Source organism: Vibrio sp. V04_P4A5T148 (genome assembly GCF_963875605.1).
Taxonomy (GTDB): Bacteria; Pseudomonadota; Gammaproteobacteria; order Enterobacterales; family Vibrionaceae; genus Vibrio; species Vibrio anguillarum.
Genome location: NZ_CAWNMS010000023.1, coordinates 1 through 57,671 on the forward strand (window position 1 = coordinate 1; position 57,671 = coordinate 57,671).

The 57,671-nt window shown below is 44.4% G+C and carries 47 protein-coding genes and 2 tRNA genes (1 of these 49 running past the window's edge); 16 read left to right on the forward strand and 33 right to left on the reverse strand.

Annotation, left to right across the window (positions count from 1 at the left end):
* Positions 1 to 381: 381 nt before the first annotated feature.
* Together mutH and AACT18_RS02935 are read left to right on the forward strand one after the other, a co-directional pair.
* On the forward strand, positions 382 to 1,047 hold the full coding sequence (gene mutH / locus AACT18_RS02930; protein WP_026028083.1) for a DNA mismatch repair endonuclease MutH: 666 nt from the start codon (positions 382 to 384) through the stop codon (positions 1,045 to 1,047).
* A gap of 134 nt (positions 1,048 to 1,181) precedes the next feature.
* Positions 1,182 to 2,216: an NADP(H)-dependent aldo-keto reductase gene (locus AACT18_RS02935; protein WP_094125657.1), complete on the forward strand. Its 1,035-nt coding sequence runs from the start codon at positions 1,182 to 1,184 to the stop codon at positions 2,214 to 2,216.
* A gap of 37 nt (positions 2,217 to 2,253) precedes the next feature.
* On the opposite strand, the gene AACT18_RS02940 is transcribed toward AACT18_RS02935, so the two are convergent.
* The 5 genes from AACT18_RS02940 to brnQ all read right to left on the reverse strand — a co-directional run bounded on the left by AACT18_RS02940 (position 2,254) and on the right by brnQ (position 8,751).
* The gene (locus AACT18_RS02940; RefSeq protein WP_010319130.1) at positions 2,254 to 2,505 is read right to left on the reverse strand and encodes a hypothetical protein; all 252 of its coding nucleotides are present in this window, start codon (positions 2,503 to 2,505) and stop codon (positions 2,254 to 2,256) included.
* A 500-nt stretch (positions 2,506 to 3,005) separates the two neighbouring features.
* Complete coding sequence (gene vpsR / locus AACT18_RS02945) at positions 3,006 to 4,340, reverse strand: cyclic-di-GMP-binding transcriptional regulator VpsR (RefSeq protein WP_013857597.1); 1,335 nt, start codon at positions 4,338 to 4,340, stop codon at positions 3,006 to 3,008.
* A gap of 262 nt (positions 4,341 to 4,602) precedes the next feature.
* Positions 4,603 to 6,135 (reverse strand): lysine--tRNA ligase, encoded by a 1,533-nt coding sequence (lysS, locus tag AACT18_RS02950; RefSeq protein ID WP_013857598.1) that lies wholly within the window; start codon positions 6,133 to 6,135, stop codon positions 4,603 to 4,605.
* Positions 6,136 to 6,168: 33 nt separating this feature from the next.
* Positions 6,169 to 7,267 (reverse strand): peptide chain release factor 2 gene (gene prfB / locus AACT18_RS02955; RefSeq protein ID WP_096000859.1). Its coding sequence is split into 2 segments (ribosomal slippage): positions 6,169 to 7,191 and positions 7,193 to 7,267, totalling 1,098 coding nucleotides; the frame shifts between segments, so codons are not numbered across the junction.
* A 170-nt stretch (positions 7,268 to 7,437) separates the two neighbouring features.
* A complete protein-coding gene (gene brnQ, locus AACT18_RS02960) occupies positions 7,438 to 8,751 on the reverse strand; it encodes a branched-chain amino acid transport system II carrier protein (protein WP_013857601.1) in 1,314 nt (437 codons plus the stop codon).
* A 308-nt stretch (positions 8,752 to 9,059) separates the two neighbouring features.
* Between brnQ and AACT18_RS02965 the strand changes: the two genes are divergently transcribed.
* Positions 9,060 to 9,782: a tRNA1(Val) (adenine(37)-N6)-methyltransferase gene (locus AACT18_RS02965; protein ID WP_094143199.1), complete on the forward strand. Its 723-nt coding sequence runs from the start codon at positions 9,060 to 9,062 to the stop codon at positions 9,780 to 9,782.
* A gap of 92 nt (positions 9,783 to 9,874) precedes the next feature.
* The gene (srmB, locus tag AACT18_RS02970; RefSeq protein ID WP_013857603.1) at positions 9,875 to 11,110 is read left to right on the forward strand and encodes an ATP-dependent RNA helicase SrmB; all 1,236 of its coding nucleotides are present in this window, start codon (positions 9,875 to 9,877) and stop codon (positions 11,108 to 11,110) included.
* A 101-nt stretch (positions 11,111 to 11,211) separates the two neighbouring features.
* Here the strand turns inward: srmB and prfC are convergent, their stop codons facing one another.
* Positions 11,212 to 12,801 (reverse strand): peptide chain release factor 3, encoded by a 1,590-nt coding sequence (prfC, locus tag AACT18_RS02975; protein ID WP_094125060.1) that lies wholly within the window; start codon positions 12,799 to 12,801, stop codon positions 11,212 to 11,214.
* A gap of 222 nt (positions 12,802 to 13,023) precedes the next feature.
* Here prfC and AACT18_RS02980 point away from each other — a divergent pair, with 222 nt between their 5' ends.
* A complete protein-coding gene (locus AACT18_RS02980; protein ID WP_094125061.1) occupies positions 13,024 to 15,075 on the forward strand; it encodes a putative bifunctional diguanylate cyclase/phosphodiesterase in 2,052 nt (683 codons plus the stop codon).
* A gap of 63 nt (positions 15,076 to 15,138) precedes the next feature.
* Here AACT18_RS02980 and rimI read toward each other — a convergent pair whose 3' ends face one another.
* The 4 genes from rimI to ubiT form a co-directional block, all read right to left on the reverse strand.
* A complete protein-coding gene (rimI, locus tag AACT18_RS02985) occupies positions 15,139 to 15,585 on the reverse strand; it encodes a ribosomal protein S18-alanine N-acetyltransferase (protein WP_017043258.1) in 447 nt (148 codons plus the stop codon).
* Between the two features lie 4 nt (positions 15,586 to 15,589).
* The gene (locus tag AACT18_RS02990; RefSeq protein ID WP_094125062.1) at positions 15,590 to 15,994 is read right to left on the reverse strand and encodes a DNA polymerase III subunit psi; all 405 of its coding nucleotides are present in this window, start codon (positions 15,992 to 15,994) and stop codon (positions 15,590 to 15,592) included.
* 261 nt (positions 15,995 to 16,255) lie between these two features.
* Complete coding sequence (locus AACT18_RS02995; RefSeq protein ID WP_094125063.1) at positions 16,256 to 16,759, reverse strand: GNAT family N-acetyltransferase; 504 nt, start codon at positions 16,757 to 16,759, stop codon at positions 16,256 to 16,258.
* On the reverse strand, positions 16,743 to 17,270 hold the full coding sequence (gene ubiT, locus AACT18_RS03000) for a ubiquinone anaerobic biosynthesis accessory factor UbiT (RefSeq protein ID WP_010318913.1): 528 nt from the start codon (positions 17,268 to 17,270) through the stop codon (positions 16,743 to 16,745). Before ubiT ends, AACT18_RS02995 begins: the two co-directional genes overlap by 17 nt.
* Before the next feature lie 196 nt (positions 17,271 to 17,466).
* Here ubiT and AACT18_RS03005 point away from each other — a divergent pair, with 196 nt between their 5' ends.
* From AACT18_RS03005 to AACT18_RS03015, 3 genes are all read left to right on the forward strand, one after another.
* Entirely contained in the window at positions 17,467 to 19,515 is a 2,049-nt protein-coding gene (locus tag AACT18_RS03005; RefSeq protein WP_026027438.1) for a bifunctional diguanylate cyclase/phosphodiesterase, read from the forward strand.
* A 101-nt stretch (positions 19,516 to 19,616) separates the two neighbouring features.
* The gene (gene ubiU, locus AACT18_RS03010) at positions 19,617 to 20,630 is read left to right on the forward strand and encodes a ubiquinone anaerobic biosynthesis protein UbiU (protein WP_094143198.1); all 1,014 of its coding nucleotides are present in this window, start codon (positions 19,617 to 19,619) and stop codon (positions 20,628 to 20,630) included.
* Between the two features lie 16 nt (positions 20,631 to 20,646).
* Complete coding sequence (locus AACT18_RS03015; protein WP_094124591.1) at positions 20,647 to 21,525, forward strand: U32 family peptidase; 879 nt, start codon at positions 20,647 to 20,649, stop codon at positions 21,523 to 21,525.
* A 37-nt stretch (positions 21,526 to 21,562) separates the two neighbouring features.
* Here the strand turns inward: AACT18_RS03015 and AACT18_RS03020 are convergent, their stop codons facing one another.
* From AACT18_RS03020 to rlmE, 17 genes are all read right to left on the reverse strand, one after another.
* On the reverse strand, positions 21,563 to 22,903 hold the full coding sequence (locus AACT18_RS03020) for an MATE family efflux transporter (protein WP_141138021.1): 1,341 nt from the start codon (positions 22,901 to 22,903) through the stop codon (positions 21,563 to 21,565).
* Between the two features lie 40 nt (positions 22,904 to 22,943).
* Positions 22,944 to 23,354: a MarR family winged helix-turn-helix transcriptional regulator gene (locus tag AACT18_RS03025; RefSeq protein ID WP_010318918.1), complete on the reverse strand. Its 411-nt coding sequence runs from the start codon at positions 23,352 to 23,354 to the stop codon at positions 22,944 to 22,946.
* 119 nt (positions 23,355 to 23,473) lie between these two features.
* Entirely contained in the window at positions 23,474 to 24,394 is a 921-nt protein-coding gene (gene nlpI, locus AACT18_RS03030) for a lipoprotein NlpI (RefSeq protein WP_176428310.1), read from the reverse strand.
* A gap of 152 nt (positions 24,395 to 24,546) precedes the next feature.
* On the reverse strand, positions 24,547 to 26,673 hold the full coding sequence (pnp, locus tag AACT18_RS03035; protein ID WP_019282746.1) for a polyribonucleotide nucleotidyltransferase: 2,127 nt from the start codon (positions 26,671 to 26,673) through the stop codon (positions 24,547 to 24,549).
* A 316-nt stretch (positions 26,674 to 26,989) separates the two neighbouring features.
* On the reverse strand, positions 26,990 to 27,259 hold the full coding sequence (gene rpsO, locus AACT18_RS03040) for a 30S ribosomal protein S15 (protein ID WP_010318921.1): 270 nt from the start codon (positions 27,257 to 27,259) through the stop codon (positions 26,990 to 26,992).
* A 109-nt stretch (positions 27,260 to 27,368) separates the two neighbouring features.
* Positions 27,369 to 28,319: a tRNA pseudouridine(55) synthase TruB gene (gene truB, locus AACT18_RS03045; protein WP_013857615.1), complete on the reverse strand. Its 951-nt coding sequence runs from the start codon at positions 28,317 to 28,319 to the stop codon at positions 27,369 to 27,371.
* Positions 28,320 to 28,736: a 30S ribosome-binding factor RbfA gene (rbfA, locus tag AACT18_RS03050; RefSeq protein ID WP_094124560.1), complete on the reverse strand. Its 417-nt coding sequence runs from the start codon at positions 28,734 to 28,736 to the stop codon at positions 28,320 to 28,322.
* Positions 28,737 to 28,841: 105 nt separating this feature from the next.
* The gene (gene infB / locus AACT18_RS03055) at positions 28,842 to 31,556 is read right to left on the reverse strand and encodes a translation initiation factor IF-2 (RefSeq protein ID WP_017043248.1); all 2,715 of its coding nucleotides are present in this window, start codon (positions 31,554 to 31,556) and stop codon (positions 28,842 to 28,844) included.
* 24 nt (positions 31,557 to 31,580) lie between these two features.
* A complete protein-coding gene (gene nusA / locus AACT18_RS03060) occupies positions 31,581 to 33,068 on the reverse strand; it encodes a transcription termination factor NusA (protein ID WP_013857618.1) in 1,488 nt (495 codons plus the stop codon).
* A 36-nt stretch (positions 33,069 to 33,104) separates the two neighbouring features.
* Positions 33,105 to 33,560 (reverse strand): ribosome maturation factor RimP, encoded by a 456-nt coding sequence (gene rimP / locus AACT18_RS03065; protein WP_013857619.1) that lies wholly within the window; start codon positions 33,558 to 33,560, stop codon positions 33,105 to 33,107.
* 210 nt (positions 33,561 to 33,770) lie between these two features.
* Positions 33,771 to 33,847, reverse strand: a tRNA-Met gene (locus tag AACT18_RS03070).
* Positions 33,848 to 33,901: 54 nt separating this feature from the next.
* A tRNA-Leu gene (locus AACT18_RS03075) sits at positions 33,902 to 33,985 on the reverse strand.
* A 26-nt stretch (positions 33,986 to 34,011) separates the two neighbouring features.
* Entirely contained in the window at positions 34,012 to 34,347 is a 336-nt protein-coding gene (gene secG / locus AACT18_RS03080; protein ID WP_010318534.1) for a preprotein translocase subunit SecG, read from the reverse strand.
* Positions 34,348 to 34,610: 263 nt separating this feature from the next.
* The gene (gene glmM / locus AACT18_RS03085) at positions 34,611 to 35,951 is read right to left on the reverse strand and encodes a phosphoglucosamine mutase (RefSeq protein WP_017045391.1); all 1,341 of its coding nucleotides are present in this window, start codon (positions 35,949 to 35,951) and stop codon (positions 34,611 to 34,613) included.
* Positions 35,952 to 35,973: 22 nt separating this feature from the next.
* Complete coding sequence (folP, locus tag AACT18_RS03090; protein WP_094144262.1) at positions 35,974 to 36,804, reverse strand: dihydropteroate synthase; 831 nt, start codon at positions 36,802 to 36,804, stop codon at positions 35,974 to 35,976.
* A 58-nt stretch (positions 36,805 to 36,862) separates the two neighbouring features.
* Positions 36,863 to 38,812, reverse strand: a complete 1,950-nt coding sequence (ftsH, locus tag AACT18_RS03095; protein ID WP_017049783.1) for an ATP-dependent zinc metalloprotease FtsH — start codon at positions 38,810 to 38,812, stop codon at positions 36,863 to 36,865.
* Positions 38,813 to 38,910: 98 nt separating this feature from the next.
* Positions 38,911 to 39,540: a 23S rRNA (uridine(2552)-2'-O)-methyltransferase RlmE gene (rlmE, locus tag AACT18_RS03100; RefSeq protein ID WP_047690104.1), complete on the reverse strand. Its 630-nt coding sequence runs from the start codon at positions 39,538 to 39,540 to the stop codon at positions 38,911 to 38,913.
* Between the two features lie 119 nt (positions 39,541 to 39,659).
* On the opposite strand from rlmE, the gene yhbY reads away from it, so the two are divergent.
* The gene (gene yhbY / locus AACT18_RS03105) at positions 39,660 to 39,956 is read left to right on the forward strand and encodes a ribosome assembly RNA-binding protein YhbY (protein WP_010318529.1); all 297 of its coding nucleotides are present in this window, start codon (positions 39,660 to 39,662) and stop codon (positions 39,954 to 39,956) included.
* Between the two features lie 88 nt (positions 39,957 to 40,044).
* On the opposite strand, the gene greA is transcribed toward yhbY, so the two are convergent.
* Entirely contained in the window at positions 40,045 to 40,518 is a 474-nt protein-coding gene (gene greA, locus AACT18_RS03110) for a transcription elongation factor GreA (protein ID WP_013857625.1), read from the reverse strand.
* Between the two features lie 553 nt (positions 40,519 to 41,071).
* Between greA and ompU the strand changes: the two genes are divergently transcribed.
* Together ompU and dacB are read left to right on the forward strand one after the other, a co-directional pair.
* Positions 41,072 to 42,079, forward strand: a complete 1,008-nt coding sequence (gene ompU, locus AACT18_RS03115) for a porin OmpU (protein ID WP_094142994.1) — start codon at positions 41,072 to 41,074, stop codon at positions 42,077 to 42,079.
* Positions 42,080 to 42,178: 99 nt separating this feature from the next.
* On the forward strand, positions 42,179 to 43,621 hold the full coding sequence (gene dacB / locus AACT18_RS03120; protein ID WP_094124680.1) for a serine-type D-Ala-D-Ala carboxypeptidase: 1,443 nt from the start codon (positions 42,179 to 42,181) through the stop codon (positions 43,619 to 43,621).
* Here dacB and AACT18_RS03125 read toward each other — a convergent pair.
* Positions 43,600 to 44,445 carry a magnesium transporter gene (locus tag AACT18_RS03125; protein ID WP_094143331.1) on the reverse strand — a complete coding sequence of 282 codons (846 nt, stop codon included), beginning with the start codon at positions 44,443 to 44,445 and terminating at the stop codon, positions 43,600 to 43,602. The genes dacB and AACT18_RS03125 overlap by 22 nt on opposite strands.
* A 471-nt stretch (positions 44,446 to 44,916) precedes the next feature.
* Positions 44,917 to 46,104 (reverse strand): tyrosine--tRNA ligase, encoded by a 1,188-nt coding sequence (gene tyrS / locus AACT18_RS03130; protein WP_013857629.1) that lies wholly within the window; start codon positions 46,102 to 46,104, stop codon positions 44,917 to 44,919.
* A 129-nt stretch (positions 46,105 to 46,233) separates the two neighbouring features.
* On the opposite strand from tyrS, the gene AACT18_RS03135 reads away from it, so the two are divergent.
* Complete coding sequence (locus AACT18_RS03135; protein ID WP_094125598.1) at positions 46,234 to 47,526, forward strand: peptidoglycan DD-metalloendopeptidase family protein; 1,293 nt, start codon at positions 46,234 to 46,236, stop codon at positions 47,524 to 47,526.
* Between the two features lie 52 nt (positions 47,527 to 47,578).
* Here AACT18_RS03135 and AACT18_RS03140 read toward each other — a convergent pair whose 3' ends face one another.
* The 3 genes from AACT18_RS03140 to erpA form a co-directional block, all read right to left on the reverse strand.
* Entirely contained in the window at positions 47,579 to 50,677 is a 3,099-nt protein-coding gene (locus AACT18_RS03140) for an efflux RND transporter permease subunit (RefSeq protein WP_094125597.1), read from the reverse strand.
* Positions 50,678 to 50,685: 8 nt separating this feature from the next.
* Positions 50,686 to 51,792, reverse strand: a complete 1,107-nt coding sequence (locus AACT18_RS03145; protein ID WP_094125596.1) for an efflux RND transporter periplasmic adaptor subunit — start codon at positions 51,790 to 51,792, stop codon at positions 50,686 to 50,688.
* 126 nt (positions 51,793 to 51,918) lie between these two features.
* Complete coding sequence (erpA, locus tag AACT18_RS03150; RefSeq protein ID WP_026027518.1) at positions 51,919 to 52,260, reverse strand: iron-sulfur cluster insertion protein ErpA; 342 nt, start codon at positions 52,258 to 52,260, stop codon at positions 51,919 to 51,921.
* Positions 52,261 to 52,582: 322 nt separating this feature from the next.
* Between erpA and hemL the strand changes: the two genes are divergently transcribed.
* From hemL to AACT18_RS03170, 4 genes are all read left to right on the forward strand, one after another.
* Positions 52,583 to 53,878: a glutamate-1-semialdehyde 2,1-aminomutase gene (gene hemL / locus AACT18_RS03155; RefSeq protein ID WP_094125601.1), complete on the forward strand. Its 1,296-nt coding sequence runs from the start codon at positions 52,583 to 52,585 to the stop codon at positions 53,876 to 53,878.
* 276 nt (positions 53,879 to 54,154) lie between these two features.
* Complete coding sequence (locus tag AACT18_RS03160) at positions 54,155 to 55,240, forward strand: AI-2E family transporter (protein WP_094125595.1); 1,086 nt, start codon at positions 54,155 to 54,157, stop codon at positions 55,238 to 55,240.
* Positions 55,241 to 55,324: 84 nt separating this feature from the next.
* The gene (gene rsmC / locus AACT18_RS03165) at positions 55,325 to 56,368 is read left to right on the forward strand and encodes a 16S rRNA (guanine(1207)-N(2))-methyltransferase RsmC (RefSeq protein ID WP_047690089.1); all 1,044 of its coding nucleotides are present in this window, start codon (positions 55,325 to 55,327) and stop codon (positions 56,366 to 56,368) included.
* A gap of 199 nt (positions 56,369 to 56,567) precedes the next feature.
* Positions 56,568 to 57,671, forward strand: partial view of a response regulator gene (locus tag AACT18_RS03170; RefSeq protein ID WP_094123985.1) — the 5' portion only. It continues 2,286 nt past the right edge of the window; 1,104 of the gene's 3,390 nt are visible here — the first part of the coding sequence; it begins with the start codon at positions 56,568 to 56,570; its stop codon lies beyond the right edge, outside the window.

Genomic DNA, 57,671 nt, shown 5'->3' on the forward strand with positions numbered 1-57,671 from the left:
CCCCAAAAAGCAAAAGAATACGGGCCAATACAAAAAAGATAATAATAAATTAAATACATAAAAAACAATTAATTAATTGGATTTTCCATTATTCACATTACGTTTCGATTAACAAAAAATTGATCCTTTCACAACATGCTCAAAGATCCACCAATCAGCTCGTTATCCACACCCCCACTCTAGTAGAAATAAGATTTACTGATTAAGAGGCCCACTCTCTCAAGCAAAACCCTGTAAATGCATACAGATAAACAAAAAATGGAATATTTTTCCGATCAACCTGTGGATAACTTGGGTTGCGATGATCTTTTAAGCAAAAGAAACGACAGCACATTGTGTATAAGAATTTGCTACAATCACGTTTTTATCATTCAAAGTATCATGAAACCCGCACCTAAAACTGAACATGAATTAATGCTTAGAGCCCAAGACATTGCAGGCTTAAGCTTTAGTCAACTGGCCGAAGAAGCCAAGATGACCGTGCCCCCTGACTTAAAAAAAGATAAAGGATGGGTCGGTCAACTATTAGAATGGCATTTGGGTGCAACGGCAGGCAGCAAACCTCAGCAAGATTTCGAGCAATTAGGTATCGAGCTCAAAAGTATTCCAATCAGTTACACTGGAAAACCGCTCGAAACAACGTTTGTGTGTGTGGCCCCACTCACCGGTGTTCATGGTTTAACATGGGAGCAAAGCCACGTGCGAAATAAACTCTCTCGAGTACTGTGGATCCCAATAGAGGGTGAGCGAGAGATCCCCCTAGCCCAGCGCCATGTCGGCTCGCCATTGCTATGGAGCCCTTCTCCTGCACAAGAACAGCAGCTCAAAAATGATTGGGAAGAACTGATGGAGTTCATCGTTCTTGGCAAAGTTGAGCAGATCACCGCTAAGCACGGTGAAGTATTACAGCTCAGGCCAAAAGCGGCAAACGGGCGAGCATTAACCGAAGCCTACGGTGCTAATGGCAAACCTATCAAAACCCTGCCACGAGGCTTTTATCTTCGAACTCAATTTACCGCGAGCATTCTTGAGCAACACTTTATTTAAAAGTGCTCGTTATTGCTCATGAAAAAACGTAACCGTTTGATCTTTCACTGCACAATTCGTTTCCGTTTCACTGCCATCTTCGCTTATAGTAAAAACGTCACACACTCCACCAGCGAGAGCATCAAGGAAGGAATATGCAATACACCAAACTGCCTCATTCCACACTGGAAGTGAGCAAGATCTGCTTAGGTACCATGACTTTTGGTGAACAAAATAGCCAACAACAAGCCTTTGAGCAGCTCGATTACGCCTTAGACCAAGGTGTGAATTTCATCGATACTGCGGAAATGTACCCAGTTCCCCCCAACGGTAAAACCCAAGGTCTGACCGAAAGCTATATTGGCAACTGGTTAGAAAAATCAGGTAAACGTGAAAAAGTGGTGTTAGCGACTAAAGTGGCAGGCCCGCGTAACGTGCCTCACATCCGCGAAAAGATGTCACTCGATAGACGCAACATTCATTTAGCGATTGATGATAGTTTAAGACGCTTAAAAACAGACTATGTCGATTTGTATCAATTACATTGGCCTCAACGCCAAACGAACATGTTCGGCCAACTTAACTACCCTTATCCTGATCAGCAAGAAGAAGTCACTTTAATCGAAACGCTCGAAGCGCTTAATGATCTCGTCAAGGCTGGAAAAGTGCGTTACATCGGTGTGTCAAATGATACCCCGTGGGGTGTGATGACGTTGCTAAAATTGGCAGAAAAACACGATCTAGCAAGAATTGTCTCTATCCAAAACCCTTATAATTTACTGAATCGCAGCTTTGAAATTGGCTTATCTGAGATTAGCCACTTCGAAGGTGTTCAACTGCTGGCTTACTCGCCACTGGCGTTTGGTTGCCTGAGTGGTAAATATTTAAATGGCGCAAGACCTGCCGGTGCTCGGTGCAGCCTATTTGAACGCTTTTCTCGCTATTTTACGGCGCAAGGTGTACAAGCCACTCACGCTTATGTTGAGCTTGCTAATCAGTATGGCCTTGATCCAGCACAGATGGCGTTGGCGTTTGTCAATCAACGTCCGTTTGTCGCATCCAATATCATTGGCGCGACAAACCTAGAGCAGTTGAAAACAAATATCGATAGTTTAGATGTCGTACTCAGTAATGAATTGCTTCTTAAAATTCAAGAGATTGGGACGACTTACTCCAACCCTTGTCCGTAGAGATCTTCGGGGCTAGCGAAGCCACTAGCCCCTCATTTTACGTTGTTATTCGCATGCTTAACACACGGCGAAGATGACGAATATGACGTTCAGCTTTAATTGAGTCAGGGACTGAAACGCCAATAGCGCGTCCATCACTTTCTAAGCCAATATCTTTAAGCAAGTGTTGGCTATTAAAAGGCAGCTCAAAAGCATGACGGCGAACATTTCGTTGCCATTGACGCTCTTCACGGCGTAAATCAGCACGGACCAGTAAAGTAGCAAGTTGTAAATAAATTGAATGACGCATGAGTATTCTCCAGTAGTAAACTAAACGTTGACGGCTGGAAAAATGGGGGCGAACAAGGTGGATCAACACTTTGATAAGCTGCCATTTTTCCGCAGCCTATCTCAAGGTTACGGATTAACTAAAAATCGGTGCCTTTTTTATCATCAAACATACGACAGGCGTCTGTAGTAAGAGACGATTTAGGCGCAGTAAGATCGATAGAAACGCGAACAGTATGAACAAAAACGAAATGATTCATGTTGCGCCTCCAAGCAAATAGTTAATCCAAAGTGAAATGAGCGTGTGAGCACGGCTCACGGTTAAATTCTATGCAACTGAGGTGATTATTCAACTCTTAATTTTCAAACAATTAAAAAACAATGCATTAACCTAAAATGAAAGCCGATGACAGCAAATAAGTGACATATTCAGCTAGAGAATAACTTATTCGCAAAAGATATGATTATAAAAAATGGCCACATGGATTAAATGTGGCCATTTTTACTTGAAGAATCATCAAGTTAATAGGTATTTTCAGTGATTAAGTTATGTTTATTAAGCAAGCGATACATAGTCGCTCTAGATACACCTAGCTCTTTGGCGGCCATTGAGACTTGCCCTGAGTTCGATTCTAGAACCAGTAATAGCGCATCTCGCTCTGAACGCTCACGAATACTTTTTAGGCTGCGCTTACCATCACTGCGTTTTGGTAAGTCGAGTTGCAATTCATCCAACATAACTGAATCGGACATCAGCACCACACGTTTGATCTGATTCATCAGCTCACGAACGTTACCCGGCCAGTGATAACGAGCCAATGAGCGCGCCGCTTCTTCAGTAAAACTGCGCGCCTGCGCGTTAAACTCTTTTGAATACTCCTGTAAGAAGTGGCGTGCTAGTAAAGCGATATCACCCGCCCGCTCTTTTAAGCTCGGGACATTAATACGCAATACGTTGATATAGTGGTACAGCTCTTCGTTAAAATTGCCATCAATCAGCGCTTTTTCAATATCGGAAGAGTTGGCGGCCAAAATACGCACATCCACCTCTTTGACACCCGTTGAAGTTTCTATCGTTCCTTCTTGCAGGAAGCGCAAGAGGTTCGCTTGTTGGCTTTTAGGTAGCGTGAGAATATCTTTGAGTAGGATCGTCCCGCCATCTGCCCGCTCCAATAATGAAGTTTGAGATGAGTCTTCACAACCAATACCGAACAGCTCACATTCAAAGCGGCTCTCCGATAAAGCTCGGCAATTCACTGAAATAAAAGGTTTTTGTGCACGAGACGATGTTTTGTGTACCGCTCTCGCGACCGTCTCTTTGCCCGTTCCATTTTCCCCATAAATGAGGATACTGACATCCGTAGGGCCGATGCGTTTGATCTGATCACGCAAGCGCTTCATGGGAGTAGATTCACCAATTAAACCAATATCCCCTGTTGCTCCATAATGTGGCCATACTTTTTTCTCTAACTTAAGCATTCCAAGTTGGTGTCCAATGGTGCTCAGTAACTGAGCATCGGGAATCGGCGCCGTAAAAAAGTCGATACAAAAGTTAACAATGAATTGGCAAATCGTATCCGAGCTCAACTGTGATTCGCGAATGAACGCTAACCAACGTACTTGTTTATGGTTGCTGACCAAATTTGCAATGCCATTGAGGCTGAATTCATCATGGCTCAAATCAACAATACCAATGCATGGGCCTGTTTCTGCAAACAAGGCATCCGCTTTACGTAAATCTGCGCATTGTGTACAACGCCAACCAACCTGTTCAAGTACAGATAACCAAGGCTCGTATGTCCCACCAACGACGACAAGCGAACCAGGGACAGAATCCATTCGGAATTGAGTGCCCATCTATTATTCCTTATCTTTAAATTTATATGCAGTGCTACTTTTGGCACATTAAACGGCTGTTACATTAACGAGACTTGGCGCTGTAGTCTGTCTCAATCATAAGACTAGACAACAAATAAGCGCTTTGCCATTTAATATAGGGAACTATTTCATAATCCTTTCGAAATTGTTGTCTGTTAGTCCACGCTAGTGAACAAAATTTTTCAAACTAATGCAAAAAAAAACCGCCTATTTAGGCGGTTTATCGGAACGAAAGTAGCAATTACTGCTGTGGGCGCATCGCAGGGAATAGGATAACGTCACGAATCGTATGGGTGTTGGTGAGTAACATCACCAAACGGTCAATACCAATGCCTTGACCCGCCGTTGGTGGGAGACCGTGCTCTAACGCAACAACATAATCAGCATCGTAGAACATGGCTTCATCGTCGCCAGCATCTTTGGCATTCACTTGCGCTAAGAAGCGCTCGTCTTGATCTTGAGCATCATTAAGCTCAGAGAAGCCATTGGCGACTTCACGACCACCGATGAAGAACTCAAAACGGTCGGTGAAGAATGGGTTGTTATCGCTACGACGCGCCAATGGTGAAATATCTGCAGGGTATCCAGTGATGAAGGTCGGTTGCATCAACTTAGGTTCAGCCGTTTCACCGAAGATCTCTTCAAGCAGTTGGCCACAAGTCCAGAAAGGTTCAACGTCTACATGAACCGATTTCGCGATAGATACCATGAGCTCACGGTTTTGCAAATCCTGTTCAGTTAACGCTTGGATTTGAGCGTGCTCTGGGTTGTAGTGTTTGATGGCTTCAAACATACTCATGCGAGCATATTGACCACCAAATTCTACCGTTTCATCACCATAAGGCATTGAAGTCGAACCTAAAACTTCCTGTGCCACAGTGCTTAATAACTCCTCAGTAAAGTCCATCAGATCATTGTAATCTGCGTACGCCATATAGAATTCCATCATAGTAAATTCAGGGTTATGGCGAGGAGAAAGACCTTCGTTACGGAAGTTACGGTTGATTTCAAACACGCGATCAAAGCCACCCACAACTAAACGCTTAAGGTAAAGCTCAGGTGCGATACGCAAGTACATTGGCATGTCGAGCGCATTGTGGTGAGTGATGAATGGACGCGCACTAGCACCGCCAGGGATCACGTGCATCATTGGCGTTTCTACTTCCATGAACTGTTTTGAGATCATGAAGTTACGAATTGCAGTCATTACTTTAGAGCGAACAATGAACGCATTACGTGAACTTTCATTAACAATCAAATCCACATAACGTTGGCGGTAGCGCATCTCTTGGTCAGTCAAACCGTGGAACTTCTCTGGTAATGGACGAAGTGCCTTTGTCAGCAATTCGTACTCTTCCATATTAACGTAGAGATCGCCTTTGCCAGATTTGTGCAACGCACCTTTCACGCCGATGATGTCACCAATGTCTAGACCTTGGTATTTTTCCTTCAGCTCAGTTTGAACCTCTTTTGAAGCATAAGCTTGAATACGACCAGAGGTTTCTTGAATAACAAGGAAAGGGCCACGTTTCGCCATGATACGACCTGCAATCGCCACAACATGGTTTAAGGCTTCTAACTCTTCTTTGCTCTTTTCACCGAATTGCTGTTGAAGATCGCCCGCAAGGCTGTCACGACGAAAGTCATTTGGGTGGCCATTTGCTTTACAGCTCTTACGGATGTGATCCAGCTTGCTGCGACGCTCTGCGATGAGTTTGTTCTCTTCTTGCGCAATTTGCTCTTGATTCATTTCGTTTTGAACAGCATCAGTCATTTTACATGTACCTTATATGTCGGTAAAAAAGCATTAAAGGCCTGATTTCAGGCTTGCTTCAATAAATTTGTCTAAATCACCATCTAATACCGCTTGGGTATTACGGTTTTCAACGCCAGTGCGTAAATCTTTGATTCGGGAGTCATCCAATACATAAGATCGGATTTGGCTTCCCCAGCCAATGTCAGATTTCGCATCTTCATTGGCTTGCTTTTCTGCGTTCTGCTTTTGTAACTCAAGTTCAAACAGTTTTGCACGCAATTGTTTCATCGCTTGGTCTTTGTTTTTATGCTGCGAACGATCGTTTTGGCATTGAACAACGGTATTGGTTGGAATGTGCGTAATACGGACCGCCGATTCGGTGGTGTTAACGTGCTGACCACCCGCTCCCGAAGCGCGATAAACATCGATACGAAGATCGGCTGGGTTGATGTCGATAGCAATATTTTCATCAATCTCAGGATAGATAAACGCAGAGGCAAAAGAGGTATGGCGGCGGCCACTCGAATCAAATGGGGATTTACGAACCAAGCGGTGTACGCCAGTTTCGGTGCGTAACCAGCCATAAGCGTAATCACCGATAATTCGCACGGTTGCGCCTTTTAGGCCAGCAACATCACCTTCAGACACTTCAATCACTTCAGTCTTAAAGCCTTTCGCTTCTGCCCAACGTAAATACATGCGTAGCAGGATTGATGTCCAGTCTTGAGCCTCGGTGCCGCCCGAACCAGACTGCAGATCAATATAGCAATCTGAAGAATCGTGATCGCCAGAGAACATACGGCGAAACTCAAGCTGTTCAAGCTTAGTTTCCAGCTCATCCAGTTCAGGGCCAATTTCATCGAAGGTTTCTTGGTCTTCTGCTTCAATAGCCAGTTCCAGTAGTCCTTCCACATCATCCACACCTTGATCTAACTGATCAATGGTATCGACAATGGCTTCGAGCGAAGCGCGTTCTTTACCTAGCGCTTGTGCACGCTCAGGTTCGTTCCAGACGTTGGGTTGCTCGAGTTCTGCATTCACTTCTTCTAAACGCTCTTTCTTAGCGTCGTAGTCAAAGATACCCCCTCAGGATATTTGTGCGCTCTGACACATCCTGAAGACGGTTTTTAATAGGATTGATTTCAAACATGTTTGCTCAACATTTATGAGTAGAATTTAACCGAAGAATTCTACTTAAAAATGTGACGAAGATACAGGAAAAATTCGTTTGATCTCTTGGAATAAAAGCTGGCGCACGCCTAAAAAAAGAGGCTGAACAATCGTGTTCAGCCTCTTTAATGCTTACGGGTAAAAACGCGATTATGCCGCTTCTTTAACCACACTTTGTTGAACGGTAGTTGCAATAAAGAACATGCAAATCATCGCAGCAAGTGTCGGAAGCAACCACCCCATGCCGACCTCAAACAGTGGCAGCATATTGAACGCAGACACATCAACGCCAGCCACTTTTGCCGCGTCGATCAACGCAAAAAGAAAAGAGACAAGTAGCACTACACGGTATGCCACTGCTGGGTTTGGTAGTTTCCCTCTCAAGAAGGTCAACATAATCAAGGCAATCGCGACTGGATAAAGCGCATACAGTGCGGGGATAGAAAGCGTGATCAATTGTGATAAACCAACGTTTGCCACGATAGCGCAAGCAACACCAATAATGATCACCCAAGATTTATACGCAATTGGAGTCAATGTGCAAAAGTAATCTGAACATGCTGAAATCAAACCAATTGCCGTGGTTAGGCAGGCTAGTAGCACGATGACAGAAAGCACGATCTGCCCATAAGGGCCAAACAGCGCTTGCACATATTGGCTAAGCACCGCACCGCCATTTTCTGCACCAAAAGCGACCACAGAGCTTGTCGCACCAAGATAAAACAGTGAAATATAGACAAAAGCTAAACCAACCGCCGCAATGCACGCCGCGCTGATTAAATACTTTGTGGTTGCCGCGCGCTCAGTAATGCCTTTGCTACGCAGTGCATCGACAATTAACATCCCAAACATCAGTGCGCCAAACGTATCCATGGTGTTGTAGCCTTCAAGGAAACCTTTCGTCAACGGCTGAGTCAGGTATTCGCCTTGTGCAGTCACCATCTCACCTTGCGGATCAACAAAAACCGCAACGGCTAAAATAATTAATCCAACAAATAGAGCAGGAGTTAGCACTTTACCAATGATGTCAATGAGCCGACCTTGAGACCAGGCAAAAAACATCGCAATCACAAAAAAGAGAATCGAAAATAGTGTCAAATGCGATTGTTGCGCATCAATGAAAAATGGTTTCACTGCCATTTCATACGCCACAAGGCCGGTACGCGGTGCTGCAAAGGCAGGACCAATGATGATAAAGATCATCACTGCCATGATAGTTGCAGCTTGTTTAGGCAGATCTTTGGTTAAATGCTCCCAAGAACCACCCGCGACAGCAATCGCAATAATCGTCATCAATGGTAAACCGACAGCGGTAATGAGGAAGCCTGTCATGGCTGGCAGTAAATGCTCTCCAGCAAGTTGGCCAGCGATTGGCGGAAAGATGATGTTACCAGCACCCAAGAAAAACGCGAAAAGCATAAAGCCGACCGCGATAATATCTGTTAGTTTTAACGTCTGCTTCACAGATAACCCTTAATTATTATTTGATAAATGTTGTGTATGCATTGTTGATGAGGTTGAAACCGCATCTAAATCTAAAAATTAAGGGCGAATAATGACGAAACACTCAAGACTTCGCAAGGGCAAAGCAAAAAACGCTACATTAATTTATAATATCGGTGAAAAACCAGTTTAAAACTCTAAATGTTAAAAAATAGAAAGAATGATGTGTTGATCATTTTCTCATACACTCTCATAACAGATAGAAGAATAATCCGAACAAATAGATAACAATAGTGGTTATCACTTAATTAGAGCTATATTTTGAAATAATGATGAAAAGTCACACGCCCAAAAATAAGCGTTTCAAATTTAAACAATTTTCCATTGACGGTGGACAAGCGGGAATGCCTGTCAGTACCGATGGGGTTCTATTAGGCGCGTGGGCTTTCACGCACCATCCCAAAACCATTCTCGATATTGGCACCGGTACTGGGTTATTGGCATTAATGTGCGCACAACGTTTTAGCGATACACAAATTACGGCCATCGATATCGATGCCTTTGCCTTTGAAGCGGCCCAATACAACAGTAATGCTTCTTCATGGGGGCAACGCATACAGGTTTTACAAGGTGATATTTTAGACACCTCTTTTACGCCGTCCTTTGATGCAATTATTTGTAACCCACCCTATTTCAACAGTGGTGAACTGTCTCATGATCCCCAGCGAGCTACTGCTAGGCACACCAATCAACTTGCTCATCACGCTTTATTAGTCAGAGCAAAAAGTCTTCTCAACGATGAGGGGCAAGCTTGTTTTATTTTGCCCGTGTATGAAGGGGAACAATTTATCGAGCAAGCACTCACGCTCGGCTGGCAGCTTAAGCGGTGCTGCACTGTACAACCCAGAGCACACAAACCCGCTCATCGGCTATTGATTGAACTAAGTTTAGCCTCGGCTTCTATGATTGATTCATCGTTGGTCATTCACTCATCAAGTGGTTATAGCGAAGCCTTTATTGCCCTAACTCAAGATTTTTATCTCAAGATGTAGAAATAACATGTGATCCTAATCACCAATCCCCCTATAATGTTCGACCTTAATTTTATAGCCAAATAAGCCTAACGGCTTGTGGAGTACTCACTGTGATCAAAACCTTTGCTGACCTCGATCTTGACCCTTGCATCATTGCGGCCATTGAAGATATGGGCTTTGAACGTCCCACCCAAGTTCAAGCTGAAGCGATCCCACAAGCCCTAGATGGTCGAGATATTCTTGCCTCTGCGCCAACGGGAACCGGTAAAACCGCTGCATTTGTTTTACCCGCGCTACAATATCTTTTAGATTTTCCGCGCAAGCGAGCCGGCCCTGCACGCGTCTTGATTCTGACCCCAACTCGTGAATTGGCGATGCAAGTGGCGGATCAAGCTCGTGAACTGGCGAAGAATACTCGCCTCAATATCGTCACCATCACCGGCGGCGTACAATATCAAGAGCACGCCGACATCTTAGCCAAAACGCAAGATATTGTGGTGGCAACGCCTGGTCGCTTGATGGAATACATTGAAGGCGAGCGTTTTGATTGTCGTGCGATTGAATGGCTTATTTTGGATGAAGCTGACCGCATGCTGGACATGGGCTTTGGCCCAATCGTCGATCGTCTCGCTGCTGAATGTCGCTGGCGTAAACAGACCTTGCTCTTCTCTGCAACACTGGAAGGTCATGGTGTGGAAGGTTTTACCGCCGATCTCTTAAAAGAACCAGCAACAATCAATGCCGATCCTTCTCGTCGTGAACGCAAAAAAATCACCCAATGGTATCACCGCGCCGATACCATGGTGCACAAAGTTGAGCTATTGAAGAAAATCCTCACCGAGCAAGCCGAACGTTCTATCGTGTTTATCAAAACTCGTGAGCGCTTAGCTGATTTGCGTACAGAGCTAGAAAAAGCGCAAATTCCTTGTGCTTGGATTCAAGGCGAAATGCCACAAGATCGTCGCAATAACGCCATTACGCGATTCCGTGAAGGCGCAGTCAACGTACTACTGGCAACCGACGTGGCCGCACGCGGTATTGACTTACCTGACGTAAGTCACGTGATCAACTTTGATATGCCACGCTCAGCGGATGTGTACTTACACCGCATAGGTCGTACGGCTCGTGCTGGTAAAAAAGGCAATGCGATCTCTTTGGTTGAAGCCCATGATCAAGTGATGATGGACCGCGTCGCGCGTTATGTCGATGAGGAGATCAAAGAGCGCTTCATTAAAGATATGCGCCCGCAGCACAAAAAGCCGGTATTCAAAAAGAAAAAGAAAACCGATGACAAAAAAGTCAAAGTGGTTTCTAAGAAGAAGAAAGCGAACAAAAAGAAAAAATAGTGTTCCAATACCACCTATAAAAAAATGCCGATACTGAAATATCGGCATTTTTTATCTTTAACATTTGAAGAGAGTGTCACTCTCTTCAAAATCACCAAGGTTTAATGTTCGCGTGTCGCACGGAACTCCACTTCAGGAAAACGCTCTTTGGCCAGATTTAAATTGACCATAGTCGGCGCGATGTAAGTCAGGTTATCCCCACCATCCAATGCGATGTTACTTTGGTTTTTGCGCTTAAACTCTTCGAATTTTTTATCATCTGCGCACTCAATCCAACGTGCTGTTGCAACGTTAACACCTTCGTAAATCGCCTCAACGTTGTATTCAGATTTTAAACGAGACACCACCACATCAAACTGCAGCACACCCACTGCACCCACAATCAAATCGTTATTTTGTAGTGGGCGGAAGACTTGAACCGCTCCCTCTTCCGACAACTGCACTAAACCTTTAAGCAGTTGCTTCTGCTTCAGTGGATCGCGCAAGCGAATACGACGGAACAGCTCAGGAGCAAAGTTAGGAATACCTGAGAATTTCAACGATTCACCTTGAGTAAAGGTATCGCCAATCTGAATCGTTCCATGGTTATGCAAACCGATAATATCGCCAGCATAAGCATTTTCAGCACGAGAGCGATCGCCTGCCATAAAGGTAACCGCATCAGAAATACTCACTTGCTTACCAATACGCACGTGGTTCATTTTCATGCCTTGGGTATAAGTACCCGACACAATACGCATAAACGCAATACGATCGCGGTGTTTAGGATCCATGTTCGCTTGGATTTTAAACACAAAGCCTGAGAATTTCTCTTCCGTGGCTTCAACAATACGCTCATTAGCTTGACGTGGCATCGGCGCCGGAGCCCACTCAGTTAAACCATGCAGCATATGGTCCACACCAAAGTTACCTAATGCCGTTCCGAAGAAAACAGGGGTCAACTCACCTTTTAAAAACAGCTCTTGATCAAATTCATGAGAAGCACCTAATACCAATTCAAGCTCATCACGCAGTTGAGCAGCAAGGTCATCACCCACCGCCTTATCCAGTTCAGGGTTGTTGAGGCCCTTAACAATGCGCTCTTCTTGAATAGTGTGGCCCTGGCCGGTCGCGTACAGAATCGTCTCATCACGGTGAATGTGGTACACGCCTTTAAACTCTTTACCACAACCCACTGGCCATGAAATCGGGGCACAGGCAATCTTCAGCTCATTCTCCACTTCATCAAGCAATTCCATTGGGTCGCGGATCTCACGGTCCAATTTGTTCATGAAGGTTACAATCGGTGTATCACGTAAGCGAGTCACTTCCATCAGCTTACGAGTACGATCTTCAACACCTTTTGCTGCATCAATCACCATTAAGCACGAGTCAACCGCCGTCAATGTGCGGTAAGTATCTTCCGAGAAGTCTTCGTGCCCTGGAGTATCGAGCAAGTTAACCAAACAATGATTGTAAGGAAATTGCATCACAGAGGTCGTGACTGAAATACCACGCTCTTTTTCCATTTCCATCCAATCTGATTTAGCATGCTGGTTAGAGCCGCGCCCTTTTACCGTTCCCGCTTTTTGAATAGCGTTCCCAAATAGCAGAACTTTTTCAGTAATGGTGGTTTTACCCGCATCCGGGTGCGAAATAATAGCGAAGGTTCTACGTTTAGAAACTTCACTCAAAAAAGGAGTATTTGACATGAAACAGGTCTTCTCAATATGCTGATATAAGGGAGAGCCGAAGCGCTTACGCTGATCAGCAGTTCGATTCAAATTTGCGCGGTATTCTCCCCTATATTTGATCTGGGAGCAACTTTCGTCGCTATACAAATCAACAAGAGAATGACGACCTTTCTATTTGTAATTAAATTATCAATAAATATGAGCTATAACTAAAAAGGGCGAAGAGAATAAGCGAGTATTATGCTGATAACCAAACAAAGAAATTCTCTGGCATTTAAACAAGCCAAAACAGTGTTCCTAGTCTCGGTGATCCTTGGGATAGGCTTTAGTTTGTATCATACTTTGCTCGACCTGCACCATGAGCAAGCTCGCATTGAAGATCACTACCGTTTTAAACTGCTGCAAAATTATTCAAATGCCAGCCAGGCTGCTTATCACCTCAATAACTTATTAGCCAATCAAGTCGTCTCTAGCCTAATGGTTGACAATGCCATTTATCACGTTGAAATTATTGATGATTTTGGCGACACACTGGCAAAAAAAAGCAGAGAGATTCCAGCGCAGACGGCTTTTATTCGGCTCTTATCGAATTATCTGACACCTGAAATACCCATCTTTAAAACTGACTTACATCAACCCAATTCGAGTGTGGTGGTAGGTAGCTTAAGTTTTTCCGTCAACGGCTCTTCCATTGCCAAAGAATTTATTGCAAAAACCACACGAGTATTGCTGTTTGATCTCTTTCGAAATGTGTTGCTGACTTCGATCCTTTTAGTCTTTTTTTACTACAAGCTGTCAAAACCCATCACCACGTTAATTTCGTGGGTTCGTTCATTGCAAAACAATCAACGCCCAACACAGCCGCCACTACAACAGCAAAAAAATGAGCTCAGTGAGTTAGCCGGTACTTTCTATACTTTATGGAAAGAGCGAGAGCTCGCGGATGCTAAACTTAACCAATTAGCCTACTACGACACGTTAACTGGCCTTGCTAATCGCAGCTTGCTGCTGCAACTGCTCACTGATGCGATTGATAACAGTATTCGCACCCACACTTCTGGTGTGTTGTTTTACCTTGATCTCGACCGTTTCAAAACGATCAATGATTCACTTGGACACACAACGGGGGATCATTTAATCAAAGCTATCGCCATGCGTATGGATGGCTGGCTTAAACACGATTACACCGCCGCACGCATCGGTGGCGATGAGTTTGCGGTGTTGATTCCTCATCTCTCACGCCCGCAAGCAGAGAAGGTAGCTCAGCAGCTTCTGGCTCTGATTTCCAACCCTTACTCGATTGATGACCACCAGCTTTATTGCACTGTGAGCATTGGTATCTCGATTTTTCCGTCAGTGGGCAAAACCAATATCGATGTCCTTAGACAAGCCGATACAGCGCTTTACCGCGCAAAAGCGAATGGACGCAATAAATACATGTTTTATGAGCCAGAAATGCAGGCTCAAGTCGAATCGTTTCTGGAAATTGAAAAAGGCCTCCATGAAGCCCTCAATACCCAACAGTTAGAACTCTATTACCAACCTCAAGTCGATGAGCGGCACAATATTGTCGGTGTGGAAGCCTTGATCCGCTGGAACCACCCAACCAAAGGTGTATTGCCACCGGGTGTGTTTATGACCATCGCAGAAGAAACGGGGCAAATTATTCCGATTGGAAACTGGATATTAGAGCAAGCGTGCTATCAATACGCCGCTTGGAAGCGCCAAGGACTATTACCGCCCCATTTTCGCCGTTTAGCCATCAACATCAGTCCGTTGCAGTTTTCTCAAGACTCTTTTGTTGAACACGTTAACCATGCAATGCAACAAGCAGGTATTACTGGTGAACATCTTGAATTGGAGATTACTGAAGGACTATTACTGGAAAATGTAGAAAGTGCGATTCAAAAAATGGTGCAACTTAAAAAAAGTAAACTCAGTATCTCGATTGATGATTTTGGCACTGGTTATTCATCACTACGTTACCTCAAACTTTTGTCGGTGGATGTGCTCAAAATCGATCGTTCTTTTGTCACCCAATTGCATCTAGATGAGAGTGACCAAGCAATTGTGGATACGATTATTATGATTGCGAAACGTTTAAATTTGGAGGTAATAGCCGAAGGTGTGGAAGAGTGCCAAGAACTCGAAACTCTCAAACAATTGGGTTGTGATCAGTTCCAAGGTTACTTATTTGATAAGCCGTTAACCGCTAAGGAAGTCGTCAAGCGTTTTGCAAACCCATGTTATCAACTCAATGAACATCAAAAAGATAAGGCGCACCAGAAATAGTTCCGAGACGCCTAACAATGGAAAAAATCAGAGTTTGCAAACGATCCGCAGATGGAAAATAAGCTACAGAAAATAGTAGCTCATGATGATCGCATCTTCTGATCCTTTCGGAGTGGGATAATAGTTCACTCGACGATCGAGCTCATTAAAACCCAGCGATTCGTACAAGCTATAAGCGCGGATGTTACTTTCGCGAACTTCAAGCCACGCACTTTCAGCTTGCGCTTTTTCACAGTAAGTTAAGAAAAACTCCATCAACAATTTTCCGTAACCCTTACCTTGCTGCTGCGGATCGACAGCGATATTCAACAAGGTCACCTCTCCAACAATATTCTGTGCATAGAAATAACCGACAACTTTGCCATCAACCAACATAGCATGGTGGAATGCACCACGACTCGCCAAGTCGCGTACGAGTGATTCAGCCCAAGGGTAACTGTGAGCTTGCTGCTCAATGGACCAAATAGCATCAAGATAAGGAAGTGATAAAGGCACAACATCAATATTCATGGTTTTATGACTCATAAGAACAAATTTGCTGCCACAACGCCCGGCGCAGCTCGGTATTGCCATCTATCTCAACTAGCGGCGGTGACGTTAACACTTTCTGGGCCAACGAGCTTTCTTTCTTTTCACAGCCTGAAAACCACACCCATTCAATGCTGGAGCCTGTTAGTTGGATAAGAGAGTGAGGCTCAAGATGACACGCCTGACTGATTTCGAGCCCCATACTCTTCAATACTCTTGAAAACAGCAATAGAGCACCTTGTTGCGGGTATTGGGGGGAAACGAGCAATAAACGGCACGTGCTCGGCAGCGTCACCGGATCAGGTTGATAGCCAGCCAGCCGCTGTGGATGGATAAGCTCCCAACGCTGGATGCCCATTTCTTGTAAATATTGATTTTCGTGATGTGACATCTGTTTATGACCTCATTGAACATCGCAATCCTAACAAATCAGCGCCAAGACAGAAACCGTTAATCATCCAATGCCCCAAGAGCTATGCCCAAACAACTTGAAGTTGCAGGTAGGTGGCAAGTGAATTCATCCCCATGAGCCTAGATAAACGAGGTGATTGGGGTGAGCGAACGTAGCCAACACCACGGTAGCTTCAAATGAGAAGGGCATAAAAGTAAACAGGGAGCACTGGGCTCCCTGTTAAGAATAGAAATACGGTGATTAAAGATCGTTGAACTCTGGGCAATACTCAATTAAACCAGTTCGTCCGTTCAATTCGCCGTCGACTAATGCAACGATCTGAAACGCGCCAGCTGGAACATCCCAACGACAACGAAAATCAGATTTCGCCGCCTCTTTAAAGCCAAAGCGTTGATAATAATCCGGGTCACCCAAAACCACACAAGCTGGATAATCGAACTCAGCCAAACAGATTAACCCCTCTTTTACCAACGAGGCGGCGACACCTTGATTTCGCCACTCTTTTTTCACGGCCAACGGTGCAAGCCCTTGCCAATTTAAGTCTTCACCATTGAGTAATACTGGGCTAAACATCACATGACCAACGACTTCGCCGTCATCATCACAGGCCACTAAAGAGAGCGTCAAATGGCTGTTTTCCCTTAATGTCATGACCAAATTAGCTTCAGCATCTGTCTCAAAGGCTGATTTTAATAAGCGGTCAATCGCTAAGATATCCGCTGGCGCTTCAGTTCGAATAAGCATTCATTACCTCATTTTGTGTCACTGGCGATTGTACGCCCTTATGCACAAAATCTGCTAGCTGATTTATTAACATCTGGAACGGTTTTGGTAAAAGCTCTAGGTCAACACTGTCCATCAGGTTCTTCACCTCTAACCCCAGTTCGGTATCCCCTTCAATGGAGAGTCGACGTTGAAAGAACAGCGTATCAGGATCTTCTTTTCGACCAGCAATCAACACCATATCATTTAGGTTACCGCTAAAGCTGACATCTTCCACTTCCGTCTTATCAGACACAACAAGTTGTTCCGCTTGATAGCTGATATACCAATTCAAATTCAAATCGCGAATTGAAACCTTTAACCATTTCCCATCAAGAAATTCAAAGTCACCTTCTTGCAAAGCCTCATGAAATATAGTTTTCAACCCTTCTAGCAAGGCTTTTTTTTGTACAACTTGCGGTAAGAAGTGGACTGGGGATCGCAAAATTGAAGCGGCGTTTTGAACTAGTTGAGTACGAATCTTGTGAATCACGAGCGTTATCCGTTACTTTGTAATGCAATAGTACCTAATCATAATGGATGTGGGGGTGCAAATTCCTGTGATGCATCAAAAAACGTACATTGTTTGAGAACCTTTTCTAGCTTAGTAATCAAAGTTATAGTTAATGTGTTACTTACGTTGTAACATCCTCATGAATATAAGTGCTCTGGAGAGTGGTAGTAGCTTGATGCCTTCGCAACATTTACAACATTGGTTTGCAAAAATCACGTCGAACAGTCCGTTCTTTTTTGCCATCTTGAACGACCAACATAACTATGTGATGGTCAATGAACGTTATTGTGATATTGCAGGGCTGAGCACAACCGAATTGGTTGGAATGAATGACTCACAAATTCTGGGTGAGCATTTCTACCGCCATCTCAAACCTTATTATGAACGGGCATTTCAAGGAGAAACGCTTGAGACCGAACTGACTCTTCACGAGATCGATTTAGAAACGAGTTTGCATTTCTCTTTATCACCTATCATGGGTGATAAAAAAGTCGAAAATATTGTGTTTCACGCGATCGACACCTCCGAAAAACAGATCCTCATTCGCTCATTAGAAGAGTCGGAAAATAAGTTTTCAACCTTGACTAGCTTGCTTCCCGATGGATTGTTGCTGGTCGATGACGACTGCATTATCTCTGCTAACCCCGCATCGGCTCGTTTACTCGGTTTTGAAAATACCTCAGAGCTTCTTGGTGAAGAGTTATCGCGCTTGTTTGTCGATGAAAAAAGTAAAACCGTATTCAGCTCTCCACTTAGTTTATTACTCGCAGGGGCACCGTTGGTCTGCCTCACTGGGCCAAAGTGTGGCTTTGAACGTAAAGTTCAACTGCACGCTGGAGCCACCGTCGTGCTGGGCAACAGCTCACAACTGATTTTGATTCAAGATGCAGAAGATGCACCTAAGCAGTTGTCTTCGACTATGCATGCCGATATCCACATTGACTCGCTGACTAACTTGTATAACCGTTTTGGTTTCACTAAACGTTTAGAACAGTTCATTCAAAATGAAACCCCCCTTGTGATGCTCTATTTAGACATTGATAACTTCAAAAACATCAATGACTCTTTAGGCCATCATATTGGCGATAAAGTCATTAAAGAGGTCTCAGCACGGCTGAAACGTTTACTACCGCAACAAGCGATTGTGGGCCACCTTGGCGGCGATGAATTTGGACTAATACTGCCTGATCCTGAAAATAGTCGCGCCGCTGAAATGTTGGCTGAACGCATCATTTCTTTGATTAACCAACCGTTTGATCTGCACCATTTCAGTAAACGCTTAGCCTGCTCCATAGGTAGTGTCGCCTACCCTGGTGACGGTAGCGATGCACGCGTATTGTTGCAAAACGCCGATACGGCGATGTATGAAGCCAAAGATCGTGGTAGAAACCGTCTGATTAAGTTCAACGATCAAATGAACAAAGAAGCGCGCATGCGTTTATGGCTTGAAATTGAACTACAAAAAGCGCTGCAACAAAATGGCCTTGAAGTCTGGTATCAACCGAAAGTGAATGCTCGCGACTTCAGCATCAATGGTGCGGAAGCTTTAGTGCGCTGGAAACACCCTGTGGAAGGGTATATCAACCCGGGCGCTTTTATCCCTGTCGCGGAAAAAGCTGGGCTGATTGAACATTTAGGCCGAGTGGTGATGCGTGATGTCTTCTCGACCGTAAAACGCTGGAAGCTGCAAGGTATTTTACCAGGTCGCGTGGCGATCAATTTATCGCCAGAACAGTTTTGTAACCCGAAGTTGATTGATTATATGGAAAAACTGCTTCGCACCACGGAGCTTGATCCAAACTGCATCACATTTGAACTGACCGAAAGTGCCGTCATGAGCGACAGCGAACACACCTTGCAAATGTTGAACGCGATCAAAAAACTGGGCTTTTCTCTGTCCATTGACGACTTTGGTACGGGGTATTCCTCGCTCTCTTACCTCGCTCGCTTCCCGATTGATGAACTTAAAATTGACCGCGCTTTCATAACGGATATCGACACACTTCCTAAACAAATCACCGTCATTGAAAACATCATCAATTTAGGAAAATCACTCAACTTAACGGTCGTTGCCGAAGGTGTGGAAACTCAACAACAAGCCACTCTGCTCTCTAATCTCAACTGTAACTCAATTCAAGGTTTCCATTTTTATCGGCCACAACCGAGGCAGGAAGTAGAAGAGTTATTCGTTCAAAATCGTCGTCATCGTTCTACTCCCAAATAAGTAAATCTCGTTTATTCGCCCCAAACCTGCCTTACATCAAATTTGCTATTCATAATGCTTCATAAAATACCACTACTTTCCCTTAGATATCGTACGGATCAATGGAACTTTTATGTCCTGCAGGTAACCTGCCTGCTCTAAAAACAGCGATCGATTGTGGTGCAGATGCGGTTTATATCGGCTTCAAAGATGATACTAATGCTCGCCACTTTGCTGGCCTTAATTTCGCAGGTAAGAAGTTAGATAAAGCGGTGCAATATGTTCATGATCACCATAAAAAAATTCATGTCGCGTTAAATACCTTCGCCCACCCTAATGGCTTCGAGCGTTGGACTCACGCCGTCGATAATGCCGCCAGTTTAGGCGTGGATGCGTTGATCATCGCCGATATCGCGGTATTGGATTATGCCACTAACCGATATCCAGATCTGGAACTGCATCTTTCTGTGCAAGCCTCCGCCACCAACGTCGCCGCTATCGAGTTTTATAAACAAAATTTCAATATAAAACGAGTGGTGTTACCACGAGTGCTATCAATCCATCAAGTCAAACAGCTCTCACGTAATATGATGAGTGACGTCGAGCTTGAAGTATTTGCCTTTGGCAGCTTATGTATTATGTCTGAAGGGCGCTGTTATCTCTCTTCCTATATGACGGGAGAATCACCCAATACTGTCGGAGCCTGTTCGCCCGCGAAGTACGTCCGCTGGCAAGAAACGGACTCAGGTTTGGAATCTCGCTTAAACGAAATTTTGATTGATAAATACGCAGCCGGAGAAAATGCAGGCTACCCAACCTTGTGCAAAGGTCGTTTTGAAGCGCAGATCGATGGGCAACCTAAACGCTACCACGCACTGGAAGAACCAACCAGTTTAAATACGTTATCACTATTACCAGAACTGTTTGCAGCCAACGTTGCTTCCGTCAAAATTGAAGGTCGCCAACGTAGCCCTGCATATGTGGAGCAAGTGACTAAAACCTGGCGAGCGGCGATTGATCGCTACCAAGCAAATCCACAAGCCTACCAAGTAGAAACGGCTTGGAATACCGCCTTAGCCAACGTTTCTGAAGGCACGCAAACGACACTCGGCGCGTACCATCGCCAATGGCAATAAGAGAATGGAGAAGAGAATGAAATATGCGCTGGGTCCTTTACTCTATTTCTGGCCCAAACAAGAGGTAGAAAGTTTTTATCAACAGGCAATCAATAGCCCTACTGATGTGATCTATTTGGGTGAATCGGTCTGCTCCAAGCGACGTGAGATAAAACCACAACACTGGTTTGAGATCGCCAAAGCGCTTTCACAAGCGGGTAAACAGGTTGTGATCTCAACCATGGCGCTACTGGAAGCACCGAGCGAAATCAATGTGATGAAAAAGTATATTGAGAATGGCGATTTTGCGATTGAAGCCAATGACGTTTCGGCGATTCAACTCGCCAGTGAAAAACGCCTTCCTTTTGTGGTTGGGCCCGCCGTGAATGCTTACAACGCGCGCACACTGCAACTGTTCCTAAAGCAAGGGATGATCCGTTGGTGCATGCCTGTTGAACTCTCCCGTGATTGGCTAATCAATGTATTGCAACAATGTGATGAGCTTGGTATCAAAAACCAGTTTGAAGTAGAAGTTTTTAGCCACGGATACCTGCCACTGGCTTACTCCGCACGCTGCTTTACCGCACGGGCTGAAAATCGCGCGAAGGATGAATGTGAGACTTGCTGTATCAAGTATCCAACCGGAATTCAGGTTCACAGCCAAGAAGGCCAAGCGGTATTTAACCTCAACGGTATCCAAACCCAGTCGGGCTATTGCTATAACCTTGCTAATGATTTGCCAAGTATGGCGGGATTGGTCGATGTCGTTCGTTTAAGCCCACTAGGTCTTGAGACATTCGAACATCTGTCGCAGTTCAAGGCCAATGAAAAAGGAGAACATCCCTCCCCTTTAACCAATCACCAATGTAACGGCTATTGGCACCAATTACCGGGCCTAGCAATTCAACAAAGCTGAGCGTAGCCTCCCCCTAGAGAAAAAGGGGAGGCTCTTGTTAAGCGAACACGGTTTGCTTCGCGTTATCACAAGGTAGTGCACGCAAATCTCGCCACAACATCAAACCTACCACCAAACTTAACGCAATATTGGAAATGGGGAAGGCAATCCACACACCAGTCACACCATATAACTTAGGTAACAAATACAAGAACGGTAGTTGGATCGCCATATTACCAATGGTGACAAACATCGCTTTACTGCCGCGATTGGTCGCTTGATAAAAGGCGGCGGCGACAACTAAAAATCCATCCAAAAACAACGCAAACATATGCAGTTTTAAGCCCAGTACAGCGCTTGCCATCAATTGCGGGTCAGTTGAATTGAAGACCGCAACAACCTGAGTGGAAAACAAGTTCAGCAGCACCACAAAACCCAGCCCGCCAAGCACGGCAATGCTCATTGCAATTTTGAGCAGTTTTCTAATATGAAGATAGTTTTTGGCACCATAATTGAAGCTAACTAACGGCTGCATACCATTCGCGATGCCCTCTGCCGTTAAGTAATAAACCGTGACGATATAGCCTAATATCGCGTATGCCCCAACAAGTACTGCGCTGCCATAGTGAGCAAATAGGCTGTTGTGCACCGCCACCATCATCGAACCGTAGGCATACATAAAAAAGCTTGAAGTACCAATCGCAACAATCTTAGGTAACAACGACCATTGCACCCTCATCACCGAGAGTGACAGCTGCAACTTGGCTCGCGTCGAAAAGAAATAGCCTATACCTAATACAGTCACACTTAATTGTGCGAGTGCCGTTGCTATGGCGGCACCAGTAAGTTCCCAATGTAAAACGGCAATAAACAGATAATCAAAGAGAATATTGATTATCGCACCACTCACCATCAGTAATGTGGCTAAATTAGGGCTGTCGTCGTTTCGTAACAAGAAAGGCATCGCAATAGAGCCAAGCGTAAAGACACAAGCGATCACTAATACCTGCAAATATTGCAAGCCAAGTTCGTAGACTCGTCCTTCAACGCCTTGCCACGCAATGAAATCGTCCGCAAGAAACCATAGAATTGTCGCCACCACGGGAGCTAGCATCACAAGCAACAATAGACCAGTAGCAAGCACTTGCTTAGCTGCCGCCATGTTCCCTTCACCTTGCTTGATCGAAGCCAGAGCACCAGTTCCAACGCCCACCAACATGCCAAGCCCTAAAATAAAGCCAATAATAGGCCACGCAACGTTAATGCCCGCCAATCCCTCAGCACCAACATAATGACCAATAAAAATACCATCCACCACTTGATACAAGCCATTGACTAACATAGCTGCCACGGTCGGAATGGTATAGCGCCAAAATTGGCGGTAAATTGAATTTTGCATAACAGACACCATAGTTAGCAAGGCTAACTATATAAGTAAATTAAAGTAATACTTTGGATAACAACATATTAAAACACAGTGCTTCTTCTTCCGAGAGATGCTTAGTCACTTGCTCTGCGACAACAGCGTACACTTTCGCTTCATCCGCTAAATGCTCACGCGCAGTATCGGTGAGAGAAACTCGGTAAGAACGCGCATCATCTTGGCATTGTGCCGTCTGAACTAACCCTTTATTTTTAAGCCTTTTAACCATATTTGATACCGATGGTTTACTCACTTCCATCTCATTGGCTAAATCAGTTAAGCGCAGTGGCAAAGAAGAGCTTTGAATCACTTTAAGGTAATCATATTCATTAAAGCTCAATTGTGAAATGGGATCAGCTTTGCTATACCGACGCCAGATTTTTGCACTAAAACGCTCTAATTTTTCTAAGTTAGCTTCTAGTTTCACTGTTTTTCAAATTAAAATGGTTATCAAGGCTAACTATTTTATGGATCTTTAGCTCGTTAAGCAACAAAAAAGCCGCTGAAAAAGTCAGCGGCTTTAAAGAAAAGGATATAATAAGGTACTTATTGCTGAGACTCTGGCTGCTCAGCTTTCGCCTTAGCTAAATAGTCGGCTCTTACTTGCTGGAAAATTTTCCCCAATTCAAGATAAGCGTATCGATGCTCAACATATTCGTAGACGTTAAATGACAACGCAAGCTTGTACAAGGCGATAGCGTGCGCGTAATTTCCCTCTTGTTGGTAACGCTTAGCGAGATAAAAATAGACCTCAGTTAAACGCTGTGCTTGTATCGCATTACCGCTGCCTTCTTCTAAGATCATCTTAAAAGCTTGCTCTTCCGATATCTCTTTAAGCGTTAACGCAACCAAGAGCCATCCCCATTGATCATCTCGAACTTGATAGCGATTGAAGAGATCCACACGTGCCTGCAAAGGCTCGCTTTCACTTTGAATAATATATAGCCACAATGCACGGAAGGGATCGCTAGGATCATGTTGATAATGTGCGCGAATCTCTTCTAACGCAAGTTCTGTACGGTCGCCGTAATAAAGTGCGATGGCTCTGTTACGCTCAGCGTAAAAATTGTCAGGTTCAAGTTCTAATGTCGAATCAAATGCCTCATAAGCGGCATCAAACTCTGCAACTTGCGTGTAATACACGCCTAATAAATTAAAGATATCAGGCTGCGCCGGGTTAAGCGCGAGCGACTGCTCAAAATCTAAACGTGCTAAAGTGCGTAGCCCAACACTGTCATAGTTGTTACCACGCTCATAAAACATTTTGGCCCGCACATCATCAGGCAGATCAGTACGTTGTAGCAGTTGCGTCAAACGCGCTATCTGAACTTGTTGCTGTAATGAAGACTGCAATGGCACTGCCATCGGAGGGTATACCCATTGACTTTGATTGTCATTTTGAGTTGACGCGCAGCCCGACATTATCAGTATCAAAGTACTCAATGCGGCCGTTGGAAACCATTTCACAAATAAAACTCCTGTGTACCCCAAAGCCCAAGATAAGTGGGTGTATCGCATTAATCTAGGCATGAAAAAGGGAGCGAATAACGCTCCCTTTATATCATGCTTTATGTTGAAAAGGCGACTAAAGCGCCGTGCCTCTCAAGCTTAAAGTGGCCTTATTCAGCCGTTGGTGCTGCAACAACTTCTTCAGCTGGTTTCTCTACCGCTTCTTTCATGCTTAGACGAACACGGCCTTGGCGGTCGATTTCAAGTACTTTAACTTGAACTTCTTGGCCTTCTTTCAAGTAATCAGACACTTTCTCGATGCGTTGATCCGCGATTTGAGAAATGTGTACCAGACCATCTTTACCAGGAAGAATGTTAACGAACGCGCCAAAATCAGCCAGACGAGCGACCTTACCAGTATAGATAGCGCCGACTTCAACTTCAGCCGTGATCTCTTCAATGCGACGAATCGCTTCTTTAGCTTGAGCGCTATCGGTTGCCGCAATCTTGATTGTACCGTCATCTTCGATTTCGATGGTTGTGCCCGTCTCTTCAGTTAGAGCACGGATCACAGCACCACCTTTACCGATCACGTCTTTGATTTTCTCAGAGCTGATCTTCATGGTGTAAATGCGCGGTGCAAATTCAGAAATCTCAGCACGAGCACCAGAGATCGCTTGATCCATCACAGAAAGGATATGCTTACGTGCACCTTGTGCTTGGTTTAGCGCAATTTGCATGATCTCTTTGGTGATACCTTCGATCTTAATGTCCATTTGCAGTGCAGTGATACCTTGGTTAGTACCCGCTACTTTAAAGTCCATGTCACCTAGGTGATCTTCATCACCAAGAATGTCAGAAAGAACAACGAAATCATCGCCTTCTTTAACAAGACCCATTGCAATACCTGCAACTGAAGACTTGATTGGTACACCTGCATCCATCAGAGCAAGAGAAGTACCACATACCGAAGCCATTGAAGATGAACCGTTAGATTCTGTGATTTCTGATACTACACGAACTGTGTATGGGAACTCTTCCACTGAAGGCATAACGGCAGCGATACCACGCTTAGCCAGTTTACCGTGGCCGATTTCACGACGCTTAGGAGAGCCTACAAAACCAGTTTCACCCACACAGTATGGAGGGAAGTTGTAGTGTAGTAGGAAGTTATCTTTACGCTCACCTGTTAGCTCATCGATGATTTGAGCATCACGCTGAGTACCAAGAGTAGCGGTTACGATTGCCTGAGTTTCACCACGAGTAAATAGTGCAGAACCGTGAGTACGAGGAAGAATACCAGTGCGTACGTCTAGCGCACGAACCATGTCTTTTTCACGACCGTCAATACGTGGGTTGCCAGCAATAATGCTACGACGTACAACCGTCTTCTCTAGATCGTGGAAGATAGTGTGGATTTCTTTCGCATTTGCTTCAGGATCTTCAGCAAGAATTACTTTGTTTACTTCAGTAGCAATTTCATGAATACGGTCGTAACGAGCCATTTTTTCAGTGATTTTGTAAGCTTCAACAAGCTTAGCTTCTGCTAGTTCAGCGATCTTGCTGTTAAGTACTGTGTTCTCTTGAGGAGCAACCCAATCCCAAGCTGGAGTGGCAACTTCAGCAGCAAATTCATTGATCGCTTTAATCACAGCTTGTTGTTGGTCGTGGCCGTAAACAACCGCTGCTAGCATTTCTTCTTCAGTTAGGTTATCCGCTTCTGACTCAACCATCAGTACCGCGTTGTCTGTACCTGCAACCACAAGATCAAGACGAGATACAGCAAGCTCGGTCATGCTTGGGTTAAGCACTAATTGACCATCAATGTGACCCACGCGCGCCGCGCCAATAGGACCATTGAATGGAATACCAGAGATAGCAAGTGCTGCTGAAGTACCAATCATAGTCACGATATCAGGTTGAACGTCTGGGTTTACAGACATCACTGTCGCGATGACTTGAACTTCATTTTTAAATGCATTAGGGAAAAGAGGACGAATTGGGCGGTCAATCAGACGCGCAGTCAAAGTTTCGCCTTCTGATGGACGACCTTCACGCTTGAAGAAGCCACCTGGAATTTTACCCGCTGCGTAAGTACGCTCTTGGTAGTTAACAGTAAGAGGGAAGAAGTCTTGACCTTCTACTGCTTCTTTTTTACCAACAACAGAAACGAATACCGCGGTATCGTTCATAGTGACCATAACAGCCGATGTAGCTTGGCGTGCGATAACGCCGGTTTCTAGAGTGACGGTATGATTACCGTATTGGAATGATTTCACTACTGGTTTATCAAACATTGTTTATCCTTGCTCTAGAGTTGCCTCTAGATTGAATGAAATAACACTCAAGACATTACGAATCGCGACTAGTAAAAATAGGCTCTATATCACGGGAAACAAAGCGTTGGGCTTGCCGCTCCCACTGGTATCTGAACGCTACTTTTAATAGCCGCGACCTGCTGGCCGACTTCGGTGACTGTAATGCTATGAGTATGAAGCGTTAAAGTACATACAACACACTTTAACGGCGGGTAGTATAGCGACTTAGGAGAGATTGTGCCAAATTTAGATAACAAAAAAGGGGCTAAAAGCCCCTTTTCTGAACAAACTGATCTTAGCGACGTAGCTCAAGACGTTTGATTAGGTCTTGGTAACGACCTAAATCTTTACCTTTTAGGTAGTCTAGAAGCTTACGACGGCTTGAAACCATGCGTAGTAGACCACGACGGCTGTGGTGATCGCCTTTGTGAGTTTTGAAGTGACCTTGTAGGTGGTTGATAGAAGCAGTTAGTAGTGCTACTTGTACTTCTGGTGAACCAGTGTCGCCTTCGCCACGTGCGTATTCAGCAACGATTGCCGCTTTAGTTTCTGCATTCAGAGACATAATGCTCTCCTAATAAGAGTAAGTTTAAAGGTGTAGCAGCCAATCTCTGATTCAGCCGCTACGCGAAGCCGGGATTATAGGGAAATCCCCAACGTTAAGCAATAGCTATTTAAAGCGACTCTTCGTCTCTAAAAACGACCAATCGCTTAGGCGCAACACGACCATCTTGGTCAATTTCACCCACACCGATAAAGAGTTTCTCTTCACCCATGGTCATGCGCACTGTGCCATCAAGTGGCACACCCAACACTTGCACTGGTTGGCCATGTTGTACCATGTCTGCCAACTCAGGAATAAGGTTAACTTCCGGCAAATCTTGCACCGCACTGTCCATTGGCATCAATAACGAGTCCAACACATTTTTCGGTGCGACATCATCACGCAGCGCCTGTTGCAGCAATGCATCAAGTTGCTCTAAAGTCACCATCTTCTCATATGGGTACTTCGCGACCGCAGTACGACGCAGCATGGTCACATGTGCGCCACAACCAAGCATTTCACCTAAGTCATCCACGATAGTGCGGATATACGTGCCTTTCGAACAGTGCACATCCATTTCAACTTCATCACCTTCGAAACGAATCAATTCAATATCATAGACAGTGATTTTTCGAGATTCGCGCGGAATATCAATGCCTTCACGAGCGTATTCATATAGAGGACGGCCTTGATATTTCAGTGCAGAAAACATTGACGGAATTTGGTCGGTTTCACCACGAAAACGCTCGATGCACTCTCGCAGGGTATTTAATTGCACATTGACAGGGCGTGTTTCCACTACCTCTCCGTCTGAATCAGAGGTATTGGTTCGCTCACCCAGTTTTGCAATGACTCGATAACGCTTATCTGAATCAAGTAAAAACTGAGAGAATTTTGTCGCTTCACCAAGGCAAATAGGCAACATTCCTGTTGCCAAAGGATCGAGCGCGCCAGTGTGTCCGGCTTTTTCTGCAAAATAAATACGTTTTACTTTTTGTAAGGCATCATTCGAGGAGATACCCGTTGGCTTATCCAGTAAAATTACCCCGTTGATTGGGCGACCTTTACGACGACGAGCCATCTATTCATTCCCTTCTTCAGCAGGCGCTTCATCTTCACGTCCTGCATCTTTCTGTCTGCGCTTATCATTGCTGACCACTTCAGTCACCAAGTTGGACATGCGCATACCTTCAACCAAAGTATTGTCATAAGTGAAGCGAATTTCTGGTGTCAAACGTAAGCGAATACGTTTGCCAAGCATCATGCGGATATGAACTTCATGCTCTTTTAACGCAGCTAAGCAGCTTTCTGGGGTCTGCTCACCAACGCATAGAAACGTCACAAACACTTTTGCATAAGCAAGGTCACGTGACACTTCGACTTCTGAAATAGTCACCATACCTAAGCGTGAGTCACGGACTTCACGTTGTATGATCATGGCGAGTTCTTTTTGCAGCTGTTGGGATACGCGCTGCGTGCGGCTAAATTCTTTTGACATATCTTTTCTCACATATAGAAAGAATGGGGGGATGGTTCAACCCAGCCCCCCATGGTGTATTCAACAACCGATTACTGTCTATTTCAATACAGCAACGTCAGTCAATTAATCCAGTGTACGTTTAATTTCCACTGTTTCGAAGACTTCGATTTGGTCACCAACGCGAACATCATTGTAGTTCTTAACGCCGATACCACATTCGTAGCCATTCTTCACTTCTTGCACGTCATCTTTAAAGCGACGTAGCGACTCAAGCTCACCTTCGTAGATAACCACGTTATCACGTAGAACACGGATAGGGCTATTACGTTTGATAACGCCTTCAGTCACCATACAACCAGCAACTGCACCTAGTTTAGGTGATTTAAATACTTCACGAACCTGAGCAAGACCAATGATCTCTTGCTTAAACTCTGGTGCTAGCATGCCGCTCATGGCCGCTTTTACTTCATCAATCAATTGATAAATGATTGAGTAGTAACGTAGGTCTAAGTTTTCAGATTCGATAGTACGACGAGCTGATGCATCAGCACGAACGTTAAAGCCAAGTACGATAGCGTTAGAAGCTGCTGCAAGTACTGCGTCAGTTTCTGTGATACCACCCACACCAGAACCCACAATGTTCACTTTCACTTCATCAGTTGAAAGGTTACGCAGTGAATCAGCAATGGCTTCAACCGAACCTTGAACGTCTGCTTTTAGTACCACGTTCAGTTCAGCCACTTCACCCGCTGTCATGTTAGAGAACATGTTTTCGAGCTTAGATTTCTGCTGACGTGCAAGCTTCACATCACGGAATTTACCTTGACGATAATTTGCTACTTCACGTGCTTTACGCTCATCACGTACCACTGTTGCTTCATCACCGGCAGCTGGAACACCAGACAAACCTAGAATTTCAACAGGAATTGATGGGCCCGCTTCCGTAACTTCGTTACCAGTTTCGTCGCGCATCGCACGAACACGGCCATATTCTTGACCACATAGTACGATGTCGCCTTTGCGTAGTGTTCCTGATTGAACAAGAACAGTTGCCACAGGGCCACGGCCTTTATCAAGACGAGACTCAACTACCACACCAGACGCCATACCATCTTTAACAGCATGAAGCTCAAGAACTTCAGCTTGAAGTAGGATAGCTTCTAGTAGGCCATCAATATTAGTTCCCTGTTTCGCAGAGATGTGAACAAACATGTTCTCACCGCCCCACTCTTCAGGAATGATGTTGTGTTGAGCAAGCTCATTTTTCACGCCATCTGGGTTCGCGCCATCTTTATCAATTTTGTTCACTGCAACGATAAGTGGTACATTCGCCGCTTTCGCATGTTGAATCGCTTCAACCGTTTGTGGCATCACGCCATCATCTGCTGCAACAACCAATACAACGATATCTGTCGCTTGAGCACCACGAGCACGCATTGAAGTAAACGCAGCGTGTCCAGGAGTATCAAGGAAGGTGATCATACCGTTTGGTGTTTCAACGTGGTAAGCACCAATGTGCTGAGTAATACCACCGGCCTCGCCTGATGCAACGTGTGTGCGACGGATGTAATCAAGTGTTGATGTCTTACCGTGGTCAACGTGACCCATGATGGTCACAACTGGCGCACGAGGCACTGCTTCAAACTTGTTATCACGGTCAGAAAGGATCGCTTCTTCCAGTTCATTCTCTTTGCGGATGAGAACTTTATGACCCATTTCTTCAGCGACTAATTGCGCGGTTTCTTGGTCGATCACTTGGTTGATGGTTGCCATTGCGCCCATCTTCATCATCACTTTGATAACTTCAGTTGCTTTCACTGACATTTTGTTTGCCAGTTCAGAAAGAACAATCGTTTCACCGATCACAACATCTTGCTTAGCGACAACCGCTGTTTTATCAAAACCATGTTGCATCGATGCAGGTTTAGCCATACGACCTTTACGAGCTTTGCCTCGGCGCGTACCGCGCTCTTGCTTATCATCCTGAGATGAGATTTTGCTCTTATTAGCTTTCGTAGATTTACGGCTAGCACCTTCTTCACGGCGATCTGCTTCATCTTCGGCTTCACGTGCATACGTTGAAGTCGTAACATGGTAATCTGTATTTTCTTCCATACTACCCTTTTTCTCTTCTTCAGCAGACCAACGCTCTTTATTCTTCTCAGCCAATTCACGTGCTATTTCTAGCTGGCGCTGACTTTCCTCTTCAGCTTTACGTAATGCTTCGGCTTCTTGACGACGTTTAAGCTCTTCGGCTTCTTTTCGCGCTGCTTCTTGCTTCATTTTATTTTCAGCAGAAAGTTCTGGTTTCACTGCAGAACGTTTTGCTTTCTCATCCGCGTTAGCTGTTGCATTCGTTTGTGCTTCAACCTTCGCTTTCTCTTGTGCCTCACGCTTCGCTTTTTCTTCGGCTTCACGCTTTGCTTTTTCTTCGGCTTCGCGCTCTGCTTTTGCTTGTGCTTCACGCGCTGCTAATTCTTGTGCTTCACGTTGCGCGGCTTCTTCCGCTTCACGTGTTGCTTCATCGTCTACTGCACTGCGCTTAACGTAGGTACGTTTTTTACGCACTTCAACTTGAACATTCTTACTTTTGCCGCCGCCGGCATTGACGCTCAATGTGCTGCGTGTTTTTCGCTGCAACGTCAAACGAGTCGGCTCTGAGTCACCAGTGGTATCACCGTGCTCTTTTCTAAGATGTGACAGTAGCTTATGCTTTTCATCATCAGAAACGTTATCAGAACTCGTTTTGTTCATGCCTGCATCAGCAAGTTGTTCTAACAAGCGGTCAACTGGCGTACCAATTTCTTCACTCAGTGCTTTAACTGTAAGTTGTGTCATGCCGCTCTCTCCCCTTGCTGAGAATTATTCTTCTTCGCTAAACCAACAAATATTGCGCGCTGCCATGATCAATTGACCTGCGCGTTCTTCTGTTAGACCTTCAATATTTTCGAGGTCATCAATACCTTGGTCAGCAAGATCTTCTAATGTGACTATGCCTTTCGCTGCGAGTTTAAAGGCCATTTCACGCTCTAAACCTTCTAGTGCGAGCAGATCTTCTGCTGGCTCTAGCCCTTCAAAAGACTCTTCTTGTGCTAGCGCAATCGTGGTCAACGCATTCTTCGCGCGAGTACGCAATGCTTCGATGATATCTTCATCTAGGCCGTCAACTTCAAGTAGCTCAGCAACTGGCACATAAGCCACTTCTTCAAGCGTTGAGAAGCCTTCTTCAACCAATAACTCAGCGAAGTCTTGCTCGATATCGAGGTACTTCATGAAGTTTTCAATAGAAGCCATCGATTCTTCTTGATGTTTTTTCTGTAGATCAGCAACCGTCATAACATTCAATTCCCAACCAGTCAGTTGAGAAGCGAGACGTACGTTTTGACCATTACGACCGATTGCTTGCGCTAGGTTATCCGCTTCAACAGCAATATCAATTGAGTGCGTATCTTCATCCATGATGATCGATGCAACATCTGCTGGTGCCATTGCATTGATAACAAATTGAGCTGGGTTATCATCCCAAAGAACGATATCAATGCGCTCACCGCCGAGCTCACTCGATACGGCTTGAACACGTGCTCCACGCATACCGACACACGCGCCCACAGGGTCAATGCGTTTGTCATTGGTTTTGACTGCAATTTTCGCACGTGAACCCGGATCACGAGCCGCGGCTTTCAATTCAATCAGCTCTTCACCGATTTCTGGCACTTCTACACGGAATAGCTCAGCGAGCATTTCTGGTTTTGAACGAGTAATGAAGAGTTGGAATCCGCGCGCTTCAGGGCGTACAGCATATAGCAGACCACGAACTCGGTCACCTGGACGAAAGTTTTCACGCGGTAGCTGGTCATCACGTAAAATAACCGCTTCAGCGTTATTACCTAAATCCAGAATAACCGAATCACGGTTTACTTTCTTAACAACGCCAGTAACCAACTCACCTTCGTTATCAATAAACTGTTCGACGATTTGCGCACGTTCAGCTTCACGCACTTTTTGTACGATAACTTGTTTTGCTGTTTGTGTTGTAATACGGTCAAAGGTCACTGATTCAATTTGATCTTCAATATATTGACCAAGTTCAGCTGTTTCGTCATCGTATTTAGCTGCATCGTATGAAATTTCTTTTGTTGGATGTTCAACATTTTCAACGATTAACCAACGGCGAAAAGTTTCAAACTCACCCGTTTTACGGTCGATAGCAACACGTACATCGACTTCAATTTCATGTTTCTTCTTTGTTGATGTGGCAAGCGCAGTTTCAAGCGCCTCAAAAATACGCTCACGAGGTACGGCCTTCTCGTTCGAAACCGCCTCAACTACCGCTAAAATTTCTTTACTCATTTAATCTAGCCTCTTAAGCTCTTTTCTCTAGGAGAACTAAAATTTAGGGATCAGGTTAGCTTTAGAAATATTGCTTAGCGCAAATAGTTCTTCTTTCCCATCAACGCTAATTGCAACGGTTTCACCATCAATAGAATGGATAATTCCTTTCCATTTGCGACGGTTGCCGACACCCATTTTCAAAACGATGCTGACTTCGTGACCAATAAACTGTTCATAATGCGCTGCTTTAAAAAGTGGTCTCTCTAAACCTGGTGAAGAAACTTCTAGGTTGTAAGCCACAGAAATTGGATCTTCAACATCGAGCACAGCACTCACTTGATGGCTCACTTCTGCGCAATCATCAACGTTAATACCGTTTTCATGATCAATATAGATGCGTAATGTTGAGTGCTCTCCGGCACGAATAAATTCTAATCCAACTAACTCATAACCTGATGCCGCTACTGGAGCGTCAAGCATTTCAGTAAGTTGTCTTTCTAAACCAGTCATTTAAACCACTCCAGAAACAAAAAAAGGGCACAGAGCCCAATTTAAATTCCAAGCAACTATCTGAAAATCTCGTACTTGAGAAACTCAGATAACAAAAAACCCCGATTAGTCGGGGTTTTTTGTTGCTGGACCCTGATGATTGAGAATCTAAATTCTCAATTGCAGTGAGGTTGACACTGCACAAACTTGCATCCAAAACCCAAAAAGAATTGGTTGCGGGGGCCGGATTTGAACCGACGACCTTCGGGTTATGAGCCCGACGAGCTACCAAGCTGCTCCACCCCGCGTCCGACTTGCGAGCATTATACGCTCTATCAAGTGATTTACAAGTTTGTAAATAATGGTGCCGAGAGAGGGACTCGAACCCTCACACCTAAGGCGCTAGCACCTCATGCTAGTGTGTCTACCAATTTCACCATCTCGGCAATTATTTGTACTTATCTAAGATAAGTTATTGCGGGATTTCGTCACCAGATTTTACTGGAACGTCACTCGCTGTATCCGTAGTTTGCTCAATCACTTGACCTTTAGTTGGGTCAATCCATTGTGATTCAGTTTTATGCGTAGACAAATTGCCCAATGCCAAACTAAGAATGAAGAATACGGTTGCAAAAATTGCAGTCATTCGGGTTAGGAAATTTCCTGAGCCACTAGCACCAAACACAGTGTTTGACGCGCCAGCACCGAAAGAGGCTCCCATATCTGCGCCTTTACCTTGTTGAATTAACACTAGGCCAATGATACCAAGCGCTGCCAACAGGTAAATCACAAGTAGAACTGTAAACATTACTTCCACCTATGTTCCAAATAGTTGAGCCAGCGCCGTTCTTATCAACTGACTTGAACAAGGCTAGCGACCTCCTCAACGAAGGCGGACGCAATACTAACGAATGCATCCCATGCTGACAAGGAGTATTTTATAAAAAAATGGAGTTTATGCTTCAAGCGGTTAAAAAAAGGGCAACGACACCCTATGTGTACAGCTAACCATAAGATTTCAAGCCAAATTACGGTCATGAAATCCTAGGTTAACTCATATTATTTGTCTGGTTAGCAATTATCTTTAACCGCTTGCGCTATCTTTAATGCTGAATTTTTTACTAGCTCAGCATCTTCCCCTTCCACCATCACGCGCAATAAAGGTTCAGTACCTGATTTACGCAAGAGCACTCGACCTTGGCTACCAAGTTCCGCTTCTACGGCAGCTACTGCCGCTTTTACCGCTTCGGCTTCTAATGGGTTGGAATCACCACTAAAACGTACGTTTTCTAAAACCTGCGGGTAAAGCGTCATGCCTTTAGCCAGTTCATTGAGCGACATTTCACTGCCCACAACGGAAGCAAGAACTTGCAACGCCGCAACAATCGCATCACCCGTAGTCACTTTGTCTAGCAGTATGATGTGCCCTGAATTTTCTGCGCCAATTTTCCAACCTTTTGCCAGCAATTTTTCCATCACATAACGGTCACCAACCGCCGCTCGCACAAAAGGGATACCTAACTGCTTTAAGCCGTTTTCCATACCAAGGTTTGTCATTAGCGTTCCAACAACACCACCTTTTAATTCTCCACGTCTCAGGGCATCACGGGCGATGATATAGGCAATTTGATCTCCATCCACTTTATTGCCAAGCTCATCAACCATAATTAAGCGATCGCCATCACCATCAAATGCCAGTCCTAAATCTGCTTTTTCTGCCACAACGCGCTGTTGCAACGCACGGACATCCGTTGCTCCAACTTCGTCATTAATATTCAGACCATCTGGCTCAACCCCCATTGCTATCACTTCAGCGCCAAGTTCCTTAAAGACATTAGGCGCGATGTGATAGGTGGCACCATGAGCACAGTCAACGACGATTTTCAGCTTTGATAAATTCCATTGCGATGGAAAGGTACTTTTACAAAACTCGATATACCGCCCTGCAGCGTCGACCATACGTGAAGCCTTACCAAGTTCGGCAGACTCGACACACTCAATCGGTTTATCCAATTCAGCTTCGATCTCCAATTCAATTTCATCAGGTAATTTAGTCCCTTCGGATGAGAAGAATTTGATGCCGTTATCGTAATAAGGGTTATGCGACGCTGAGATAACGATCCCCGCTTCTGCACGAAAGGTTTGAGTCAGGTAAGCAACAGCTGGCGTCGGCATAGGTCCGGTAAAAATCGCCTTTAATCCTGCAGCGGCTAAGCCCGCTTCTAGAGCCGACTCAAGCATATAACCTGAAATACGCGTATCTTTACCAATAATGACTTTTTTCGTGCCTTGTTTTGCCAATACACGTCCAGCCGCCCAGCCAAGTTTTAATACGAAATCGGGAGTGATAGGATACTGTCCAACTTTACCGCGGACACCATCTGTACCAAAGTAACGTCTTTTGTCAGACATGATTTTTCCTTAATTATTATTGTTAACTATTTTGAATAATGGTTTGTACTATTTTCATTGCTTCAATGGTTTCGTTCACATCATGGACACGAATAATCTGTGCACCTTTCATTGCAGCTACAGCTGCACAGGTAACGCTCGCCACCATACATTCAGCTGGTTTTTTATTGAGTAGTTTAAAAATCATTGACTTACGAGACATTCCAGCCAATATCGGCAAACCTAGCTGATGAAATGCGTCTAGATGTGCAAGCAGATAATAATTATGCTCAATGGTTTTGCCAAATCCAAAACCGGGGTCGAGGATAATATTTGCACGCGCGATCCCCGCGCGCTCGCACGCTGCGACTCGATCTTCTAGAAAGAGCTTAACATCCGCTAACACATCTTGGTAATGTGGACTGGTTTGCATCGTTCGTGGCTGGCCTTGCATATGCATGATACAGACAGGCACTTGTGCTTTAGCCGCAACCTCTAATGCCCCCGGCTCTTGCAGTGCACGAACATCATTAATCAAGTCAGCACCAGCCTCAACCGCCTGACGCATCACTTCAGCTTTACTGGTGTCAATTGAAATCCAGACGTCATACTTTGCACGAATAGCTTTAATAATAGGAATAACACGAGATAATTCGTCATCGAGAGTCACTTCTGGAGCCCCCGGCCGAGTTGACTCCCCTCCAATATCAATAATGCTGACACCTGCGGCAATCATTGTATCGGCATGCTCTAGTGCCAAATCTAGCGCGTTAAATTTTCCACCATCGGAAAATGAATCCGGAGTCATGTTCAAGATACCCATGACATGAGGACGATCGAGGATAAGTGTCTTTGTTGGGGTTTGAATCTTCATTTTGCTCTAAAACACAAAAACCCCGAGAAAGCTCGGGGTTTAATTTGAATATTAACGATTACTCAGCATCTTTCTTTTCTGAGGACTCAGTGGCTACTTCGTCTTCTGCTGCTGGCTCTACTTTTGGCTCTTGAGCTTTTTCCGCTTCCGCTTTTTCTGCTTGAGCTTTGGCTTGATCAGCCCAACCTGCAGGTTCGCGAATCTCGGTTTTACGCTCCATTAAGTCATCAATTTGGCCTGCATCAATCGTTTCGTATTTCATCAACGCATCTTTCATTGCATGCATAATATCCATATTTTCTTCAAGGATTTTACGCGCACGATCATAGTTGCGGTCAATAATTTTACGAACTTCGTCATCAATCAACTTAGCAGTATCTTCAGACACATGCTTAGTTTGAGTCACGCTGCGCCCTAAGAAGACTTCACCTTCATCTTCTGCATACAACAATGGGCCAAGTTTTTCCGAAAAGCCCCATTGCGTAACCATTTTACGAGCAATGGCTGTCGCACGTTCGATATCGTTTGATGCACCAGTTGAAACGTTTTCTGGGCCGTAAATTAACTCTTCCGCTAAACGACCGCCATACAAGCTTGAAATCATAGACTCAAGATGCAGCTTCGACATGCTAACTCTGTCTTGTTCAGGCAAGTACATCGTCACACCTAAAGCTCGACCACGTGGAATAATCGATACTTTATAAACAGGATCATGTTCAGGTACCAAACGACCAACAATGGCGTGTCCTGCTTCATGATAAGCTGTTGATGCTTTAGTTTCTTCAGACATCACCATCGAACGACGTTCAGCACCCATCATGATTTTGTCTTTTGCTAACTCAAACTCAACCATTGAAACATTGCGTTTGTTACCGCGAGCAGAGAATAACGCCGCCTCGTTCACTAAGTTCGCCAAATCGGCACCAGAGAAACCCGGTGTTCCGCGAGCAATCAATGAAGGTTCAACATCACCAGCTAAAGGTACTTTGCGCATATGAACTTTCAAGATCTGTTCACGACCGCGAACATCAGGTAAACCGACCACCACTTGACGGTCAAAACGCCCCGGACGCAGCAATGCTGGGTCTAAAACGTCTGGACGGTTGGTTGCCGCAATGACGATAACGCCTTCATTGCCTTCAAAACCATCCATTTCAACCAACATTTGGTTTAAAGTCTGCTCACGCTCATCGTGACCGCCGCCGACACCAGCACCACGTTGACGACCTACCGCATCAATCTCATCAATAAAGATGATACAAGGTGAAGCCTTTTTCGCTTGCTCGAACATGTCACGTACACGAGATGCACCGACACCAACAAACATTTCAACGAAATCAGAACCAGATATAGTGAAGAACGGTACTTTCGCCTCACCAGCAATTGCTTTTGCCAGTAATGTTTTACCTGTACCAGGAGGACCAACCATCAAAACACCCGTTGGAATTTTCCCACCCAGTTTTTGGAAGCGACTCGGATCACGCAAGTAATCCACAAGCTCTTTCACATCTTCTTTCGCTTCGTCACACCCAGCCACATCACCGAACGTGGTTTTGATTTGCTCTTCACTCATCATACGAGCTTTGCTCTTACCAAATGACATGGCACCTTTGCCACCGCCACCTTGCATTTGACGCATGAAGAATATCCAAACACCGATCAGTAGGATCATTGGGAACCAAGAGATAAAAATGGTCCCGAGCAAACTTTGCTCTTCTGGTGGTGTACCTTGTACTTTAACGTTTTGATTAATCAAATCATCAAGCAGTTTTTGATCGTACACGGGCATGTAAGTTACATAGCGAGTACCACCGCCTCTACGAGTAAAGGAAATTTCACTATTGTTAAATTGAGCTTCTTGAATCTGGCCTTGGCCAACTTCCTGTACGAACGTGGTGTAATCCACTGCTTTGCCGTTACTATCACCAGGGCCAAAGCTCTGGAATACCGACATTAAAACGACAGCTATAACTAGCCACAGAATTAAATTTTTTGCCATATCACTCAAGGTGTAAGCCTCGCGATAACTAATTGTAATTAAAGGTAGGGTACTACAGTTTGTAACCTGTAGCCATATGTTAACTTATGCCTTGTACAGCAAAAACGTTAACCTTTGTAACCAGTGGCTACAACAAAGACTTCTCTTGAGCGAGCTCGCGAAGAGTCTGGTTTTCTTATTTTCACGACTTTAAACAGGTTTCGAACTTCTTTGACATAATCATCAAAGCCTTCTCCCTGAAAAACCTTGACCACAAAACTACCATTTGGAGTAAGAACTTGTCGACACATATCTAGAGCTAGTTCAACCAAATACATTGCCCTTGGCTGATCAACCGAATTATTTCCGGCGATGTTAGGTGCCATGTCTGACATCACCACATCAACCATATCAGGCTGTATACGATCTAATAGTGCGTCCAGCACGGCCTCTTCACGAAAATCGCCTTGTAAGAAAGCAACCCCAACAATAGGATCCATCGGCAAAATATCACACGCGATCACTCGGCCTTTATCACCGACGATACCCGCTGAATATTGAGACCACCCACCGGGAGCCGCCCCTAAATCCACAACAGTCATTCCTGGCCTAAGCAGTTTATCTTTATTTTGAATCTCTTCTATTTTGAAAATAGCACGCGAACGATAACCTCTCTTTTTGGCTTCATTCACGTATTTATCATCAAAATGTTCTTTCAACCAGCGACTAGAGCTGGCCGAATGCTTCTGTTTACTCATTCGATTCCTAACTGAAATGTTTCCATCCAAGAAAGTATGGTAGAAAATATAGTCTTCAGGGATAGATGGCGTTAAAATAGCTTTTTTCAACCCTTATATTAAATAAAATTGGCCGCATAATGAACCTAAGCACCAAACAAAAGCAGCACCTTAAAGGCCTAGCACACAGTTTGAAACCTGTTGTACTGATGGGCGCGAATGGACTCACTGAGGCTGTTCTAGCGGAAATCGAGATTGCCCTCAACCACCACGAACTGATCAAAGTGAAAGTAGCATCCGAAGATCGCGAAACTAAGCAGTTGATTATCGATGCTATCGTGCGTGAGACTGGCGCAGAAAAAGTACAAACCATTGGTAAGATTCTCGTACTATTTCGTCAAACCGAGCAACGTAAAATCGAGATCCCTCGTAAGTAATCAGTCGCGTTATCGACGCTCTGACTCTGATGGATACAGACAAAAAAAGGTCGCACACTGCGACCTTTTTGATTGTTGTTGAAATGAATTAGAGGTATTCAACTTTATCGATTTCGAAATCTTTATCACCACCAGGAGTGGCGATAATCACCTCATCACCTTCCATTTTACCGATCAAACCGCGGGCAATCGGTGAGCTGACAGAAATGCGCCCAGATTTAATCTCAGCTTCATCTTCACCCACAATCTGGTAGCGTTTCACTTCATCAGTATCACTGTCAATCAATGTCACTGTTGAACCAAAAATCACTTTGCCTGTATTTTCCATTTTAGTGATATCGATCACCTGAGCAACAGATAGCTTATATTCAATATCACGAATTTGAGCCTCACAAATACCTTGCTCTTCTCGAGCAGCGTGATATTCCGCATTTTCTTTTAGGTCGCCAAGTTCACGTGCGGTTGCAATAGCTTGGGTAATTTGTGGACGTAATTTTAGCAGCCTATCTAACTCTTCGCGCAGCAATTGTTCACCACGAACTGTCATTGGAACTTTTTCCATTTTATACCTCTAATGCCAAAATTCGTATTTGGGCAAAACAAAACTACCCAACACAACAAAGGTTAGGTAGTACATGGATTAACATAGTTGCTAATCAGTGTAATCAAACTTCGTGACTAAATCATCTTAAATCACACGTGACCCCTGTCAGATTTCTGTGAATGAGTTTGGGGGAAAGTGATAAAAAACAGACACAAAGCTCATTTTCACGAATGTTTTCGCACAAAAAACCGACCCACTTCACTAAAAAAAAATAAAAAATAAACTATTCAGACCAGTTGATAAAAACCAATAAACCAAATAAAAAACAAAGACTTGATATTTATTTACACGAAATAAAACGGTGTTCATAAACCTGTTTTATATCATTTTACTAACTAATTTCGGAACTTAAGAGTAAAAAGTAGAACACGAAATGCTAGTAACGTTTGGTTGTACGTTAGTGAAGGTTTACAAAACCCAACCTATGCAACTCAATGTTCAAAAGCACTCGAAGGACGATATAGACGTCGCAAATAAAAATATTTATGGACAGTAAATTAGGACTAATAAGATGAACAAAACTCTGATTGCTTTAGCAGTATCAGCTGCTGCAGTAGTAACTGGTGTAAATGCTGGTGAGCTATACAACCAAGACGGTACATCTCTAGAAATGGGCGGCCGCGCAGAAGCACGTCTTTCTCTTAAAGATGGCAAAGCGGACGATGCATCACGCGTACGTCTAAACTTCCTAGGTAAAGTAGCGATCAACGACAGCCTATACGGCGTTGGTTTCTACGAAGGTGAGTTCACTACTAACGACCGTGATGATAAAAACGACAACCTAGATAACCGTTACACTTATGCTGGTATCGGCGGTAACTTCGGTGAAGTGACTTACGGTAAAAATGACGGCGCGCTAGGTGTTATCACTGACTTTACTGATATCATGGCTTACCACGGCAACTCAGCAGCGTATAAAATCGCTGTAGCAGACCGCGTAGACAACATGGTGGCTTATAAAGGTCAATTTGCTGATCTAGGCGTTAAAGCAAGCTACCGTTTTGCTGATCGTTCTGCAGATAAAGATAGCAACGGTGTATGGAATGCGGAATACACAGACAACAATGCAGACGGCTACTCTCTATCGGCTATCTATGCAATCGGCGACACTGGCGTTGTGCTAGGTGCGGGTTACGCAGATCAAGATACAGCAGCGAATAAGTCTTCTGATCAATACATGCTAGCAGCGTCTTACGCTATCTCTGATTTCTACTTCGCTGGTACTTTTGTTGATGGTCAAGACAAAGCAGCAAGCAAAACAGATAAAACTGGTTATGAGCTAGCAGCAAAATACACTATGGGTCAAGCTGTATTCACTTCTACTTACAACTACCTAGAATCTAAAAATTCTGGTAATAAAGCAGATGAAGCTGATAACTTTGCAGTTGATGCAACTTACTTCTTCAAACCTAACTTCCGTTCGTACATCTCTTACAACTTCAACCTACTTGATTCAGACAAAGTAGGTAAAGCTAAATCTGAAGACGAACTAGCACTAGGTCTACGTTACGACTTCTAATTCTTGGCTTAATGTCATAGATTTAAAACGCCTGCTTGCTAGCAGGCGTTTTTTTATCTCGCTATACTGTATGCACATTCCGCCCTGAAATGCCGTGTTATGCTCTTATTAAACCGCAGTGCTTTTTTATTCATCCTCTCGTTCTTCTTTCCTTTATCGACTTTGGCGTATACGCCTTTGCAAACACTGCCACAAGGTACTCGGGTGGGTTTATTCGTTCACTCTTTAGCCACTGAACAGGTTTTTCAAGATACTAATAACATACAAGCGCTTTTCCCTCCTGCCAGCACTTTAAAAATGCTCACCGCGCTTGCCGCCACGCTAGAGCTTGGCGAACAATTTCGCTTCACGACTCAGCTAACTCAACATGGCGATGACATTGTTATTCACTTCTCTGGCGACCCTACGTTAACCAGCCAAGATATGAAGCAGCTACTCAGCGAGCTAAAAAAACAGGGCATCTCACAAATAAAAGGCAACCTTTGGTTAGATAATTCAGCCTTTTCAGGTTACGACCGCGCGGTTGGATCACCTTGGGATATTCTGGGGGTATGCTATAGCGCCCCATCAAGTGCAATTACTCTGGATGGTAATTGTGTGCAAGCCTCTATTTATACGCAGCCGAACGGGAAAACTCGGGTTTATGTGCCTGAGCACTATCCCATTCACGTGACCAGCTACGCAAGAAGTGTCACTAAGACTGAACAAGAGAGCGCTCGCTGTGATTTAGAACTGCGTACTTCAGAGCAGAACCATTACCAACTCGACGGCTGTTTGGCCGAGCGAAAACAACCTCTGCCACTAACGTTTGCCGTGCAAGACCCAAACTTATACGCCACGCGTATGATTTATAAGCAACTCAAACAAGTGGGTATTGAATTGCTAGGCGAGGTTAAGCTGGGTGTAAAACAAGATGAACTGAGCATAGAAAAGGGTTCATTGATAGCGACACATCAATCTATGCCACTGTACCCGTTGTTAGAAATGATGCTTAAAGAGTCTGACAATTTGATTGCTGACAGTTTAACCAAAACACTTGGCCAGCATTTTTTTATTCAACCCGGTAGTTTTAGTAATGGCACCGAGGCGATCAAGCAGATCCTTTTTTCTCGAACAGGCATCAACTTGGCACAAGCTCAGTTGGCTGATGGTTCGGGTTTATCACGTAACAACCGCCTTTCAGTACAAAATATGGTGGATGTGCTGAATTACATTTGGATTAATAATCAGACCCTTAAGCTTATTGATATCATGCCTAAAGCCGGTGAATCCGGTACCTTACAGTACCGACGTAGTATGCGTGGCCAAGCTATACAAGGGCAGCTGATTGCCAAAAGTGGTTCGCTTTATGGAACGCATAACATGGCGGGCTTCGGTTTAGATAAACAAGGAAAACCGAGTACATTATTTGTTCAATTCATCACTGATTATTATCCGCAAGATCAAGGCGATAACACTAGTGTTACCGCCCCAATTGCTCAATTTGAGACGCTCTTCTTTGAAGATGTCGTTAAGTTCAGTCAGCTCAGTCCTAATGAATAGTTCACCACGTTAAAGTAGATCCACATACCCGAAATATCGACGATAGAAGCCAGTACAGGGCTAACTAATACCGCAGGATCTAAGTTAAAAACGCGCGCAGCAATGGGTAATAAGCCGCCAATCGTCGTGGAAATGGTGACTTGGATAAAGAGCGCAACCGCAATTGCAAACGCAATGTTTTCTAGTGGAAAGCCTCCGGTTGAGTTGGCATCACTAAACAACATAATGCGAGCCACCATCACCGCAGAGATAGCCAACGCAAGGCAAACCGCAACACGGCACTCCTTCCACAATACACGCAACCATTGGCGTTTGCGTAACTCACCAACCGCTAACGCGCGCACGACTAACGTCGCAGCTTGCGAGCCAGTATTCCCACCTGCAGCGGCAATAACAGGCATATACACAGCTAAGAGCACAAGCTGACTCAATGTATCTTCATACTGGGTAATAATCAGCCCGGATACGATACCAAGTAGTGCCAATAGAATAATCCAGCCAATACGCTGCTTCACATGTTCAATCACGCTAGTGGTTAAATAGCTTTGTGCCGTTTCAACTTCTGAGTAAATAAACCCCAATTGGTTAGCGTAATGGCGAGCGCGAATGTCATAGCCCCCTTTATCTAATTCACTGAGTAGTTGCTGAACATAACCAATAGTACAGTGACGTAAAATCGCCACTGCCTCTTCGATAGGCATCACTGCCAATAAATGTACCTGTTTTTGCTGTTCGTACTGCAAAAATGCATTACGAGCCGCACCAATCTCTTCCAAAGAAAAGTTAGGTGAATTTTCAATATAAATGTTGCTCATTACCGTCATGGCGAATCTCCCGATTGGCAAAGGTAACGACCATCGAAATGATACCCAAATGCAATATATTCGTGAGCAATGACGTCATTGTTCATCAATGTAATTCACAGATAAGTTTTCATTTCAAACTAGAAAGCAGGAGAAAAATCGAGAGGAGTAAATCAGAAAAGATAAGCCCTACCACTGAAGGTAGGAGCGAAGATCGCCAATACCGAAAGCGGTTATTTTTCTCCCTTCATACTAGGGGGATGGTCGGTATTGTTCATAAAAATCTCCGAAAGTACTGCTCAATTAGCAGTGCGCAAATTGTACCAAAGCCTTTGGCGAAATACACTCTGATCTTTGCATCCAATGCGTTCCAATTTCACACATACCCAACCACACCATTCAGATTGAAGATTTTAATATGCCAAGATCAGGCCCAGCCAAAAAGCGCCCTTAGGCGCTTTGATGAATAGACTGTTCACTTTACTGTGATTTTTACTTTACAGTAACTCGTGCGAACTTACGCTTGCCGACTTGGTAAACATAAGTCCCCGCGGCTGGTACATTTTTGCTGTCGTCGATTTTTTCGCCATCTTGTTTGGCTCCGCCTTGCTTGATCATTCGCATCGCATCAGACGTTGAAGCCACTAAACCCGCCTCTTTGAGCAGGTTAGTGATAGCAATACCCGCTGCAAATTCAAATTCTGGCATCTCTTCTGGCATCGCACCTTTTTGGAAGCGATTGATGAACTCTTGTTCAGCCGCATCCGCCTCTTCTTTAGAGTGAAAACGTGCAATGATCTCTTTCGCCAACAAGATTTTAAGATCGCGTGGGTTCGTGCCATTTTCAACATCAGCTTTGAACTGTGCGACTTCTTCCAATGGACGGAAAGAAAGCAGCTCGTAGTAGCTCCACATTAATGTGTCAGAGATCGACATGATTTTGCCAAACATTTCACTTGGCGATTCACTGACACCAATGTAGTTGTGCGCTGATTTGGACATTTTTTTCTCGCCATCCAAACCAACAAGCAGTGGCATCATCAAGACTACTTGTGGTTTTTGACCATGTGCTTTTTGCAGTTCACGGCCCATCAATAGGTTGAATTTTTGGTCAGTACCGCCAAGCTCAACATCTGTCTCCATCGCGACTGAATCATAACCCTGTAGGAGTGGATACATGAATTCATGAATGGCAATAGGCTGACCATTAGCGTAGCGCTTTTTGAAATCATCGCGCTCTAGCATGCGTGCCACCGTTTGGTTCGATGCAAGACGGATCATGCCTTCCGCGCCCAATAAAGACAACCATTCAGAGTTAAACTGAATTTTCGTTTTAGCCGGATCAAGAATCTTAAACACTTGTGTCTTATAGGTTTCAGCATTACGCAAAACATCGTCACGAGTGAGCGGTGGACGCGTGGTATTTTTACCGCTTGGGTCACCAACCATACCCGTGAAATCACCAATCAAAAAGGTGACTTCATGGCCCAAATCTTGAAATGCACGCAATTTATTGAGGATCACCGTATGTCCAAGATGGATATCAGGAGCCGTTGGATCAGCACCTAATTTAATACGCAGTGGACGGTTTTCTTTCAGTTTCGCAATCAATTCATCTTCTGGGATTAGCTCTTCAACGCCGCGTTTAATTTCAGCTAAAGCCGCTTCAATACTCGCCATTCTTGTTCACTCCTACAGATTTGGCAAAATTTAATAGTTGAACATCTTACTTGAATAGCGATGCTTTTTGAAACCAGTTAGACTAATGAACTGGCTAATTTCTTTATAATTGACTAAACGAACCTAGATATGCTTTCAATTTTTGCTCGTCTCCCTTGGGTGCATCGAACCCTCATCGCCTTTTTAAGCGCTCTCATGGTTTTCGCGCTGGTATTTCTGCCAAATCCAGAAGAGCTTGCTAAAGATCCGAATCGTCTAGAAATCGGTCGTCACTATCCATTAACCATTAATGCTGAAGCCCTCTCCACCGGGGTGCCCATATCTCCGTCGGCGATGTTACGTTGGGAAACTTATCGAGTTAAACCTGGCGAAAGTGCTGCGGTATTATTTCAGCGAATTGGGCTTTCGGCTCGCTTACTCTATCAACTCACGGCTACAAATCGTGATATTGACAGCCAGCTGTCACGACTTAAGCCAGGAGATGAGCTGCAATTTGGCTTTGATGAAAATAATGAACTTGTTCAACTCAATCGCATTATTAGCGCTTTTGAAAGCTTTCGCATCACTAAATCGGGCGATGGCTTTACTTCTGAGTTTGATAAAAAAGAGCTGATGTTCCAGTACAACTATGCAGAAGCGAGTATTACTTCAAATTTTTGGAACGCGGGGATAAGCGCGGGTTTAACGGCAAATCAAATTATGGAGCTGGCGGGGATATTTGGTTGGGATGTCGATTTTGCGTTAGATATTCGTGAAGGTGACCGATTTAAGCTGCTATTCCAAGAAAAAGTGGTGGAAGGTGAAGTGATTGGCCGCGGAAATATTATTGCCGCCGCTTTTACCAACCAAGGAACGACGTTCACAGCAATATTGGACGATGCTACGGGTAATTACTATGACGAAAATGGCCGAGCCATGAAAAAGGCTTTTTTGCGCTCGCCGATCGATTTTCGTCGCGTAACATCGAATTTTAATCCTGTCCGTCGCCATCCCGTCACAGGAAAAGTCACTGCACACAGAGGAACCGATTACGCCGCGCCCGTTGGTACCCCGATTTGGGCTGCTGGCGATGGTGTGGTTGAAAAATCAAGTTACAACCAATTTAATGGTAATTATGTGTTTATACGTCACAGTAATACCTACATTACCAAATATTTGCACTTACAACGACGCATGGTTAAAACAGGTCAGCGAGTCAAACAAGGACAAACGGTTGGTACATTAGGCGGGACGGGCAGAGTCACCGGCCCTCATCTTCACTATGAATTTTTGGTCAACGGTGTACACAAAAACCCTAGAACGGTCTCTTTACCGCAATCTAAATCCTTAACGGGCCAAGCAAAAACCACCTTTATCGCCAATGCTCAAATTAGGCTTGGGAAGCTAGAACGCTATAGCCAATTACTCTATGCCAATAAATAATAAAAAAAGGCCCACCAATAATGTGGGCCTCATAGTGTAATGATTGAGCAGATTACTCTTCGAGAGTAGGTGGTGGTTCCTTACGCCCCAACATCAACAAGCAAGGCGTCAGTACTAACGTTAAGACAGTGGCAAAAGCAAGGCCTCCCGCAACGGCCGTGGCGAGTTGTGACCACCATTGCGTGCTGGGAGCGCCAAACTCAATTTTCTGGTTAATCAAATCTATGTTCATCTCCAGTACCATTGGCAATAACCCTAAAATAGTCGTCACTGTGGTCAATAAAACGGGCCTTAAACGCTGAACACCAGTGCGTAAAATGGCCTCTTGTTTTGACAAGCCTCTGCGTATCAGTTGGTTATAAGTATCTATCAATACGATATTGTTATTCACCACGATACCAGCCAAGGCGATGACCCCAATACCTGACATAATAATGCCGAAAGGTTTTTGGAAAATCAGCAGGCCCGCAAATACTCCGACCGTTGAAAACAGTACTGCACTTAAAATGAGGAATGCTTGGTAAAAACTATTAAATTGCGTAACCAGAATTAACCCCATAACCACCAGCGCAATCAAAAAGGCATTTTTTAGAAATTCTGAGGAATGTTCCTGCTCTTCATTTTGCCCTCGTAATTTAAACTCCACCCCATTAGGTAAATTCAGTTCCGACAATGCTTGAGTAACTTTCGGCAATTCAAGGGCCAGATTATACCCTTCCTTTAGATCCGCCATAATATCGATAACCCGTCGACCATCAATCCGTTTGATCGTATCTTGTTTGTGATCCGGTTTTATCTGCGCAAAATTGGTTATCGGCACCAGACCTGCGGGTGTGTTGACCCGTAACTGATCAAATCGACCAATATCTCGTTTATCCTCTGGGTACCGAACCAGAATATCGACCTCTTCGTTTGCATCATCAGGCAAGTAGTCACCAATTTTTAGTCCATTAGTCACAAATTGCACTGTGTTACCCACCAATGTCGCATCGGCTGCAAATCGAGAAGCATCATCACGTCGAATATCAATTCGCCAGTCAATTCCTTCTTTATTTGAGGTGTCACTGATATTAGTCAACGCGAGATTGTTATCAGCCCACTTTCTGACCATTTTAGCGGCCGCATCAAGGTTTTCAGGAGTACGCGCCGACATTTCAATCACCAGATCATGTTCAACAGGTGGCCCTGCATCTGGAAACTTATACTCAATTTCTACCCCTGAAAATTGATCCGTGGTGCTTTTAAGCTCTTCAATAATCGCTTTGACGGTGCGGCGATATTGCCAATCAACAGGGGTAATTTGAATCTGGCCAATTTCATCCTCTCCCCCCGTTCGAGTATAGACGCTCTCAAATTCCTCATGACCAAGCATCACCTGCTCAATTTCTCGCATTAAGGTGTCTTTTTCTTGGATGGAAAGATCGCCATAAGAACGAACTTTAACAGTGAAATAAGGCGGATCCACCTCTGGGAAGAATTCGGCACCGAGCCCTGCTTTGGCATAAGCAAAGCCAATCACAATCGCGAGCACTATCGCACTGAACAGTATTTTAAGTGGGTGACGAATCGCAATGGCCAACGTGTGATAATAGAGCTTGGTGATGCCCGTCGCTTGGGAAAAATCACCTTCATGTAAAGCAATCATCCGTGCTTGACTGGCAGCCGAAGCATGTTGCGGTCGGCCAATTAAACCTCCCAACACTGGTACAAAAAGCAATGCCATGATCAGCGATGCGGCAAGAGTAGCGATAAGCGTGAGGGGCAAGTACTTCATAAACTCACCCGTGATGTCCGGCCAAAAAAGCAGAGGGGCAAAAGCAGCTAAAGTAGTAGCAGTTGATGCGGTAATCGGCCATGCCATCCGTTTTGCAGCATCACGGTACGCCTCTTTGCGAGGCATACCTTCTTGCATACGCCGATCGGCAAATTCAGTCACAACTATAGCACCGTCAACTAACATGCCAACCGCCATAATCAGAGCAAATAACACGATAATATTGACGGTCAAACCAAATACAGACAACACTAACAGCCCAGTTAGAAATGAACCCGGAATCGAAATTCCAACCAGCAAGGCGGTCCTCATTCCCAAAATAGCAATAATCACAATTACAACTAAGATGATTGCCGATAGGATATTGTTCTGCAGATCGTTGAGCATGATCTCAACGTCTTTCGACTCATCCCACGTGTATTTGACCAATAGATTACTTGGCCAATCTTCCCGTTTTTGCGCCTCTGTCATCACCGTTTTTACCAGCTCAACGGTTTCGATAATGTTTTCACCTGCACGCTTTTTAACATCTAACACCACCGCCGATTTACCATCTAAACGAGCAAAGCTTTCAGGGTCTCGAAATGCCCGTCTGACGGTCGCGATATCACCAAAAGTGATTACTTGCTTACCATCAACCTTCACCGGAAGCTCTAATACATCTTTCAAGGATTCAAAGACAGAAGGAACCTTTACGGAAAAACGTCCGTAGCCCGTATCGACAAAACCCGCCGCAACGACTTTATTATTCAGCGCGATTAAATTATAGATATCGCCTTGATCGAGCCCGTAACTTTCCATCAATAAGGGATCGACGATGATCTCAACAATATCTTCGCGATCGCCAGCAATATCAACTTCTAATACTTGTCGGTAGCTTTCTAATTTGTCTCTCAACTGCCTTGCAATTTGTACAATAGCTCGTTCTGGTAAAGTGCCATAAAGCACCACTGATAATATCGGTTGCTCTGATGCGAATGTCACTTCGTTCACAGTCGGCTCATCGCTGTCTGCTGGTAATTTTGGTTCAGCCAAATCAACCGCATCTCGGACATCTGCCATCGCTTTATCAAGATTGACGCCAACATTAAATTCCAAGACAACAGAAGCATGACCTTCAGAGGCATTTGACGTCATCTCTTTTACCCCTTCAATAGAGCGCATTTCTTGCTCTAGCGGGCGTACGATAAGGCGTTCAGCGTCACTCGGTGATATACCTTGATGGCTGACAGAGACATAAATGATAGGAATGGTAATGTCGGGGCTCGATTCTTTAGGGATCGACAAGTAAGTCGCCACACCAGCAAACAAGATAAAAATCAGCAGCGATAACATGGTGCGCGAACGAGATAGCGCCGCATCAATAATGGAAAACATAAAGCCCCCTACTGCGCTGAGTGGTTAGGTTTCTTGACCGCAATCACCTGATCACCATCTCGAACAAAACCTTGCCCAACGGTGATAATATCCACCGTCTCCCCTAGCCCAGTTAGCCACACGCCATCCTGTTCGGCTTTTACCAATGTTATCGGTATAAAACGAACACGATCTTGCTGCAGAGTTTTAACGCCTAAATTTCCTTGATCATCAAGCGCGAGCATGGCGGGCGTGATTTTCACCGCCAGTTGCGTTTCCAAACTCATCTCAACTTCAGCGCTCACACCCGCAGGGATAGACTGATTGGGATTGTCAAACTCGACTTCAATCGCAAACGTATTGGTGGCAGGCGATGAAACACGAGAGATATAGCGGACTTTACCATCGATGATAGTGCCATCAATAAAACGTATGCGAGCGGTTTGGTTTTGTTTGATTTTTTGGATGTGCCGTTCGCTGACATCCGCTTCTATCACTAATTTACTGAGATCAATAAAGGTGACCATCGGGTCACCCACTCCGACAAAATCGCCTTTTTCTATCAAGATGTCTTGAACAATGCCATCGAAAGGAGCCACAACTGACGTATTACGCAAAGCCAATTGAGCGCGGCTCTGTACAGCGCTGGCTTCCGCCAAAGCGGCTTGCGCCGAAGCAAAGGCCACTTCGCCTTGCAAACCTCGATTTTTTAACGACTCAGCGGCACTGAATTCTTTTTGTTTGAGTTTAAACAAAGCTTGCGCACTCTCTAATTGAGCCGCTAGATCAGCTTGATCAATTAAGACGATCTGTTGTCCTTTATTAACAGGCTGCCCTTTTGCTATCGATATCTGAGTAATTTTCCCTGCGATTTCAGCACCAATTTTAGCTTGACGATTAGGTGCGGTCCGACCGTAAAGATCGATATGCTTATCGGTCAATTCAGCCTCAAAAGATTGGTAAATCACTTTCGCAAAAGGAATGGTGTCATTGGTAGTTTGCCGGGGCTCTTCCGCTTTCAATGCCCCAAAACCTAACCAAAAACAGAGAAGTAGAATAAAAATCGTCGAGAGTAGCCAAGGTCGTTGCGAAAAAAAGCGGCCAATAGATGAACGGCTGATGTTGGTATCAGGCATAGATAATCCTTTATTATGTTCTTGCCTTCTTAAGGTTAAGGCAAAGCCCTACATAACATCCAAATACATAGGGCTATTAAGCTTAATTAGCTACAGTAGATTAATTGTGCATCGAACCTTTTTTAGTTAAACACTAAATGATGCACCACAACCGCATGTTGTTGTTGCATTAGGATTATTGACAAAAAAACGAGAGCCTTCTAGGCCTTCTGTGTAATCGACAATGCCACCTATCAAATATTGTAAGCTCATCGGGTCAACCACTAATGTCACGCCACTATTAACGATTGTGGTATCGCCATCGTTCACATTTTCATCAAAGGTAAACCCATATTGAAAACCGCTACAACCACCACCAGTAATATAAACGCGCAGTTTTAGCGCTGGATTCTCTTCTTCAGCAATCAACATTTTTACGCGTTGTGCTGCAGTATCAGAAAATGACAATGGTACATTTACTTCACTCACGATGGCCTCTCTCACTCGTGTTAATACCTGTCAGACTTATTATGCTTAACTTATGCCTGTAAAGGTGATTCTTTTTTAATAATGCAATGATTATCTAATACCTGACCTATTCGTTCAAGTATTCACCGTCACTTAAGCTAAAACTCCAACTATCGAGGCATTATGCACTGAAAAAACACTCACTGTCGCGTGAGTTGTACACTATACGGCGCTTATTTGGCTGTGAATGGGCTCAGAAAATGAGTGAAAAAAAGTGTCTTTGGTGAGTTTGGGTATACAATGCGACACCAACTGGTCCGAACAAGCAGAAGAGGATAAATCCATGACCAAATCAGCAGAGCTTTATCAAAAGGCACAACGTGCAATCCCCGGTGGAGTTAACTCTCCTGTACGTGCTTTTAACGGAGTTGGTGGCTCGCCGATTTTTATCGACCGCGCAGACGGCCCGTTGATTTTTGATGCTGATGGCAAAGCTTATATTGATTATGTCGGCTCTTGGGGGCCAATGATACTAGGCCACAACCATGCGGTCATTCGTGAAGCCGTGATAGGCGCAGCGCAGCGCGGTCTCAGTTTTGGTGCGCCGACCGAGATGGAAATCGATATGGCAGAATTAGTTTCTGAGCTGGTTCCATCAATGGAACAGTTGCGTATGGTCAGTTCCGGTACCGAAGCGACGATGAGCGCCATTCGTTTAGCTCGTGGATTCACTGGGCGCGATAAAATTTTAAAATTTGAAGGCTGCTATCACGGTCATGCGGACAGTTTGCTAGTAAAAGCAGGCTCTGGCGCCTTAACATTAGGCCAACCAAGCTCTCCTGGTGTGCCTGCTGATTTTGCTAAACATACACTGACCGCCACTTTTAATGATTTAGAATCTGTACGTGAATTGTTCGCGGCCAATAAAGGCCAAATAGCCTGCATTATCGTCGAACCGGTCGCAGGCAACATGAACTGCATTCCACCAGTAGAAGGGTTCCATGAAGGCTTACGTGAGATTTGTGACCAAGAAGGCGCTCTGCTGATCTTTGATGAAGTAATGACAGGTTTTCGTGTTGCACTAGGTGGTGCACAGGCTTACTACAACATCAAACCAGACTTAACAACGCTAGGGAAAGTGATTGGCGGTGGTATGCCTGTTGGCGCTTTTGGTGGACGCCGTGATGTGATGCAATACATCGCTCCAACGGGTCCTGTGTACCAAGCAGGCACACTATCAGGTAACCCTGTGGCTATGGCTGCGGGTTATGCCTGCTTGACGCTTCTGAAAGAAGAAGGCAATGAAAAACGTCTCGCGGCCAAAACAAAGCAATTGGCTGATGGATTCAAAGAACTCGCAGACAAACACGGTATTCCTTTGCTGGTCAACCAAGTTGGTGGCATGTTCGGCTTCTTTTTTACCGATCAAGAACGCGTCACCTGTTATGAAGAAGTCGCAAAATGTGATGTTGAACGTTTCAAGCGCTTCTTCCACTTGATGCTCGAGCATGGTGTCTATTTAGCGCCTTCAGCTTTTGAAGCAAGTTTTACCTCTTTGGCGCACGGTTCCAAAGAAATTGCAGCGACATTAGAAGCGGCCGATCGCTGCTTTGCGATGATGGCAGCTCAAGCGGAATAAGCACCATTAGGCAGACTCATCATAGAATAAAGGGCTGTAGATCAGCCCTTTATTCATTTCAGACTCAATAAGCAAGCTATCATTGCCAGTAATAAATCACTAAAACGACCAACGCCATCATGCTGATGGCAAACCACGGTAGCTTCAACTTTTTTTTATGCTGGTTTTGACACCCTTTTTCATTATCACAACATCCCATCTCATCAGTTCCTCATTGATAACACGCTGATTTGCAGTCATTATAACCCTATTACTTTACAAGGTTGGATTAACAACGTGTCAGAAAAAGTGAAAATCACCTCTAGCCACTGGGTGCTCATTGCGGCACTTGTCGCTGCGGCTATTGCTTGTTATCTGTTGATTGCACCTTATATCAACTCGATTGTCATGGCTTTCATCATCTCGTTATTGATGTTTCCCATTCATGAGTGGCTCGAACGAAAAATCCCCAAATACAAAAATACCGCCTCGTTTCTCTCGTGTATTATTTTGACGTTTATTATTGTGATTCCACTGCTGTTTGTCTTTGCTGCTATTGTGCAGCAAGGGTCGGTATTTTCTCAGAACATGTACCAATGGGTCACTCATGGTGGCATTCAAACCGCCTTTGCTCATCCTTGGATTGTCAAAGGACTCGCCATTGCGAATCAATATTTGCCCTTTGATGAAATTCAGCCACAACAAATCGCACAAAAAGTGGGGCAATTTGCCAGTTCATTTGGCACCAACTTGGTCAGTATTAGCGCAAAAGTGCTGGGTGATGCGACCAGTTTTTTGATGGATTTCTTCTTAATGCTGTTCGTGTTGTTTTTCCTACTCCGTGATCACGATAAGCTCATCAGCGCTCTTAGGCACATCTTGCCATTGTCGCGTAGTCAAGAAGACAGGTTGCTCTGCGAAATTGAGCAAGTCTCCAAATCGGCTGTCATGGGGTCATTTTTAACCGCAATAGCGCAAGGCTTTGCGGGTGGGTTTGGTATGTGGCTCGCCGGTTTCCCTGGGTTATTTTGGGGCACCATGATGGGGTTTGCTTCGTTTATTCCGGTTGTTGGTACTGCTCTGATATGGATTCCAGCCACTGTTTATCTCTTTCTAACCGGAGATAGCACATGGGGCATATTCTTGGCCCTATGGAGTATCATTATTGTAGGCTCAATTGATAATTTATTGCGGCCCTTTTTAATGCAAGGGAGCGCGGGTATGAACACCTTAATGATCTTCTTCTCTCTGCTCGGTGGTATTCAGCTGTTTGGCCTGATTGGGTTAATTTACGGCCCACTCATTTTTGCCATCACTATGGTGCTGTTTAATATTTATGAGGAAGAGTTTAAAGGTTTTCTCAATCAACAAGATAATAGCTAACTTTTGACTTACTAACGATCAAGCTAGAAGCAAGGGGCAGACTGTGCGAGAATCTGCCCCTCTTTTTTTAGCGCAGAGCCCACTATGTCCAGTTACACCGCACCAAGTCAAATTGCCCAGCGTCAGCTTGCTTATTTCGAAGGAAAACATCTTTTAGTGGCTGGAGAAGCGGAGGATTTATTTCCTGTAGAGTTAGCTAATCATTGTCGCTCTGTTTCGGTGTTCACCACTCATTATGGTTACTACCGCCAACTTGAATCCTATTCGCAAATTACATGTCATTTTGGCGCTCAATTTGAGCAAGAAACCGATGCTGACATGATTCTGCTTTACTGGCCCAAAGCGAAGCAGGAAGCTGAATATCTGCTTGCAATGCTGTTGGCCAAACTGGGCAAAGAGACTGAGATTGTGGTCGTGGGTGAAAACCGCTCGGGCATAAAAAGCATTGAAAAAATGTTTGCAGCTTATGGGGTGGTTAAAAAGTATGATTCAGCTCGACGATGTTCGTTCTATTGGGGGCAATGCACCCAGCAGCCACCAAGCTTCCAAATTGCAGACTGGTTCAAAACTTATCAGGTGCAGTATCAGCAACACTCACTGATTGTAAAAAGTTTACCTGGCGTATTTAGTCATGGCGAGTTTGACCTCGGCAGCCAACTGTTACTCGATACACTACCTAAACTAAGAGGAAAAGTTCTCGACTTTGGTTGTGGTGCTGGTGTGTTGGGTACTGTAATGGCCACATTAAACCCAGATATCGAGATTGAACTGTGCGATATCAGCGCGCTTGCGATTGAATCAACCAAAGCAACCTTGATAGCGAATAACATATCAGGGAATGTATTTGCCTCTGATGTCTACTCAGATACCGCTAAAGATTATCAATTTATCGTCTCAAACCCCCCTTTCCACTCCGGATTAGAGACCAGCTATAGTGCGACAGAAGCCTTACTGGCTAACGCACCAAGCCATCAAACCGTGAAAGGCGAACTTTTTATTGTGGCCAACAGTTTTCTTAAATATACCCCGCTGATTGAACAGGCTTATGGTCATTGCGAGGTGTTAAATAAGACTAACAAATTCATCATTTACCACGCAAAAAAAACATTACAAAAGTCACAACAATAAGTGTAATCCACTCTCAACTGGTCACTAAACTGGATGATTTTTACGAATTTTGCGTTAGTGACCACGCTTTCCACAGGACTTACTTGTCAAAGTAAAAAAACTCGTTAATTTCGTCACTTTAGGTTTTCTTTGTTTTTTTCATTCACTTTAACGACTACCTCATGTCGTTAAAGCCTCACGGAAAGTAATGCCTTTTTCTATGTTTAGGTTCTCTCGTAAGCAAAAATTTAAGCGCCTGCAAAATACTCTTATGCTGGCTTTTCTCGTTTTGAGCATCACGCCTTTAACTGTGACTGCCATTTTTTTTCTGCAATCACACACTAAAGATCTTCAAGAACAAAGCACGTCTCACTTATTGTCAGTCAGAGACACTAAGCAACAGCAAGTTCTCGATTACCTCACGGCCAAAGAATCAGAAGTGATGGGGTTTGTCCGTTCAGAGTTAGCTTATGCTAGTGGAGGGCGCTTTTACGGCTTAGTCAATGCGTTCCAAAGACTTGGTCTGGATATTGATCAAGCTCGTGAGCATGCCCAGCAGCGTTATATTCCTGGCTCTGGTGATCAGATAAAAACGTCAATATTGCCACAATCGAGCAGCTATGTAGGCAGTGAACGGTATCGCCTACTGCACAAACGCTATCATTGGGCGTATTTAGAACTGCTTAAACGTTCTGATTTTGACGATATTTTACTGGTGGATCTCGATGGTGATGTCGTTTATTCCGTTTATAAGCACGACAACTATGGGACGAATTTACTGACCGGAAAATACAAAGATAGCAATCTGGGTAAAACATTCCGCCAGTTAGAGCAGCAAGTTGGCGAACAACGAAAAATCAATGAAGAATATACACCAGTCATTATTTCTGACTTTTCACCACAAGAAGGGCAATCAGTTGCTTGGCTTGGCGCGCCCATTATTCAACAGGGCTACCTGCACAGCTACGCCATGTTCCGCCTACCAAACAATGGCATCACAAAACTCGTTGCTGACACCAATGCGACATCGCAAATAAGGACTTTACTGGTCGGGCAAGATCATCATTCTCGAATACTCTCTTACACGCAGCAAGAAATCGAGACTAGTCAAAAAGTGATCAATCTTGCGCTTTCTGGGTTGAGTGCCGTTGGTACTTACACCAATACATTGAATGAGAAAACCATTGCCGCCTATGCACCTGTTGCAAACAAAAATATCAATTGGGCTTTGGTTGTAGAGATACCAGAAAAAGAGGCTTATGCGCGAGTTCATCAGCTTGAGAAATTATTTATTTTCGCCATGCTAACCGCGATTATTTTAGTC

Bases quoted from the DNA above. Each gene is read 5' to 3' on its own strand.
- AACT18_RS03125 (WP_094143331.1), bottom strand. From the start codon at position 44,445: ATGACGGTAATGAGCAACATTTATATTGAAAATTCACCTAACTTTTCT.
- AACT18_RS02995 (WP_094125063.1), bottom strand. From the start codon at position 16,759: ATGCTTATTCGAACTGAAGCGCCAGCGGATATCTTAGCGATTGACCGC.
- AACT18_RS03145 (WP_094125596.1), bottom strand. From the start codon at position 51,792: ATGCCTGATACCAACATCAGCCGTTCATCTATTGGCCGCTTTTTTTCG.
- rbfA (WP_094124560.1), bottom strand. From the start codon at position 28,736: ATGTCAAAAGAATTTAGCCGCACGCAGCGCGTATCCCAACAGCTGCAA.
- AACT18_RS03135 (WP_094125598.1), top strand. From the start codon at position 46,234: ATGCTTTCAATTTTTGCTCGTCTCCCTTGGGTGCATCGAACCCTCATC.
- AACT18_RS03005 (WP_026027438.1), top strand. From the start codon at position 17,467: ATGCCTTCGCAACATTTACAACATTGGTTTGCAAAAATCACGTCGAAC.
- rimI (WP_017043258.1), bottom strand. From the start codon at position 15,585: ATGAATATTGATGTTGTGCCTTTATCACTTCCTTATCTTGATGCTATT.
- nusA (WP_013857618.1), bottom strand. From the start codon at position 33,068: ATGAGTAAAGAAATTTTAGCGGTAGTTGAGGCGGTTTCGAACGAGAAG.
- AACT18_RS02990 (WP_094125062.1), bottom strand. From the start codon at position 15,994: ATGTCACATCACGAAAATCAATATTTACAAGAAATGGGCATCCAGCGT.
- prfC (WP_094125060.1), bottom strand. From the start codon at position 12,801: ATGTCAAATACTCCTTTTTTGAGTGAAGTTTCTAAACGTAGAACCTTC.
- pnp (WP_019282746.1), bottom strand. From the start codon at position 26,673: ATGTTTGATAAACCAGTAGTGAAATCATTCCAATACGGTAATCATACC.
- vpsR (WP_013857597.1), bottom strand. From the start codon at position 4,340: ATGGGCACTCAATTCCGAATGGATTCTGTCCCTGGTTCGCTTGTCGTC.
- tyrS (WP_013857629.1), bottom strand. From the start codon at position 46,104: ATGGCGAGTATTGAAGCGGCTTTAGCTGAAATTAAACGCGGCGTTGAA.
- infB (WP_017043248.1), bottom strand. From the start codon at position 31,556: ATGACACAACTTACAGTTAAAGCACTGAGTGAAGAAATTGGTACGCCA.
- glmM (WP_017045391.1), bottom strand. From the start codon at position 35,951: ATGTCTGACAAAAGACGTTACTTTGGTACAGATGGTGTCCGCGGTAAA.
- folP (WP_094144262.1), bottom strand. From the start codon at position 36,804: ATGAAGATTCAAACCCCAACAAAGACACTTATCCTCGATCGTCCTCAT.
- rlmE (WP_047690104.1), bottom strand. From the start codon at position 39,540: ATGAGTAAACAGAAGCATTCGGCCAGCTCTAGTCGCTGGTTGAAAGAA.
- hemL (WP_094125601.1), top strand. From the start codon at position 52,583: ATGACCAAATCAGCAGAGCTTTATCAAAAGGCACAACGTGCAATCCCC.
- secG (WP_010318534.1), bottom strand. From the start codon at position 34,347: ATGTTTACAGTTCTACTTGTGATTTACCTGTTGGCAGCGCTTGGTATC.
- rpsO (WP_010318921.1), bottom strand. From the start codon at position 27,259: ATGTCTCTGAATGCAGAAACTAAAGCGGCAATCGTTGCTGAATACGCA.
- AACT18_RS03140 (WP_094125597.1), bottom strand. From the start codon at position 50,677: ATGTTTTCCATTATTGATGCGGCGCTATCTCGTTCGCGCACCATGTTA.
- yhbY (WP_010318529.1), top strand. From the start codon at position 39,660: ATGAACCTAAGCACCAAACAAAAGCAGCACCTTAAAGGCCTAGCACAC.
- lysS (WP_013857598.1), bottom strand. From the start codon at position 6,135: ATGACTGATGCTGTTCAAAACGAAATGAATCAAGAGCAAATTGCGCAA.
- ompU (WP_094142994.1), top strand. From the start codon at position 41,072: ATGAACAAAACTCTGATTGCTTTAGCAGTATCAGCTGCTGCAGTAGTA.
- mutH (WP_026028083.1), top strand. From the start codon at position 382: ATGAAACCCGCACCTAAAACTGAACATGAATTAATGCTTAGAGCCCAA.
- truB (WP_013857615.1), bottom strand. From the start codon at position 28,319: ATGGCTCGTCGTCGTAAAGGTCGCCCAATCAACGGGGTAATTTTACTG.
- rimP (WP_013857619.1), bottom strand. From the start codon at position 33,560: ATGACTGGTTTAGAAAGACAACTTACTGAAATGCTTGACGCTCCAGTA.
- ubiU (WP_094143198.1), top strand. From the start codon at position 19,617: ATGGAACTTTTATGTCCTGCAGGTAACCTGCCTGCTCTAAAAACAGCG.
- AACT18_RS02980 (WP_094125061.1), top strand. From the start codon at position 13,024: ATGCTGATAACCAAACAAAGAAATTCTCTGGCATTTAAACAAGCCAAA.
- AACT18_RS03020 (WP_141138021.1), bottom strand. From the start codon at position 22,903: ATGCAAAATTCAATTTACCGCCAATTTTGGCGCTATACCATTCCGACC.
- AACT18_RS03015 (WP_094124591.1), top strand. From the start codon at position 20,647: ATGAAATATGCGCTGGGTCCTTTACTCTATTTCTGGCCCAAACAAGAG.
- greA (WP_013857625.1), bottom strand. From the start codon at position 40,518: ATGGAAAAAGTTCCAATGACAGTTCGTGGTGAACAATTGCTGCGCGAA.
- AACT18_RS02965 (WP_094143199.1), top strand. From the start codon at position 9,060: ATGATGAAAAGTCACACGCCCAAAAATAAGCGTTTCAAATTTAAACAA.
- AACT18_RS02940 (WP_010319130.1), bottom strand. From the start codon at position 2,505: ATGCGTCATTCAATTTATTTACAACTTGCTACTTTACTGGTCCGTGCT.
- AACT18_RS02935 (WP_094125657.1), top strand. From the start codon at position 1,182: ATGCAATACACCAAACTGCCTCATTCCACACTGGAAGTGAGCAAGATC.
- rsmC (WP_047690089.1), top strand. From the start codon at position 55,325: ATGTCCAGTTACACCGCACCAAGTCAAATTGCCCAGCGTCAGCTTGCT.
- dacB (WP_094124680.1), top strand. From the start codon at position 42,179: ATGCTCTTATTAAACCGCAGTGCTTTTTTATTCATCCTCTCGTTCTTC.